The sequence below is a fragment of the Streptomyces rimosus subsp. rimosus genome (genome assembly GCF_000720725.1).
Lineage (GTDB): Bacteria > Actinomycetota > Actinomycetes > Streptomycetales > Streptomycetaceae > Streptomyces > Streptomyces rimosus_A.
On the sequence record NZ_JOCQ01000040.1, the window covers coordinates 107649 to 162358 of the forward strand.

General features: G+C 72.1%; 62 protein-coding genes, 1 pseudogene and 1 riboswitch (2 of these 64 cut by a window edge). Of the genes and pseudogenes, 31 read left to right on the forward strand and 32 right to left on the reverse strand.

The window, feature by feature from the left end:
* The 15 genes from IH45_RS0121580 to IH45_RS1000000148850 form a co-directional block, all read left to right on the forward strand.
* Positions 1-86 carry the 3' end of a hypothetical protein gene (locus IH45_RS0121580; RefSeq protein WP_030670705.1) on the forward strand. The gene continues 259 nt to the left of window position 1, outside the view, so only the last 86 of its 345 coding nucleotides appear in the window; its start codon lies off the left edge, out of view; its stop codon occupies positions 84-86.
* Between the two features lie 20 nt (positions 87-106).
* Positions 107-511 carry a hypothetical protein gene (locus IH45_RS1000000145345; RefSeq protein ID WP_050515046.1) on the forward strand — a complete coding sequence of 135 codons (405 nt, stop codon included), beginning with the start codon at positions 107-109 and terminating at the stop codon, positions 509-511.
* Between the two features lie 22 nt (positions 512-533).
* Positions 534-3974, forward strand: a complete 3441-nt coding sequence (locus IH45_RS0121590; RefSeq protein ID WP_078897698.1) for a phage tail tape measure protein — start codon at positions 534-536, stop codon at positions 3972-3974.
* 2 nt (positions 3975-3976) lie between these two features.
* Positions 3977-6205, forward strand: coding sequence for a hypothetical protein (locus IH45_RS0121595; RefSeq protein ID WP_030670715.1), 2229 nt, complete (start codon positions 3977-3979; stop codon positions 6203-6205).
* Between the two features lies 1 nt (position 6206).
* Positions 6207-7298, forward strand: coding sequence for a DUF5047 domain-containing protein (locus tag IH45_RS0121600; RefSeq protein ID WP_030670720.1), 1092 nt, complete (start codon positions 6207-6209; stop codon positions 7296-7298).
* Complete coding sequence (locus IH45_RS1000000145350) at positions 7295-7903, forward strand: hypothetical protein (RefSeq protein ID WP_030670723.1); 609 nt, start codon at positions 7295-7297, stop codon at positions 7901-7903. The genes IH45_RS0121600 and IH45_RS1000000145350 overlap by 4 nt, the downstream gene beginning before the upstream one ends.
* Before the next feature lie 8 nt (positions 7904-7911).
* Positions 7912-8193 (forward strand): hypothetical protein, encoded by a 282-nt coding sequence (locus tag IH45_RS0121610; protein ID WP_030670725.1) that lies wholly within the window; start codon positions 7912-7914, stop codon positions 8191-8193.
* A complete protein-coding gene (locus tag IH45_RS0121615; protein ID WP_030670729.1) occupies positions 8193-8825 on the forward strand; it encodes a hypothetical protein in 633 nt (210 codons plus the stop codon). Before IH45_RS0121610 ends, IH45_RS0121615 begins: the two co-directional genes overlap by 1 nt.
* Before the next feature lie 83 nt (positions 8826-8908).
* Positions 8909-9181, forward strand: a complete 273-nt coding sequence (locus tag IH45_RS0121620) for a hypothetical protein (protein WP_030670732.1) — start codon at positions 8909-8911, stop codon at positions 9179-9181.
* A complete protein-coding gene (locus IH45_RS01000000143910; RefSeq protein ID WP_078897701.1) occupies positions 9181-10017 on the forward strand; it encodes an N-acetylmuramoyl-L-alanine amidase in 837 nt (278 codons plus the stop codon). The genes IH45_RS0121620 and IH45_RS01000000143910 overlap by 1 nt, the downstream gene beginning before the upstream one ends.
* 11 nt (positions 10018-10028) lie before the next feature.
* On the forward strand, positions 10029-10583 hold the full coding sequence (locus IH45_RS0121630) for a 3'-5' exoribonuclease domain-containing protein (RefSeq protein WP_030670737.1): 555 nt from the start codon (positions 10029-10031) through the stop codon (positions 10581-10583).
* A gap of 1 nt (position 10584) precedes the next feature.
* On the forward strand, positions 10585-10827 hold the full coding sequence (locus IH45_RS0121635; RefSeq protein ID WP_030670739.1) for a hypothetical protein: 243 nt from the start codon (positions 10585-10587) through the stop codon (positions 10825-10827).
* The gene (locus tag IH45_RS0121640; protein WP_030670742.1) at positions 10827-11267 is read left to right on the forward strand and encodes a hypothetical protein; all 441 of its coding nucleotides are present in this window, start codon (positions 10827-10829) and stop codon (positions 11265-11267) included. Before IH45_RS0121635 ends, IH45_RS0121640 begins: the two co-directional genes overlap by 1 nt.
* Entirely contained in the window at positions 11264-11623 is a 360-nt protein-coding gene (locus tag IH45_RS0121645; protein WP_030670743.1) for a hypothetical protein, read from the forward strand. Before IH45_RS0121640 ends, IH45_RS0121645 begins: the two co-directional genes overlap by 4 nt.
* A gap of 1 nt (position 11624) precedes the next feature.
* The gene (locus IH45_RS1000000148850; protein WP_158813214.1) at positions 11625-11783 is read left to right on the forward strand and encodes a hypothetical protein; all 159 of its coding nucleotides are present in this window, start codon (positions 11625-11627) and stop codon (positions 11781-11783) included.
* 58 nt (positions 11784-11841) lie between these two features.
* On the opposite strand, the gene IH45_RS1000000145355 is transcribed toward IH45_RS1000000148850, so the two are convergent.
* The 4 genes from IH45_RS1000000145355 to IH45_RS0121670 all read right to left on the reverse strand — a co-directional run bounded on the left by IH45_RS1000000145355 (position 11842) and on the right by IH45_RS0121670 (position 13197).
* Positions 11842-12300: a hypothetical protein gene (locus tag IH45_RS1000000145355; RefSeq protein ID WP_030670745.1), complete on the reverse strand. Its 459-nt coding sequence runs from the start codon at positions 12298-12300 to the stop codon at positions 11842-11844.
* Positions 12301-12309: 9 nt separating this feature from the next.
* Positions 12310-12615, reverse strand: coding sequence for a hypothetical protein (locus IH45_RS1000000150025; RefSeq protein ID WP_234440619.1), 306 nt, complete (start codon positions 12613-12615; stop codon positions 12310-12312).
* A 136-nt stretch (positions 12616-12751) separates the two neighbouring features.
* Positions 12752-12973: a hypothetical protein gene (locus IH45_RS0121665; RefSeq protein ID WP_030670749.1), complete on the reverse strand. Its 222-nt coding sequence runs from the start codon at positions 12971-12973 to the stop codon at positions 12752-12754.
* A 41-nt stretch (positions 12974-13014) separates the two neighbouring features.
* A complete protein-coding gene (locus IH45_RS0121670; protein ID WP_030670750.1) occupies positions 13015-13197 on the reverse strand; it encodes a hypothetical protein in 183 nt (60 codons plus the stop codon).
* Positions 13198-13291: 94 nt separating this feature from the next.
* Here IH45_RS0121670 and IH45_RS0121675 point away from each other — a divergent pair, with 94 nt between their 5' ends.
* From IH45_RS0121675 to IH45_RS0121685, 3 genes are all read left to right on the forward strand, one after another.
* Complete coding sequence (locus tag IH45_RS0121675; protein WP_030670753.1) at positions 13292-13633, forward strand: hypothetical protein; 342 nt, start codon at positions 13292-13294, stop codon at positions 13631-13633.
* A gap of 96 nt (positions 13634-13729) precedes the next feature.
* Positions 13730-13960, forward strand: a complete 231-nt coding sequence (locus IH45_RS0121680; RefSeq protein ID WP_030670758.1) for a hypothetical protein — start codon at positions 13730-13732, stop codon at positions 13958-13960.
* Positions 13961-14090: 130 nt separating this feature from the next.
* Positions 14091-14453: a DUF6221 family protein gene (locus tag IH45_RS0121685; protein WP_030670760.1), complete on the forward strand. Its 363-nt coding sequence runs from the start codon at positions 14091-14093 to the stop codon at positions 14451-14453.
* Here IH45_RS0121685 and IH45_RS01000000143920 read toward each other — a convergent pair whose 3' ends face one another.
* The 6 genes and pseudogenes from IH45_RS01000000143920 to IH45_RS0121715 all read right to left on the reverse strand — a co-directional run bounded on the left by IH45_RS01000000143920 (position 14454) and on the right by IH45_RS0121715 (position 18150).
* Positions 14454-14657: a hypothetical protein gene (locus IH45_RS01000000143920; protein ID WP_078897702.1), complete on the reverse strand. Its 204-nt coding sequence runs from the start codon at positions 14655-14657 to the stop codon at positions 14454-14456. It lies immediately after the preceding gene.
* A gap of 9 nt (positions 14658-14666) precedes the next feature.
* On the reverse strand, positions 14667-14816 hold the full coding sequence (locus tag IH45_RS1000000149400) for a hypothetical protein (RefSeq protein WP_199810701.1): 150 nt from the start codon (positions 14814-14816) through the stop codon (positions 14667-14669).
* Positions 14817-14967: 151 nt separating this feature from the next.
* Positions 14968-15354: a helix-turn-helix domain-containing protein gene (locus tag IH45_RS0121700; RefSeq protein WP_324607950.1), complete on the reverse strand. Its 387-nt coding sequence runs from the start codon at positions 15352-15354 to the stop codon at positions 14968-14970.
* Between the two features lie 226 nt (positions 15355-15580).
* Positions 15581-16802, reverse strand: a pseudogene (locus tag IH45_RS01000000143925) (TerD family protein).
* Between the two features lie 152 nt (positions 16803-16954).
* Positions 16955-17227 carry a GlsB/YeaQ/YmgE family stress response membrane protein gene (locus IH45_RS0121710; RefSeq protein WP_030670766.1) on the reverse strand — a complete coding sequence of 91 codons (273 nt, stop codon included), beginning with the start codon at positions 17225-17227 and terminating at the stop codon, positions 16955-16957.
* Between the two features lie 113 nt (positions 17228-17340).
* The gene (locus IH45_RS0121715) at positions 17341-18150 is read right to left on the reverse strand and encodes an NAD-dependent epimerase/dehydratase family protein (RefSeq protein ID WP_030670768.1); all 810 of its coding nucleotides are present in this window, start codon (positions 18148-18150) and stop codon (positions 17341-17343) included.
* Between the two features lie 306 nt (positions 18151-18456).
* Between IH45_RS0121715 and IH45_RS0121720 the strand changes: the two genes are divergently transcribed.
* The 3 genes from IH45_RS0121720 (at position 18457) to IH45_RS0121730 (ending at position 21913) form a co-directional block, all read left to right on the forward strand.
* Entirely contained in the window at positions 18457-19494 is a 1038-nt protein-coding gene (locus IH45_RS0121720) for a 5-dehydro-4-deoxyglucarate dehydratase (RefSeq protein WP_030670770.1), read from the forward strand.
* Positions 19494-20780, forward strand: a complete 1287-nt coding sequence (locus IH45_RS0121725; RefSeq protein WP_030670774.1) for a hypothetical protein — start codon at positions 19494-19496, stop codon at positions 20778-20780. The genes IH45_RS0121720 and IH45_RS0121725 overlap by 1 nt, the downstream gene beginning before the upstream one ends.
* 224 nt (positions 20781-21004) lie before the next feature.
* Positions 21005-21913 carry a DUF7916 family protein gene (locus IH45_RS0121730; RefSeq protein WP_030670777.1) on the forward strand — a complete coding sequence of 303 codons (909 nt, stop codon included), beginning with the start codon at positions 21005-21007 and terminating at the stop codon, positions 21911-21913.
* 25 nt (positions 21914-21938) lie between these two features.
* Here IH45_RS0121730 and IH45_RS0121735 read toward each other — a convergent pair whose 3' ends face one another.
* The 5 genes from IH45_RS0121735 to IH45_RS0121755 form a co-directional block, all read right to left on the reverse strand.
* Positions 21939-22712 carry a class F sortase gene (locus tag IH45_RS0121735; protein WP_050515048.1) on the reverse strand — a complete coding sequence of 258 codons (774 nt, stop codon included), beginning with the start codon at positions 22710-22712 and terminating at the stop codon, positions 21939-21941.
* A 234-nt stretch (positions 22713-22946) separates the two neighbouring features.
* The gene (locus tag IH45_RS0121740; RefSeq protein ID WP_030670780.1) at positions 22947-23450 is read right to left on the reverse strand and encodes a hypothetical protein; all 504 of its coding nucleotides are present in this window, start codon (positions 23448-23450) and stop codon (positions 22947-22949) included.
* Between the two features lie 396 nt (positions 23451-23846).
* Positions 23847-24500: a response regulator transcription factor gene (locus IH45_RS0121745; protein WP_030670783.1), complete on the reverse strand. Its 654-nt coding sequence runs from the start codon at positions 24498-24500 to the stop codon at positions 23847-23849.
* A gap of 77 nt (positions 24501-24577) precedes the next feature.
* Positions 24578-25837: a sensor histidine kinase gene (locus tag IH45_RS0121750; RefSeq protein WP_030670787.1), complete on the reverse strand. Its 1260-nt coding sequence runs from the start codon at positions 25835-25837 to the stop codon at positions 24578-24580.
* A 77-nt stretch (positions 25838-25914) separates the two neighbouring features.
* Positions 25915-26685, reverse strand: a complete 771-nt coding sequence (locus IH45_RS0121755; protein ID WP_030670790.1) for an IclR family transcriptional regulator — start codon at positions 26683-26685, stop codon at positions 25915-25917.
* Between the two features lie 139 nt (positions 26686-26824).
* Here IH45_RS0121755 and IH45_RS0121760 point away from each other — a divergent pair, with 139 nt between their 5' ends.
* Positions 26825-28444: an aldehyde dehydrogenase (NADP(+)) gene (locus IH45_RS0121760; protein WP_030670793.1), complete on the forward strand. Its 1620-nt coding sequence runs from the start codon at positions 26825-26827 to the stop codon at positions 28442-28444.
* Positions 28441-28995, forward strand: a complete 555-nt coding sequence (locus IH45_RS0121765; protein WP_030670796.1) for a GNAT family N-acetyltransferase — start codon at positions 28441-28443, stop codon at positions 28993-28995. The genes IH45_RS0121760 and IH45_RS0121765 overlap by 4 nt, the downstream gene beginning before the upstream one ends.
* Positions 28996-29015: 20 nt before the next feature.
* On the opposite strand, the gene IH45_RS0121770 is transcribed toward IH45_RS0121765, so the two are convergent.
* Both IH45_RS0121770 and IH45_RS1000000146725 read right to left on the reverse strand, forming a co-directional pair.
* The gene (locus IH45_RS0121770; RefSeq protein ID WP_030670799.1) at positions 29016-29666 is read right to left on the reverse strand and encodes a class I SAM-dependent methyltransferase; all 651 of its coding nucleotides are present in this window, start codon (positions 29664-29666) and stop codon (positions 29016-29018) included.
* Positions 29667-29763: 97 nt separating this feature from the next.
* Positions 29764-30015, reverse strand: coding sequence for a DUF7848 domain-containing protein (locus IH45_RS1000000146725; protein ID WP_078897707.1), 252 nt, complete (start codon positions 30013-30015; stop codon positions 29764-29766).
* Between the two features lie 358 nt (positions 30016-30373).
* On the opposite strand from IH45_RS1000000146725, the gene IH45_RS0121780 reads away from it, so the two are divergent.
* From IH45_RS0121780 to IH45_RS0121795, 4 genes are all read left to right on the forward strand, one after another.
* Complete coding sequence (locus IH45_RS0121780; protein ID WP_030670805.1) at positions 30374-31201, forward strand: helix-turn-helix domain-containing protein; 828 nt, start codon at positions 30374-30376, stop codon at positions 31199-31201.
* Positions 31198-31416 (forward strand): DUF397 domain-containing protein, encoded by a 219-nt coding sequence (locus IH45_RS0121785; RefSeq protein WP_030670808.1) that lies wholly within the window; start codon positions 31198-31200, stop codon positions 31414-31416. Before IH45_RS0121780 ends, IH45_RS0121785 begins: the two co-directional genes overlap by 4 nt.
* A gap of 168 nt (positions 31417-31584) precedes the next feature.
* A complete protein-coding gene (locus IH45_RS0121790) occupies positions 31585-32337 on the forward strand; it encodes a DsbA family oxidoreductase (protein WP_030670811.1) in 753 nt (250 codons plus the stop codon).
* 116 nt (positions 32338-32453) lie between these two features.
* Positions 32454-33515, forward strand: coding sequence for an aminotransferase class V-fold PLP-dependent enzyme (locus IH45_RS0121795; RefSeq protein ID WP_032918032.1), 1062 nt, complete (start codon positions 32454-32456; stop codon positions 33513-33515).
* A gap of 93 nt (positions 33516-33608) precedes the next feature.
* On the opposite strand, the gene IH45_RS0121800 is transcribed toward IH45_RS0121795, so the two are convergent.
* Entirely contained in the window at positions 33609-34919 is a 1311-nt protein-coding gene (locus tag IH45_RS0121800; RefSeq protein WP_030670816.1) for an alpha/beta fold hydrolase, read from the reverse strand.
* Positions 34920-35056: 137 nt separating this feature from the next.
* Here IH45_RS0121800 and IH45_RS0121805 point away from each other — a divergent pair, with 137 nt between their 5' ends.
* Positions 35057-35665, forward strand: coding sequence for an RNA polymerase sigma factor (locus IH45_RS0121805; protein ID WP_050515049.1), 609 nt, complete (start codon positions 35057-35059; stop codon positions 35663-35665).
* Between the two features lie 491 nt (positions 35666-36156).
* Positions 36157-37236 carry a maleylpyruvate isomerase family mycothiol-dependent enzyme gene (locus IH45_RS0121810; protein ID WP_050515050.1) on the forward strand — a complete coding sequence of 360 codons (1080 nt, stop codon included), beginning with the start codon at positions 36157-36159 and terminating at the stop codon, positions 37234-37236.
* Between the two features lie 30 nt (positions 37237-37266).
* Here IH45_RS0121810 and thpD read toward each other — a convergent pair whose 3' ends face one another.
* The 4 genes from thpD to ectA form a co-directional block, all read right to left on the reverse strand.
* Positions 37267-38166, reverse strand: coding sequence for an ectoine hydroxylase (gene thpD, locus IH45_RS0121815; RefSeq protein ID WP_030670825.1), 900 nt, complete (start codon positions 38164-38166; stop codon positions 37267-37269).
* Positions 38167-38254: 88 nt separating this feature from the next.
* Entirely contained in the window at positions 38255-38677 is a 423-nt protein-coding gene (locus tag IH45_RS0121820; RefSeq protein WP_030670829.1) for an ectoine synthase, read from the reverse strand.
* Between the two features lie 56 nt (positions 38678-38733).
* A complete protein-coding gene (ectB, locus tag IH45_RS0121825) occupies positions 38734-40002 on the reverse strand; it encodes a diaminobutyrate--2-oxoglutarate transaminase (RefSeq protein ID WP_003986838.1) in 1269 nt (422 codons plus the stop codon).
* Positions 40003-40062: 60 nt separating this feature from the next.
* On the reverse strand, positions 40063-40602 hold the full coding sequence (gene ectA, locus IH45_RS0121830) for a diaminobutyrate acetyltransferase (RefSeq protein WP_030670832.1): 540 nt from the start codon (positions 40600-40602) through the stop codon (positions 40063-40065).
* Between the two features lie 560 nt (positions 40603-41162).
* Between ectA and IH45_RS0121835 the strand changes: the two genes are divergently transcribed.
* Positions 41163-42254, forward strand: a complete 1092-nt coding sequence (locus IH45_RS0121835) for an amidohydrolase family protein (RefSeq protein WP_030670834.1) — start codon at positions 41163-41165, stop codon at positions 42252-42254.
* A gap of 422 nt (positions 42255-42676) precedes the next feature.
* Here the strand turns inward: IH45_RS0121835 and IH45_RS0121840 are convergent, their stop codons facing one another.
* Both IH45_RS0121840 and cobC read right to left on the reverse strand, forming a co-directional pair.
* Positions 42677-43663: a bile acid:sodium symporter family protein gene (locus tag IH45_RS0121840; RefSeq protein WP_030670837.1), complete on the reverse strand. Its 987-nt coding sequence runs from the start codon at positions 43661-43663 to the stop codon at positions 42677-42679.
* A gap of 88 nt (positions 43664-43751) precedes the next feature.
* A complete protein-coding gene (gene cobC / locus IH45_RS0121845; protein WP_078897704.1) occupies positions 43752-45332 on the reverse strand; it encodes an Rv2231c family pyridoxal phosphate-dependent protein CobC in 1581 nt (526 codons plus the stop codon).
* Between the two features lie 101 nt (positions 45333-45433).
* On the opposite strand from cobC, the gene IH45_RS0121850 reads away from it, so the two are divergent.
* Positions 45434-46159, forward strand: coding sequence for a ZIP family metal transporter (locus IH45_RS0121850; RefSeq protein WP_030670842.1), 726 nt, complete (start codon positions 45434-45436; stop codon positions 46157-46159).
* Positions 46160-46202: 43 nt separating this feature from the next.
* On the opposite strand, the gene IH45_RS0121855 is transcribed toward IH45_RS0121850, so the two are convergent.
* The 8 genes from IH45_RS0121855 to IH45_RS0121890 form a co-directional block, all read right to left on the reverse strand.
* Entirely contained in the window at positions 46203-46844 is a 642-nt protein-coding gene (locus IH45_RS0121855) for a VOC family protein (protein ID WP_030670845.1), read from the reverse strand.
* Entirely contained in the window at positions 46837-48228 is a 1392-nt protein-coding gene (locus tag IH45_RS0121860) for a cobyrinate a,c-diamide synthase (RefSeq protein WP_030670848.1), read from the reverse strand. The genes IH45_RS0121855 and IH45_RS0121860 overlap by 8 nt, the downstream gene beginning before the upstream one ends.
* Positions 48229-48283: 55 nt before the next feature.
* Positions 48284-48883 carry a cob(I)yrinic acid a,c-diamide adenosyltransferase gene (gene cobO / locus IH45_RS0121865; protein WP_030670851.1) on the reverse strand — a complete coding sequence of 200 codons (600 nt, stop codon included), beginning with the start codon at positions 48881-48883 and terminating at the stop codon, positions 48284-48286.
* Positions 48883-51021 (reverse strand): putative cobaltochelatase, encoded by a 2139-nt coding sequence (locus IH45_RS0121870; RefSeq protein ID WP_030670854.1) that lies wholly within the window; start codon positions 51019-51021, stop codon positions 48883-48885. Before IH45_RS0121870 ends, cobO begins: the two co-directional genes overlap by 1 nt.
* Entirely contained in the window at positions 51021-52616 is a 1596-nt protein-coding gene (locus tag IH45_RS0121875; protein WP_078897708.1) for a cobyric acid synthase, read from the reverse strand. The genes IH45_RS0121870 and IH45_RS0121875 overlap by 1 nt, the downstream gene beginning before the upstream one ends.
* Positions 52617-52674: 58 nt before the next feature.
* On the reverse strand, positions 52675-53658 hold the full coding sequence (locus IH45_RS0121880) for a cobalamin biosynthesis protein (protein WP_030670859.1): 984 nt from the start codon (positions 53656-53658) through the stop codon (positions 52675-52677).
* 127 nt (positions 53659-53785) lie between these two features.
* A riboswitch (cobalamin riboswitch) is annotated at positions 53786-53932 on the reverse strand.
* 185 nt (positions 53933-54117) lie between these two features.
* The gene (locus tag IH45_RS0121885; RefSeq protein ID WP_030670862.1) at positions 54118-54354 is read right to left on the reverse strand and encodes a hypothetical protein; all 237 of its coding nucleotides are present in this window, start codon (positions 54352-54354) and stop codon (positions 54118-54120) included.
* A gap of 75 nt (positions 54355-54429) precedes the next feature.
* A protein-coding gene (locus tag IH45_RS0121890; RefSeq protein ID WP_234440620.1) for an inorganic phosphate transporter crosses the window boundary here: on the reverse strand, positions 54430-54710 show its end. It continues 1093 nt past the right edge of the window; the window shows 281 of its 1374 coding nt (coding positions 1094-1374); its start codon lies off the right edge, out of view; the stop codon is at positions 54430-54432.

Genomic DNA, 54710 nt, shown 5'->3' on the forward strand with positions numbered 1-54710 from the left:
CGCAGTACAAGCTCAAGCCCCTCTTCGACGCCTACCGCCACCACTGCGGGCTGGCCGAGGGGGAATCTCCGGCCTCCGAGAGCTGATCCGTCGACACGGACGAGCCTTGGAGGCGGACCTCCGCCGCGAATACGGGGTACGGCTGCGGGATCTATATCTCCGGGACGCCGACGGCCACCCGCGGCTGACCTGGCGAGAGCTGAGCACCTACATTCAGCGCCTGCCCCCGGATTCCGCGACCCGCACCGCGCTGAACGACGGCGTGCCGGAGCCGAGCAGCGAGACTCTGGTCCTGGCTGACCTCTTCGACATGCTCGCGGTCATGGACTGGCATCAAGCGCAGGCCAACAGCGACCCGAAGAAACGCAAACCCAAGGCGCCCAAGCCGTATCCGCGCTGGTGGGAGAAGAAGACGCCGCGCCACAGCCCCGAGCGGGTCGCCCGCATCGAAGACGCCCGGCGCCGCAAACGCGAACGCGAGCGAGCCATCACCGAGGGGCGTATCGCCTGACGAGACGGACGGGGGTGCACCGATGCCCTCCGTCGGTTACGCAACTTTGCAGGTCATACCGTCGGTGCGGGGTATCGAAGCCGAGCTGCGCCGCCAGTTGGTCGGACCTTCCATCGCCGCCGGAGGCCAGGCTGGGCAGGCCGCCGGAGAGGGGCTCCGCAACAAGGTCAAGGCGGGAGCCGCTCTTGCGGGCGCGGCGGCCGGTGCCCTGCTGGTCAAGGGCATTACCGACGCCATCGACCAGGCGAACGTCACCTCGACGCTGCAGGCGCAGCTCGGCACCTCCAACAAAGTCGCCGCCGACCAGGGCAAGCTCGCCGGAAAGCTCTACGGATCAGGGGTCGCGAACTCCTTTCAGGAGGCCGCGGACGCCATCAAGGCGACCGTGCAGGCGGGCTTGGCCCCGCCTGGCACCACGAACGCTCAGCTTCAGCAGATCGCCACCAAGGCCAGTGACGTCGCGAACGTCTTCGGCCAGGATCTCGGGGGCGTCACCAATGCCGTCAGTCAGCTCATGCGCACCGGGCTGGCGAAGAACTCCGGCCAGGCATTCGACCTGATTACGCGCGGGTTCCAGTCCGGCGCGAACAAGGCCGACGACCTGCTGGACGTGCTGAACGAGTACAGCACGCAGTTCGCCAAGATGGGCCTGAGCGGTGCTCAGGCCGTCGGTGTTATCAACCAGGCGATCCGGGGCGGTGCCCGGGACGCCGACGTGGTTGCCGACGCCTTCAAAGAGTTTTCCCTGCGGGCCGTCGACGGCACGGACAAGACCGCCGCCGCGTTCAAGACGCTCGGCATCGACGCCACCTCGTTCGTCGCCGAGTTCAGCAAGGGCGGGGCCAGCAGCCAGAAAGCCCTGGACCTGGTCTTCGACCGGCTGCGTACCCTCAAAGGCGCCCAGTGGCAGAACGTCGTCGCCGATCTTTTCGGCGGGCCGGGTGAAGACCTCGGCCAGGCGATCAACGCGATTGATGTCTCGCGGGCCACTACCCAGCTCGGCGCGCTCAAGGGGGCGACCGATCAGGTCGGCAAGACGCTGCGCTCCGGCCCCACCCATGAGATCCAGGTCTTCGTGCGGGGGCTGCAGCAGGGCCTGGTCAACATCGTCGGCGGGCAAGTACTGCCGATCCTCGGGCAGGTCGCGCGGTGGTTCAGCACCAACCTGCTGCCGCCGATCCGGGCAGTCGCCACGGTCGTCGCCGCCATCCTCATCCCGGCCCTGACCGGGTTGTGGACGGCGGGTACCGCCGTGGTCGGCTGGCTGCAGTCGATGGGCACGTGGCTGATCCCCATCGGCATCGCCGTGACCGGCCTGACGGTCGCCATCACCGCGCAGCGCATCGCCGTCGCCCTGACCACTGCGGTGTTCTCCGTCTACCGCGGGGCGATCCTGGCGTGGGCTGCAGTGCAGCGGGGCGCGACGATCGTGCAGGCGGCGTTCAACGCGGTCATGTCCGCGAACCCCGTGATCCTTGTGATTACGGCGATCCTCGCGCTCGGCGCCGCCATCGTCGTCGCCTACCAGCGCGTCGGATGGTTCCGCACCGCGGTACAGGCCGCCTGGCTGGGTATCCAGACGGCCGCGTCCTGGGCGTGGAACAACGTGCTGCTGCCGGTGTTCAATGCCTTCCGGGCCGGTCTGTCGGCGATCGGCGCGGCGGCAACATGGCTCTGGACGACGGTCTTGTCGCCCGTGTTCAGCTTCATCGGGACTGCAGCCCGTATCCTCGCCACGATCATTGGCGTGATCGTGGTCGGCCCGATCATCATCGCCATCCGCGCTCTCGGCGCGATCTTCTCGTGGCTGTGGACGAACATCATCTCGCCGGTCGTCGGGTGGATCGGCGCGCGCGTCTCCTGGCTGAACACGAACATCATCCAGCCCAACATCGCCTTGATTCGTGGGGCCATCTCGGCACTCGGTTCGGCGTTCTCCTGGCTCTGGCAGAGCGTCGTTCAGCCTGTGCTCGGATGGATCGCCTCCAGGGCGATCTGGCTCTGGACCTACGGTATTCAGCCCAGCTTCGGTCTGCTGCGCGGCGGCCTGGCCGCAGTCGGCTCCGCCTTTTCATGGCTGTGGAGGAGCGTTGTTCAGCCGGTCTTCGGGTGGATCGGCGATCGGATCGGCTGGGTCTGGCGCACCCTGATCAAGCCCGCGTTCGACCTGATCGGCCGTGGCGTGTCCGCAGTGGGCCGCAGCTTCGAGGACGCAAAGAACTTCATCGGCCGGGCCTGGTCCCAGGTGCAGGACATCGCGAAAAAACCCGTCAGGTTCATCATCGGCACCGTCTACAACCGCGGCATTGTGCCCACCTGGAATCTCATCGCGGACGCCTTCGGGGCACCGAAGATCAAGGCGATGGACATCCGCGGGTGGGCCCGTGGTGGCCCGGTGTTCGGGGCCGGGACGGAGACCTCGGACGACGTTCCCGCGTGGCTCTCGCGCAACGAACACGTATGGACGGCCAAGGAGGTACGCGGCGCTGGCGGACACGGTGCGGTCGCCGCTCTGCGCAGCTGGGCTGCGTCTGGTGGCGGGCGTAAAGGCACCCCGGCCTTCAAGGATGGTGGCGGCCTGTTCGGCTGGATCGGCTCGGCCGCCTCCGCCCTGAAGGGCGTGGGCTCCTCGGTCTGGAGCGGGATCAAGAAGGCCGCCTCCTGGCTGGCCGACACACTGGAGGCGTCCGCACGCGCAGGCGTCAAGCATGTGGTGGACCCGCTGCTGGCCAGAATGCCGGGGGCGGACACGGGCTTCGGAAAGATGATCCGCCGCCTCCCGACAAAAGCACTCGATGCGATCTTCGGGTACAGCAAGAAGGCCGACGAGAAGGGAGCTGGCGGTGTGGGCACCATCGGCGGCGTCATCCCCTCAGGTAGCCGTCGGGCCATCATCAGCCAGGCGCTGGCTGCTGCCCACGTTCCGCCGCCCGGCACCATGAGCCAGTGGCTCGCCGGGATGAACACCCTGATCTCCAGGGAGAGCGGTTGGAATCCGCGGGCGCGCAACAACTGGGACATCAATGCGAAGAACGGCATCCCTTCGCAGGGCCTGGCGCAGACGATCCCGCCGACCTGGAGCGCCTACGTCCCCAACTCCCTCCGGAGCAGGGGAATCCTTGATCCAGTTTCCAACGTCGCGGCCGCCATTCGCTACATCGTCGCCCGGTACGGCAACATCACCCGCGTTCAGCAGGCGAACGCGAACAGGCCGCCAGCTGGCTACGACTCCGGCGGCTGGCTCATGCCCGGCTACACCGCCGCCTACAACGGCACCGGGCAGCCCGAGGCGGTCCTGACCAGCCAGCAGTGGTCCGCCATGTCGGCCGCCGCGGCACGCAGCGAGGAGCCCGTCATCGTGGAGGTGCACGCCCGGGATGACGCGCTCGCCGACTTCATCGACGTGCGCGTGCACCGCGGACAGCAACAGCTCACCAGCGTGCTCCGCGCCGGGAGGAGGTGATCATGGGGATCCCCGGGAATCTCCTGTCGTCGACGACGGAGTCGATCGACCCGAACACCAGCGGCTGGACCAGCAAGCTGAACTGCACGCTGTCGCTGGGCTCCGGCGGCCGGAACGGCGACGGCGTCCTGACCGTGAAGAGCACGGCTGCGGGCGAGATGCAGGCCCGCACGGTGTCCTCGTACCCGGTCACCGAGGGAACGACGTACCACGTCTTCGCGGACGCGTCGGGCGCGGTACCGGAGCGGATCGGCATCCGGTGGCTGACGTGGGCCGGGGCGGAGATTTCGGTGACGTGGTCGCTGACCACGTCGGCGGCCTCCGCCAGCTGGCACCGCGTGAGCGTCGCCGGGACGGCGCCGACGTGGGCGGTCCGGGCACAGGTGCTGCTGTCCAGCACCCCGGCCGGGGCCGCCGTCCAGCACTACTGGGAGAACGTCTACCTCGGTCTTCCTCAGCGCACGGTCGGTAACCTGCTCGGCTTCAACACCGAGACGTCGGAGGTTGACGCCTCCGGGTGGGCCGCCGAGGTCAACGCGACCGTCACCCGGCAGGCGCCCCCGGTGACGTGGGCGGCGACCGCCTACACAGCGGGCGGCCACGTCCTTGCGGTCACCGCGACAGCGGCGGGTAACGCCTCGGCGGTGTCCATTGAGCGGCCGATCGTCACCCCGGGCAGCGAGTACACCGCCTTCACGTACTTGTCGCCGCCGACCATGGCTGCCACCACGTGGATCGAGTTGAGGTTCTACGACGTCAACGGCAACCAGGTCGGCGCATCTCGCGGCACGCTCGCGGCGCCAAGCATCGGCTGGTTCCGGCAGCGCGCCTCCGCCGCCGCTCCGGCGACCGCGGCGACGTGCGGCGTGGCGGTGGGTATCGACGGGGCGAGCGCCGGGCAGGTGCTGCGTCTGGAGTCCACGGGGGTGGGCTTGTCGGGCGCCGCCCATGCGGGCACGGTCATCCCCTACGTCTCGACGTCGTTCGAGCAGGACGCGGGTGGCTGGACCATCACCTCGGGGGCGGCCACCGTGGCCCGCACGGTGCCGTGGGGTACGGCCGCGATCGACGGCTCGTACTCCCTGACCGTCACCAGCGCCACCGCGACGGCGAGCGTGCTGCGCTCCCCACGCTTTCCACTGACGCCGGGCGTCGGCCTCAACTGGCGCTCGGAGATCTACAGCCTGGTGGCGGCGGGCGGCTGGACCGCGGTGCGCGGCATCCGCTGGTACGACGCCGCGAACAACAGCATCAGCTTGTCCTCGGTGCCCGCCGCCGCGGTACCGGCCTCGGGCTGGTGGATCCTGTCCAACGACTGGATCGCCCCGGCGAACGCGACGCAAGCGGCGATCGAGTGGACGCTCACCGCCACCAGCACCAACAGCACGCTCCGCTTCGACGTGGTGTCGCTGTGGCCGGCGCTGCCGCTCCAGCACGTGGACGTCGACAACGCCGCCGCGGCCATCACGCTGACCCTGCGCGAGCTGCCCGTCGGCTATCTGATCACGGTGTATCGGACCGGACAGGACGGCAGCCAGACGCTCGTGCGCGGCCCGTCAGGGCTCCTCAACAAGACGACGATCACCTCAGACCTGATGGTGATCGAGGACTACGAGGCGCCGCTCGGCGTGCCCGTCGCCTACCGCGTCGAGATCGTCCCGGCGGCCGGGGGCGGCATCCAGATCCGCACCACCGAGACCGTCACCATCGACCCCGGCGACCCGCAGGAAGCCTGGCTGAAAGATCCAGGACAGCCGCAGCGGAACACGAAGGTGCTGGTAGAGAAGGCGCCGGACTGGTCCCGGCCAATCGAGCAGGCCACCTACCGGGTCAAGGGCCGCCGCAACGCCGTGGTGCTGTCGGGCCTGCGCGGCGGGCTGGAGGGGGACCTCTCCATCTGGACGCGCACCGACGACGAGCGGGCCCGGCTGCACTGGCTGCTCGACTCCGGCAACGTCCTGCTGTGGCAGGCCGTGCCGGGCATGGGCGTGGCGGACATGTACGTCACCGTCGGCGAGGTCACCGAAGGCCGGATCGGCGGCCCGGCACAGGAGCCGTGGCGCACGTGGAAACTGCCACTCGTCGAGGCCGACATGCCTGTCTCGGTCGGTGTCGGCGGCACGTCCGGGCGCACCTGGCAGGATCTCCTGTCCGGGTTCACGACCTGGGCTGACGTCCTGGCCGTCTACGCGACAGGCGAGGATCTCCTCTTCGACCGCCGCAGGGGGTGACGTGTACCCGGTCAGCTCGCGGTTCCTCGCCGCCCTCACCGAGTCCCACACGCCTGCCGTCGAGGTCGTTCTCTTCCGGGCGGACGGCCGTGTCGAGACGCTGGAGGTCACCGGCGGGTCGGTGACGGTGGACCGCGGGCAGGCGATCCGCCGTACCTGCACGGTCGCCATCGCCGACACGGCGCTGATCCCGCGCACGCCCGCCGACAAGCTGTCCGTGTACGGCGCTCGGCTGCGGATCTCACGCGGCGTCCAGTACGGCGACGGGGTCAAGGAGCTGGTGCCGCTCGGTGTCTTCCGGCTGGACTCCGTCGAGGGCGACGTCGACGAGGGCCCGGTCACGCTGACCGGCAAGGCCCTCGAAGCGGTGGTGCAGGACGACCGCTTCACCGCGCCGTACCGCGCGTCGGGCACCGCGGTGGGCGCCGTCACCGCGCTCATCCAGCGCAGCATCCCGGACGCCGCGGTGGTGAACAGGGCGACGGACGCCACCATCGGCCCGCGGACCTGGGACGTCGAGGGCGACCCGTGGGCGGCCGTGCAGGAGTGCGCGGCAGCGATCGGTGCCGAGGTGTACTGCGACGCTGACGGCGTGTTCGTCATCGCCGAGCTGCCCGACCTACTCACCACCAGCCCGGCCTGGACGGTGGCGGCGGGGGAGGGCGGCGCCTACATCAAGGCCGACCGCGGCATGACCTCGGACAAGGTCTACAACGGCGTCTTGGCCAGGGGCGAGAACACCGAGAGCAACACGGCCCCGGTGGCGGCGCTCGTCGTGGACGACGATGCGACCAGCCCGACCTTCTGGGACGGCCCTTTCGGTCATCGGCCGACCTTCTACACCAGCTCGACGCTCACCAGCAGCGTCGCAGCCGAGGGCGCCGCGCGACTCAAGCTGCGGGCGACCAAGTCTCCGAACTCCAGCGGCGACCTGAGCAGCCTGCCGAACCCCGCCTTGGAGCCGGGCGACGTGATCCGCGTCGTCTACCCGGACGGCACCCGCGAGCTGCACCAGATCCAGAGCTTGTCCGTACCGCTGGACGTGGGCGGGGACTTCCCGATCACCACGATCGCCGCGAAGGAGGACGCGTGAGCAGCGACATCGCGGTCCACGCCGACCTCGCCGACGCCCTCCAACAGCAAGCCATCCAAGCAGGCGCCACCAGCCCGGCCGTGCGAGGCGCGGACTGGCGCCTCGCCATCGTCACCACCGTCGGCACGGACGGCACCGTCACCACCTCGGACGGCGTCATCGCCCGCCGCATGGCCACCTACCTCACCCCGGCCGCCGGCGACACGATCGTCGTCAGCATCTCCAGCAGCGGCAACTGGCTCGCCCACGGCCGCACAGCCGCGGCGACAACCGCCGGCACGTGGCAGCCGCTCACCCTCTCCGGCGGCTGGACCACCTACGGAACCCCGTACTGGGCACCGTCCTACCGCATCAACGGGGACGGCACCGTATCCATGAGCGGCCTCGCGAAGGCGCCGGCCAGTGCCACCCAGCCGCAGACCCTCTGCACCCTGCCCGCCGCTATCGTGCCCGCCTCGAAGTCGCGCTTCCCCACCGAGGTCGCCTCCGGCATCCACGGCGTGATCGACGTCAACGCCGTCGGCACCGCCACCTTGCAGATCCAGGACTACTCCGGCAGCGCCTCATGGGCCGCGCTGGACGTCGTCCGCTACCGACTCACCTAGGAGGCCCCGTGCCGCACCCCGCCGACGGGTACTACCCGCGCAGCGTCGTTCACCAGGTCCGCGTCGTCGACATCAACGCAGACAGTCAGATGTTCTCCTACACCGCTGATCTGCAGCTCGACGGCCGCGGCCAGGGCGTTACCCCCGAACTGCTGGACCGCGTCACGCAGACCATCGCCACTTTCGCCGCCGAGCAGCTGGCCGGCGCGGGCGGCAACCAGGAGACCCGTGCCACCCTCTCTTACACCGGCGGCCTCGACGTGACCCTGCTGCCCGCGCCGGGGGCCTGATGCCCACCACCGACACCTACGGGCAGGGCGTACAGATCGCGTCGCTCACCGACGCGCCGAACATGGAGACGCTGGCCAGCAACCTCGCGACCGGCCTGGTACCGAGGTCCGTGATGCGGTTCGCGTCCGCCTCCGCCCGCAACGCCACTCTGACGAGCCCGACGGCGGGCATGACCGCCTTCCTGATCGCCGAGAAGCTGCTGACGGTCTACGACGGCACCGCGTGGACGGTGGTCGCCGCAGGCACCTCGGCATGGACGACCATCCCGCTGGCCTCCGGTTTCTCGCACAACGGGAACGACAACGGCACTGCGCAGTACAGGATCGTCAACCTCTTCGGCGAGCTGACGGTCATGCTGCAGGGCGGCATCGACATCGGCTACTCCGGCAGCCCATCCGTGATCCGCAACGGCGGCATCATCACGTCTACGCCGCTGCCGTCCGCGGCCCGGCCCGGATCGCTGCGGACCGTGCCCGCCGCCTGCTCCGCCGTCACCAGCGACTCGCTGTCGCTCAAGCTCGACGCTCAGCCGGACGGCCACCTGAAGATCGTAGGCACCACGGCCAGCAACGCGTCCGAGCGCATCACCCCGCCGTGGATCTCCCTGAACGGCTGCTACTACAGCCTCTGACCTGCCAATTTCGCGGCGCCGCGAAAATCTCCCCGCACTTCACGCCCCGCCGAGCCGGGGCCTTTCGCATGTCTGGAGGCCCCATGGCCCGATACCGAAAGAAGCCCGTCGAGGTCGACGCCGTGCACTTCGACGGCACCAACCGTGACGAGGTCGCCGACTTCATGGGGCAGACCGGCAAGGTCGAAGAGACCAAGGTGCCCGGCCCCGGCCGTGGGCTGCACGACGGCATTGTCATCCACACCCTCGAAGGCGACATGACCGCATCCGTAGGCGACTGGATCATCCGTGGTGTGCGGGGCGAGTACTACCCCTGCAAGCCGAGCGTCTTCGCCGCGACCTACGAGGAGGCGTGATGGCCGCACCCCTGTCCGCCGCCGCGTTCCTCGCCGCGCTCCGAGCCGAGGGCGTCAAGGTTGTCGAGGTCGGCTCCTGGCGTACCCACACGCGCACGGCGTCGTCGCGGCCATGGGGCCCGGTGAACGGCGTTGTCATCCACCACACCGTGTCTTCCGGGACCGCATCGTCCGTACAGCTCTGCCGCGACGGCTACAGCAGCCTGCCCGGCCCGCTGTGCCACGGCGTCATCGACAAGCAGGGCGTCGTGCACCTCGTCGGCTACGGCCGCGCGAACCACGCCGGCGGTGGCGACCCGGCCGTCCTCCAGCAGGTCATCGACGAGTTCTACGGCACCGCGCCGTCCCGCCCGACGAAGGGCAACGCCAACGGCGTTGACGGCAACGCGCGCTTCTACGGCTTCGAGTGCATCAACCTCGGCGACGGCAAGGACCCGTGGCCCGCCGCGCAGCTCGACGCGATCGAGCGCGTCTCGGCGGCGATCTGCCGGGCGCACGGCTGGTCCGCGAAGTCGGTGATCGGGCACCTGGAGTGGTCCGCCGACAAGGTCGACCCGCGCGGCTTCACCATGCCCGACATGCGCGCCCGCATCGCCCGGCGGCTCGCAGGCGAGCCCGGCACACCTACTACTCCCGAGGAGACGAACGTGGCACTCACTGACGCTGAGATCAAGCGCATTTGGGCTTACCGCCTGGTCAGCCCCACCGACACCGACGCCGACAACACGAGGGAAGCCGGGACTTTCCTGCGCTACGCCGACCAGCGCCAAGCCGACCTCGTCGCCCGCCTGGAGCGCATCGAGGCCGCCCTCAAGAAGCTCACCGACGAGAGCTGAGGGAGCCCCTGATGGCCGCCATCGACTATGACCTGGAGTTTTTGGAGGACGGCCGCACCATCGAGCTGATCTCAATCGGCATGGTGTGCGACGACGGACGCGAGTACTACGCCGTCAACCGTGACATGCCAGTTCGGAAGATCCGCAAGCACAAGTGGCTGATGGAGAACGTCGTTCCGGGCTTGCCGAAGGGACAGGGCGATCGACGCAATCACGTGCCGAAGTCCTGGCTGTTCGACTACGTCGACCCGGTCGTGAAGCGCCGCGAGCGGATCGCCGACGAGGTCGTGGACTTCATCCACGCCACCGGGCGCGACGTCGAACTGTGGGCGAACTACGGCGCCTACGACCACGTATGCCTGGCTCAGCTCTGGGGCCGGATGATCGATCTCCCCAAGGGCGTTCCGATGTTCACCTGCGACATCCAGCAGGAGCGCGCCCGGCTCGGACTCGCCTGGGACGACCTACCTCAGCAGGAATCCGGAGAGCACAACGCGCTCGCCGACGCCCGCCACAACCAGACCGTCCGGCGCTGGCTCGCCGAACGCGCACAGAACGGAGCCTGATATGGCCACCGCACCCGTCGAAGCGAAGGTCAAGGCGGCCACCACCAGTACCTTCGTCGCCTCCCTGATCCTCGCCGTCCTCAACGCCGTCAGCGCCGACAGCACCCTGCTGGACCCGCTGCCGGGCTGGCTGCAGGCCGTCATCGTGGCGCTCGTGCCCACCGCGGTCACCTACCTGGCCGCATGGCAGGCCCGGCACACCCCGCGCCCGGCCCCTGTCGAGCCGCCCGTACAGGGACTCTGATGTGCACGGCGGCCCGGCGACTGCGTGAGCACCTGGGTCGCCGCGGCGCGTTCCTGCTGATCCTCGGCACTGGGAAGGCCTGCTGGGGCTTGAGCTTCATCATCGAACCCCAGCCGAATCCTGTCGGCCTTGACCTGCTTACCCGCGTCGCGCCGCTGCACTGCTGGGCCTGGCTGTGGATCGTCGCCGGACTCACCATGCTCGTCTGTGCGTTCCTGAGAGTCGGCCGGGACGGGCTCGGCTTCGCGGTCGCCCTCGTACCCCCCACCACGTGGGCCACCGCCTACACCGTCGCCGTCGTCAGCGGCGAATATCCGCGCGGCGGGTACGCCGCCATCTGGTACCTGACCTCGCACGTCGGGGTCATCCTGTGGGCGGCGACGGTGCCCGAGCACTCGGTCCCCCCAGCGCCGCGCGCCCGGAGAGGCAAGGGCGCATGAGTATCTGGGCAGGGCTGGTAGCCGCGTTCGGCACGCTGGGCATGGTCCTGGCCGGTTGGTTCGCCGCGCGAGCCACACGGGCCGCAGCATCGGCCACCGCCGAGGCTACCCGGGCCGCGGCGCAAGCCGCGGCGGAGCCGGCACAGCGTGAGCGGGACCTCGCCGCGTTCCAGGCGATCCGGGACGACATGCAGGAGGAGGTCCGGGAGTTGCGCACGGAGACGACTCGCCTGCGCGCGATCGTAAGGTCGTTCGCCAGCTACGTGGGGGAGCTGACTCTGCAGATGCGGGCCGGCGGCATCGACCCGTCCGCCCCGCCGCCCCTCGTCGACGAGTACAACCGCACCGGAGTGTGACATGCCCGACCAGCCTGTACCGCAGCCCGCGGAGCCGCGCGTCGACGAAACCGCCGGGGACATCGGCTCGCTGGTGCGCCTCGGCGTCGTCGACCCGCCGCCCGTACCGTCACCCGAGCCGCCGCCACCGCCCACCGAGACGCTCGACGCGCCCTCATGACCTGCGCCCCGCTCCTGCTTCGGCAAGGGCGGGGCGCTTCGTCGTGTCCGTGTCTGCGTCAGGCATCGACTGTGGTGGCGTAGCTGCGCCAGCCCATGCGCGCTGCCTCGGCGTTCAGTGTCTCGCGCCATCCCTGCGGTGGCGCGTGGTTCGGGTCCTCGCCGTCGCCCCTGTAGTAGAGGAACGGGCGGTCATCGGACCAGGTCATGAGGTCGATACCGAGCCGCTCCGCGTCGGTGAGCAGCACGTCGATGGCGGCAGTGAGCCCGTTGACGGTCGTACCGGGGCGGTAAGGGGTGCTGGGGATGTTGACGTCGGTCACGAAGTAGCGGGTCTCCAGGTGGCCTTGCGTGGAGACCTGCCCTTCCGCGACGTCGTCGTCGGCGTGCCCGTCGTCGAAAAACTCCAGGGACGCCTTCCAGCCGGGGAACGCCTGGCCGTTGGTGGTCCGGGCCTGCGGCGACCATGTCACCGTGATGCCGACGGACCAGTACCCGCCGCTCCTTTTGCTGATCATGCCGGTCTCCTACTTCTCTCGGTGGTGGCGATTGGTGTGGTTGCGGATGCTGGCGGGTGCGCCGACGTACTCGCAGTGCGGGCATTCGCCCCACGCCCCGACCTCGACGGCCTTGGCACTGAGGGAGTGGCCGGGTCCGTAGCCGTGTTTGTGGAGTAGCTGGGCTACGGAGGAGCCGTATTCGACGGCGAGGAGGGCGGCTTCGGCGGTCTTGTCGTGGCCGCGGGCGAAGAAGCTGCCGAGGCCGACCGTGGTGCCGCAGCCGCACCAGCAGGTGCCGGTGGGGATGAGGCGGGGGAGTTCGCTGCTTGACATGCTTCATGGTACCCATTCTTGAAGCTCTTTCAAGAATGGGTACCATGATTATTCCTCGCCTATCACGGCAACTTGTCGCATGGTCGCGCGAAATGATGTCCGGTGGCGTGCCGCGCCGAAGGTGACGGCCGTTGCGTCACGCGCTGCTGAGGCTCGGCCCGCCGTAGTCGTGCGGCCGTCCGCCGCGCCATTCCACCCAGGAGGGATCGTCGAGCAGGGGCTCGGCGTCGGGCAGCCCGGCCCGCCGCAGGAACTCCACGACGTCGGCATCGGAGTGCGCGAGGCCGAGGATCGTGCCGTCCACGCGCACCCGCCTGCCCCCGGTCGGGCTCGGCTCCTGGATCACGATGCGCGCCATGACACCAGCGTGCGGGAGGCCGGAGCCGGGCGCATCCGGGGCTACTGCGGGGCGGGGCGCTCCGGCAGCTCGACGCCGGGGCGGTGCACGTACCACTCCATGAAGTGCCGGAGTTCGGCGGAGCGGTCGCTGCCGACTTGATCGGCCGCGGTGCCGAAGTCCTCCCATAGCTGGTCGGGGATTCGGCGGATTCCGCGGAGTTTTTCGCTGTGCTGGTTGGCCATGGAGAAATCTTCCCAGGGTGGTTGACCACCTGTCCAGAGTGTGTCACCTTGGAGATATCAAGGTGGTTAACCACCTCGGAACTGGGGAGACATCATGGCCGTGCACCTCGTCACCTACACCGCGCAGACCGCCACCGGCCCCGAGACGCGCATCGGCCGCGTCCTCAGCCCCCGCACCCGCCCCTCCTGGAAGGACTGCCACGAGCAGCTCGACGGATTCACCGGCCGCGGCACCTACCTCGGCACCGAACCGCAGTACACGCTCAACTACCGAACCCCCTCCGGGCCCCAGACCAGGACCATCAGTTCGAGCGGAGTCCAAGTAGTCGGCAAAGTCGTCATGAGCCTCGCCGACCGCGGGCAGGCATGGGACATCCAGGTACTGAACGCCGACGGCAGCGACGTCACCTTCGAGTTCGCCTGTTTCCGGGACTGAACAAACCGAAGAAGCCTCGCGACCTGCCACACTCAGACCAGGCCCCGCCCCGATCCCCCGTGCGGCGGGGCCGCCTCCGCTCCCGAGGAGAGCGCCATGCCGCTACCCGTCGCCATCGCCTTCACCGTCGTCCTGGCCGTTGAGATGTTGTGGCTCATCGCCTCGATGACCGCATCCCTGCACCTCGGCAGCACGGGCCCGCTCTGGCTCTGCTGGCCCGCCCGCTTCTGGGACGCCGTACACAGCCGATCCGCCGCCCTGCGCCCGCCCCGCCCCGACTACACGCGTATCGCCCGCCTGGAGCGGGAGCTGGGCATCGGCGGCTGACCGGCGTTGTCAGTGCCCGCCCGTACCCTCAACTCAACACATCAACTGTGTGCACTCAAGCTGGGAGTGCTGCTCGAACCGCCCCGCCGGAACAGCGCCCGCGCGGGGCGGACGGCTACCTGGAGGACCCGTGGACGATCTGGTGCAGTTCTTGCGCGACCGGCTCGACGAAGACGAAGCGGTGGCGCGCGCCTGTGCGGGCGATGGCGGCTGGGACGCAAGCAACATCGCCATCTATGGCCCCGATCTCGCGCCGGAAGTGCGCGAGCACATGGCCCGCCACGACCCGGCCCGCGTCCTCGCCGAGGTCGAAGCCAAACGGCAGATCATCGAACTGTGCGAGCCGCCATTGGTCGACGTGACCGGTTACGGCCCGGTTGAGAGTCGCGACTACATCCCTGGCGAAGGGGAGGCATGGGGGCTGCCAGTCCTCAAGCGACTTGCCCTGCCCTACGCCAACCACCCCGACTATCGCGAGGAGTGGCGGCCGTAGCTACTCGCCCTCGGGCTCGGGATGCCGCACGCGCCGCTTCAGCTCCCGCTCGACGTCGTACCGGCTCTGGCCAGTCGCCGCGGCGTGCGCGGTGACGGCGGCCTGGACGGCCTCGGCGGTGTCGGTGGTGAGCGCCCCGGCCTGAATCTCGGCCCAGGCGGCTTCTTCCAGCTTGATCAAATCGTCTGTGAGTTCGATAGCCACTGGCTGATACTACGCGGCCATGGCCAAATCCCGACGCACCGCCGCCACCCACGCCTCCAGCAGCCGCTCGTACTCCGCCTGCTCCTCCGGCCACAGCGGACGGCCGGCGCGGGACGCCATGAAGCAGCGGATCGCGTCGTTTGCCTCGGCGGTGGTCATGCTGGGGATCTTACGGGCGGGCAGTGACAGCGAGATCGCGTTCCCCGGCGCTGGCCACGACCCGCGCGGTAAGTGACAGGTTCACACGGGGTGTAAAGAAAACACCAAGGGGAACCCGGCGCACACCTGGTGCATATGACAGGTAAGTTGTTCACTGGTCAACGGACGGCTCTGCGTCTCGCACGAGACGGTAGAGCGGAGTGCTCAGTGCGTCAGCGATCAGCAGGAGATAGTCCAGCGGGGGAGAGATGCGACCGTTCTCTATGCGACTGACCGTTTTACGGTCCAAACCTGACCGCTCGGCGAGCCTCTCCTGCGAGAGGCCGCGGTGACGGCGCGCGAGCCTGATCTGCTCGCCGATCGCCCTGCGCCTCGCGAGTAGCTCGGGGCGGGGAGGGTCGATCGGCACCCATTTACGGTGAATCGATCTTGGTCGAAAGTCTGTACCCAGTTGGGTACATCTCGCCTCGCGGGTAGGCCTGTCTTGAGCTGGGCCGCGAAGCGATCCAGTACGCCGGCCCCGGACCGCCAAGCCCACCTCCCAAGTGGGCGGTCTGGGGCCGGTCTCGGTTGATCAACTGGGAGATGAATGGGAAATCTGGGCGGCAGTTTCCTGCAATCGCCTACCCTGAAATGCAAGTAACTGGCAGGAACGGCTACCCACAGGGTGATGGACGCGGAAGAGGCTGGACCCGCAGAGTGCGGGTCCAGCCTCGCCGTCGTCTGACGCTCAGCGCTGCGGCACCGCGCTGACCTGGCAGTTCCTACAGCGCCGCACCCCCGGGCTTGACCATGCCGCGGACGGTGCGGGAGTCGACGAATTCGCCCATCGCCGTCATTTCCCATTCGCCGGAGAACTGGCGGATCAATTTCGCCGAAGCGGACGAGTTCTTCGCCGGTCTGGGCGTCGAGCAGGCGGCAGTAGGCCTTGGCGACGTCGGAAAATTTCTGGCCGGAGAAGGAGTTGACGGTGAAGACCAGGCCGGTGACCTGCGGGGGAATGCCGCCGAGGTGGACGGTGATGGACTCGTCGTCGCCCGCGCCCTCGCCGGTGAGGTTGTCGCCGGAGTGCTGGATCGCGCCGTTCAGGATCTGGAGCTTGCCGAAGAAGCAGTTGTCGACCTTTTTGCGGTCCGGGCCGTAGGCGATCACGGAGGCGTCGAGGTCGATGTCCTTGCCGCGGTAGGCGGGCTCCCAGCCGAGGCCCATGCGGACGGAGGACAGGAGCGGGCGGCCGCCCTTGACCAGGGAGACGGTCTGGTTCTTCTGGAGGCTGACGCGGCCCTTGTCGAGGTTGATTTTGCCGGCGCCGGGCGCGGGAGCAGGGGCGGCTGCCGGAGCGGCCGCCGCGGGCGGCGGCGCCATGGGCGCCGGGGCGCCGGTGGGCGGACCCCACTGGGCGGCGGGCGGAGCGGCAGGGGCGGGCTGGGGCGCGGCGGTCGGCGGGGCCGGGGGTGCCTGCGGAGTGGCGGCCGGGGCCGCGGGTGCCGTCGGCTCCTCGACGTTCACGCCGAAGTCGGTGGCGATGCCGGCCAGGCCGTTCGCGTAGCCCTGGCCCACCGCGCGGACCTTCCAGGCGCCATTGCGGCGGTAGACCTCCATGACCACCAGGGCGGTCTCCGAGCCGAGCCGCGGCGGGGTGAAGGAGGCGATGACGCTGCCGTCGTCGGCGTTGCGGACCGTGCCGGTCGGTTCGGTGCCGGCGAAGGTGGCGCCTGGGGCGTCCAGGCTGGCGGTCACGACGATCTTCTCGATACCGGCCGGCACCGCGGCGGTGTCCACCGTGATCGTGTCACCGGCACCGCCCGCGCCGGACGTGTGGGTCACGCCCGGGCCGGCCGGCTGGTTGTAGAAGACGAAGTCGTCGTCGGAGCGCACCTTGCCGTCGGCGGTGAGCAGCAGGCCCGACACATCGAGCCGCACGGGCGCGGTGACGTCCACCGCCACCCGCGAGGCGGTGAGCGGGAGGTTCGAGCCAGGAGTCATAGCGGTCATGCCGGGGATAACGAGTGGCCTTCCTTTGCGGTTCCATTACCGAGGGCCGTACGGGCCGCCGTCGGTTGGTACGAAGGGCTGTAGCCGTACGGGCTGTCGCCCCGCCGGTCCCGAGGGCCGTACGGGCTGCCGCCCCGCCGAGGTCAGCGGCGTTCGCGGGAATTGCCGAACAGCAGGCGGTAGGCGATCAGCAGTACCAGGGAGCCGGCGATGGCAGCGATCCACATCGACGGGTCGTAGAAGTCCTTCGGTATCGGCTTGTCCAGGATCTTCGTGGAGAGCCAGCCGCCGATGAAGGAGCCGACGATGCCGATGAGGGTGGTGCCGACGATGCCGCCCGGGTCCCGTCCGGGCAGCAGGACCTTGGCGATGACGCCCGCGATCAGTCCCAGTACGAGCCAGCTGACGATGCCCATGGTGCGTTCCTCGTTCCTGCGCGGTTGCGCAAATGATTGATACGCACACAAGGACGCGGGGAGGGCGGGGCGGGTTGCGTCGGCCGGTCCGGCGTGGCCGAGGCCACGGCCGCTCAGTACGGCCAGATGGGCGGGTCCACGCAGAAGGCGCCGCCCAGGTGGGTGTGTTCGGGGTTGGCAGGGTCGAGTTCGCCCTGCGCGGCGATCAGTTCGGCGGCGTACGGCTCGGAGTCGTCCTGCGGCTCGTAGCCGAGCGAGCGGGCCGTGCTCAGGTCCCACCACAGCCGGGTGTTGGCGGAGGAGCCGTGGACGACGGTGTGGCCGACGCCTTCGGCGGTGAGCGCGGCGTGCAGCAGGCGCGCGCCATCGGCCGGGCTCAGCCAGATCGAGAGCATGCGGACGGTGGTGGGCCGCGGGAAGCAGGAGCCGATGCGGACGGAGACCGTCTCGATGCCGTGCAGGTCCCAGTAGAGGGAGGCCAGGTCCTCGCCGAAGCCCTTGGAGAGGCCGTAGTACGTGTCGGGCCGGCGCGGGGTGTCCACCGGGATCGCGCCGGAGCCGTCGGCGGGGCGTGGGGTGAAACCGACGGCGTGGTTGGAGGAGGCGAACACGACGCGGCGGACGCCTTCCTCGCGCGCCGCTTCGTAGAGGTTGTAGGTGCCTTCGATGTTGCTGCGGAGGATCTTCTCGAAGGGGGCTTCGAGGGAGATGCCGGCGAGGTGGACGATCGCGTCCACGCCGCGCACCGCCTCGCGGAGGGCTTCCTTGTCGGCCAGGTCGGCGGTGACGGCGTCGGGTTCGTCGTCGATGGTCCGCTGGTCGAGGAGGCGCAGCCGGTAGCCGTACGGGGGCAGCAGTTCGCGCATCAGGGTGCCGAGGCCGCCGGCGGCGCCGGTGAGCAGGACGGTGCGGGGGGCGGGCATGGCAGGTTCCTCCGGGCGGGCTCGGTCGTACGGCTTCATCCGCGGACGACGTTCAGGTAAGTGGACGATCGCCGTCACGGTAGGAAGGCGCGCCGGACCGGGTCAAGACGCTTGACGGGTCGGCCAAATCTGGTTGCTCCGAGGGGCATTCGGGGTCATCGGGGCCGTTTCGGGTCCTTGACCGGCCCAGGAGCGCTGCCCTAGCGTGAGCGCGTTCATGAGTGTGGACAACAGTCAGGGACGTGCATAGGTGGTGGCGTTACCACGACGTACACGCCTTCGGTACGAGCATGCCAGGGAGAGCCCGTGACGACCCCCGCCCCGCCGCTCGCCGAGCGCCTCGACGGCCTGCTGTTCTTCCCCGTGACCGCGTACGGGCCCGACGGCGCCCCGGATCTGACCGCCTTCCGCGCCCACGTACGCCGGGGCATCGACGCGGGTGCCGCGGCCGTCTTCGCCTGCTGTGGCACCGGCGAGTTCCACGCGCTGACGCCGGAGGAGTTCCGCGACTGTGTGGCCGCCGCGGTCCAGGAGGCGGCCGGGCGGGTCCCGGTGCTGGCCGGTGCGGGTTACGGCACCGCGCTCGCCACCCGCTTCGCCCGACTCGCCGAGGACGCGGGCGCCGACGGCCTGCTGGCCATGCCCCCGTACCTCGTCGTCGCCGACCAGGCGGGCCTGCTGCGGCACTACGCGGAACTCGCCGCCGCCACCGCCCTGCCGGTCATCGTCTACCAGCGCGACAATGCCGTCTTCACCCCGGACACCGTCGTCGCCCTCGCCCGCACCCCCGGCATCATCGGCCTCAAGGACGGCCTGGGCGACCTCGACCTGCTCCAGCGCATCATCAGCGCCGTACGGACGGGGGCGGCCAGCCGGAAGTCCGGTCGGGAGTCCGGGCAGGAGCCCGGCCAGGAGTCCGGGCAGGAGGCCGACCGGGATTCCGGCCGGGAGCCCGGGCAGGAGTTCCTGTATTTCAACGGGCTGCCGACCGCCGAACTCACCGGCCTCGCCTACCGCGGCCTCGGCGTCCGCCTGTATTCGTCCGCCGTTTTCGCCTTCGCCCCCGAGATCGCCACGGCCTTCCACCGTGCCCTCACCGACGGCGACGACAAGACGGTCAACCGGCTGCTGGACGGCTTCTACCGGCCACTGGTCGAGCTGCGCAACCAAGGCAAGGGCTACGCGGTCTCGCTGGTCAAGGCCGGGGTACGGCTGCGCGGGACGGACGTCGGCGAGGTACGGGCGCCGCTGAGCGAACCGGCTCCCGAGCACGTCGAGGCGCTGGCCGGGCTGATCGAACGGGGTCTGGCACTGGTCGGCGCGCCGGGGTCGGGCGGCCGGTGATGCGTGCCGCCGCGTTCCTGTATCCGTGGGACGTGGTGGGCGATCCGGACGCCGCCCGTCGCGTTGCCGACCTCGGCGTCCGGCAAGTCACCCTGGCTGCCGCGTACCACTCCACCCGCGCGCTGACGCCGCGTCACCCCCGTCACCGCGTCGTCACCGCCCGGCACTCGGCCGTCCTGTACCAGCCCGACGCCGAACGCTGGGCGGGGCGCGCCCTACGCCCGTACCCGCAGGAGTGGACAACTGGACCGGACCCCTTCGACGCGGCAGCGCGCGCACTGACGGACGCGGGCCTGGAGGTGCACAGCTGGGTCGTGCTGGCCCACAACGGACGCCTGGGCGCCGAGCACCCCGCCATCGCCGTACGCAACGCCTACGGCGACCGCTATCCCTGGGCACCCTGCATCGCCCGCCCAGAAGTACGTGCCTACCTCTGTGACCTGGCGGCGGAGGCGGCGACCCGTCCCGGCGCGCGCGGCACCGAGCTGGAGTCCTGCGGCTGGTACGGGCTGGCGCATCTGCACGCGCACGACAAGAGCGCCGGCGTGCCGCTCTCCGGCGCCGCCCAGTACCTGATGTCGCTGTGCTTCTGCGAGGTCTGCGAGGCGGGGTACGGCGGGCTGGGGGTGCGGGCGGAGGACGTGCGGGGTGCGGTCGTACGGGCGCTGGAGCCGGTGTGGGCGGGTGCGGGTGCGGGTGCGGGTGGCGACGAAGGGGCGGCCGGCGGTGGCCGGGCGGGGGAGTGGCGTGAAGTGGAGACGCTGCTCGGAGGTGAGCTGTCGGGGCTGGTACGTGGCTGGCGGGACGGTGCCGCGCGTACGTTGCAACGGGAGGTTGTCGCGGCCGTACGCGGCGCGGCCGTACGCAGTGAGGCCGTACGCAGCGCCGTGGGCGACCGCTTCCAGGTGCTGCTGCACGCCGACCCGGCCCCGCACCGCTGCGGCGCGAACGTGGGTACCGACCCGGCGGACGTCCTCGCGCACGCCGACGGGGTGGTGGTGCCGTGTACGGGTGACGAGGCGGCTCGTGCCGATGCGCTGAAACCGTTCGCGGCGGCGCGTACGGCAGCGGCAGGGCCCGCCCCGGCCGGACACCCGGCCGCCCCCCTTCTCGCCGCCAACCTCACCATCGTCACCCCCATGGGCGGCAGCCCCGGCACCCTCGCCGCCGACGCCGCGCACGCCGCCGCCCTCGGCGCGGACGAACTGCGGCTCTACCACGCGGGCTTGGCCGGTGACGCCGACCTGGCGATCGTACGGCGGGAGCTGGCGGCCGTACGGCGGTAGTCGGTATCCGTGCGGCGGGGGGCGGTATCCGTGCGGCGGAGGGCGGTATCCGTGCGGCGGGGGTCGGCAACCGTACGGCGGAATGCCGCCTGGACCGTACCGCGCGGTGATCTACTACACCGCGTTCCGTATCGCGGCCCCGTGCCGCACGCGGCACGCCCCGGGCCGCGCACGACTACGAGAAGACCCTGGCACGACCACGAGAAGACCCTGGAAGGAACGCCATGACACAGCGCATCCTCGACCTCGACCGGGAGGAACTGGCCTCGCTGCGGGGCCGGGAACTGACCGAAGCGGTCGCGGCGGCCGAGGGACGCACGATGATCGCCGAGGTCTTCGCCGAGCGCGCGGCGCTCTCCCCGCACCCCGGCGGCGCCGCGGGTGTGCACAACATCGAGCTGGTCTCCGCCTTCGGCGCGGACATCGTGATCCTCAACCTCATCGAGCGGGCCTGGGACGGGGAGTTCCTGCGGCTGCCCGGCCTGGGCACGTTCACCAGTTTCGCCGACCTGGCCTCGTACGTGGGCCGCCCGATCGGCGTCAACCTGGAACCCGGCGACGTGCCGGAACTCCGCCGGGCCGGTCCCGAACAGGCCCGCAGGCTGGTCGGCATGGGTGCCGCCATGCTCTGTCTGACCGCCAACCCCGGCACCGGCGGCAGCTTCGAGGGCCTGGCCCGCGTCACCGACGAACTGCGCCGCGCCCTCGGCGACGACGCGGCGCTGTGGTCCGGCAAGATGCACCACGCGGGGCACCCCGAGCGGATCACCCCCGGACGGCTGACCGCACTGGTGGACGCGGGCGCCGACGGCGTCGTCCTGCCGCTGCCCGGCACGATGCCGGGCCTGACCAAGGAGCGGGCGGCCGAGGCGGTCGCCGCCGTACAGGACGCGGGCGCGGTGGTGATGGGGGCGATCGGTACGAGCCAGGAGGGCGCGCACGCCGACATCGTGCCCCGACTGGCCCTGACCGCCAAGGAGATCGGGGTGGACGCGCACCACTTCGGAGACGCCTTCCTGCCGGGCACGTGCGATCCGGAGCTGCTCTACGGCTACTCCGTGGCGGTACGCGGCCGGCGCCACACCTGGAACCGGATGGCGCTCAACGGGCGCGGCAACCGCATTCCGGCCTGAGGGGCAGGAAATCACGGCGGGCGGTTCAGCTGATGCCGCTGATGCCCCCGCCGTTGACGGCGCTGTTGTTGTTGCTGTCACTGTCACTGCTGCTGCCGCTGTCGCTGCTGTGCGGCACCGGCTTCCGCTTCCCCGGTTCCCGCTTCGTGGCGCTGAGGTGGGCGAAGACCACCACATTGCCCAGGTATTCCTGCCGGGCCTTGTTGAAGCCGCCGCCGCAGGTGATCAGCCGTAGTTCGGGGCGGGCGGCCGGGCCGTAGACCTTCTTGTCCGGGAAGTCGTTGCCGTCGTAGACCTCGACGGCGTCGACGGAGAAGACCGCGGTCCGGCCGTCCGCGCGGACCACCTCCACCGTGTGGTTCTTCTTCAGCGCGCCGAGGTTGTAGAAGACCGCGGGGCCGGAACGGTTGTCGACATGGCCGGCGATCAGCGAGGTGCCGGTGGTGCCGGGGGTGGTGCCGTTCTCGTACCAGCCGGCCAGGTTCTTGTCCCCCTCCGGAGGGGTGGCCAGACTGCCGTTCTCGTCGAGGCCGAGGCCGGTCAGCGGTGCGTCCACGTGGAGCGACGGGATGCGTACCCGCAGCGGCCGGGAGGCGGGCATCGGCGGGGGCGGCGGAGCGGGGGCCGCGGACGGCCGGCCCGCCCCGGGCCCGGCGAAGCCCTGGTCGGCGGAGGGCTGGGGCGGTGGCGCCTGGGCCTCGGCGCCGTGGCCGATCAGCCATATGCCGGTGCACATCGCAGCCGCGGTGAGCAGGGCTATGAAGCCCTGGTCACCGCGGAAGCGGCGGGTGGTTCCCATGGCTGTCGGCCTCCAGGGTGTGTAGCTGCGGACTACGGATCGCGGATCGCGGTCACGGGCTCCGGGGCGGGACGGGCGGAACGGGGCGGGCCGGCGGAACGTGGCGGAACGGGACGGTGATCACGCCGGATACGCCCCGGCCCCCCGGTCACGGCAGGCGTGTCCGGGAGGTGGGGGCGGCCGGGCCGGGGCCGGCGGTGCCGGTGCCGGCCCGGCGCTGGTGGGCGTACCGGATCAGGCCGAGTCGTCCGCGCGACGGCGGCGCACCATCCACACGCCACCGGCGGCAGCCGCCAGCAGTACGCCCGCACCCGCGATGATCTCCGTGGTGTCGGAGTTCTCGCTGGTGGTACCGATGCCGGTCCGGGTCTTGCCGCTCGGACCGGAGGAGACGCGCACCGTGCCGGTGATCTCCCGGCCGTTGGAGCACTTGCCGCCGATGCCGTAGTCGCCCGCCTTCGTGCCGGCCGGCACCCGCACGGAGCCCTGCACGTTTTCCGTGTGCGTCTGGCCCTTCGAGGACAGGGTGACCTTCCCGGCGCCCAGCGTGCCGGTGTCGACGGTGGCCGAGCCGTTCTTGCCGCAGTCACTGCTGTTGAGGTTGACCGAGTTTCCGGCCTTGACCGGGGTCGGGGTCACTTCGATCTTGCCGAAGTCCCCGGCGAACGCGGAGCTCGCGGACAGTCCGAGGGCGGCTATGGACAGGGCGGCACCGGTGAGAACGCGAGTGGAACGCATGACACGAACCTCCACGAAGCGCGGACGCGGCACACGAGCGCACCGCAACGGAAGTTGGGGGAGTTCCGCGCCTCCTGAATCCGAGGTAAGCGGCCGGGCGCGCCGGGAGCCTGTTGACGTGCTGTCAGAACTCCCGGCGCGCAGCGGCGTGTCGCGCATGATCGGTTAGGTTTGGGCAGGTCAGCGGCGGGGTGGTGGTGACGTTCGGTGACCCGGGAAGTTGGGTTGAACGGGTGACAGATTTTTGCCGTGAAATGTGATAGTGGCGCTGCGTAATCGGGTGTTACGGAGGGTGCCCGGACGGGTGAAGCCCGGGTGCGGGAGCGGTCCGCTCCGCGAGTCGGCCGGGCGCCGGGCGCGTGCGGCCCGCGGGGTTGGTCGGCCTCGGCCGCGGGGTCAGCCGGGCCGTACGAACCCGCTCTCGTACGCCGTGATCACCGCCTGGGTGCGGTCCCGCACTCCCAGCTTGGCCAGCACTCCCGCGACGTGCGTCTTGACCGTCGCCGGGCCGACCGTCAGCTGTTCCGCGATCTCCGCGTTCGTCAGGCCCTTGGTCATCAGGCGCAGCACGTCCGCCTCGCGGTCGGACAGCCGCGCCCGCAGGGCCCGCGCCGATTCCCGCGCGGCCCGCGCCCCCGCGTACCGGGCGGCCAGTTCCCGTACGGCCGCCGGGAACAGCAGCGAGTCGCTGCGCGCCACCATCCGTACCGCCTGCACGAGGTCCTCCACCCCGGCCCGCTTCAGCAGGAAGCCGTGCGCCCCGGCGCGCAGCGCGTCGTACACGTACGCGTCGTTCTCGAAGGTGGTCACCACGAGGATGCGGGGCGGCTCGGCCATGCCCGCCAGCACCTGTTCGGTCGCACGGATGCCGTCGATCTCCGGCATCCGGACGTCCATCAGCACCACGTCCGGGCGCAGTTCGCGGATCATCGGTACGGCCTCGGCGCCGGTGGCCGCCTCGCCGACCACCTCCAGGTCCGGTTCGGCGCCGAGGATCGCCCGCAGCGCCGTACGGACCATCCGCTCGTCGTCGGCGAGCACGATGCGCAGCGGGGCGCGGCCGTCCGCCGAGGCGGTGCTGTTCGTCGCGGCGGTGCCGTTCGTCGAGGCGGTGCTGTTCGCGTCGCTCACCGGGCCGCCCCCAGCGGGAGCCGTACGGTCAGCCGCCACACGCCGTCCCGGCCGGTGGCCAGCGCCTCGCCGCCCAGCAGACGGGCCCGTTCGGCGATGCCGCGCAGGCCGCGCCCACCGCCGGGGCGGGCCGCGCCCACCACGCCGTCCCCCTCCACGTACCGCACCGTTTCCTCCACCGGATTCTCCATCGTGATCGTCAGTTCCTCCGCACCGACCGCGATCCGCAGCCCGACCGGTACGGCCCCGGCGTGGCGCAGTGCGTTGCTGAGACCTTCCTGCACCATCCGGTACGCCTCCCGCGAGACCAGCGGCGGCAGTCGCCCGCAGTCGTCGTCGATGTCCGCGGTGATCCGGAGTCCGGCGGCGCGGGTGCGGGCCAGCAGCCCGTCCAGGCCGTCCAGCGTCGGTGCGGGCGCGGTGGTCCGGCCGTCGCCGTCCTCGCGCAGCAGGCCCAGTACGGCGTCGAGTTCGGCCACCGCGTCGCGGGTGGTCTCCTCGATGGCGGTGAGCGCCTGCCGTACGAACTCCGGGTCGCGGTCAAGTACTCGGCGGGCCGCACCGGCCTGGAGGGTGACCGCGCTGAGCGCGTGCCCCACGGAGTCGTGCAGTTCGCGGGCGAGGCGGTTGCGGGAGGCGAGGTCGGCGGCCCGCCGTTCGGCCGCGGCCAGCCGGTCGGCGGGCGTCCGGCCGAGCAGCGCGGGCGCCCCACGGGCCAGCAGCCGACCGCCCACCCACGTGGTGCCCGCCACCAGGGCGAGCAGGCCGAGGCCGGTCAGCGGGCCGAGCAGGCCGCCGGCCAGATTGGGCCAGCCCAGCTCCTCGTGCCGCAGCGGGTCCGCGACCGGCAGCAGGATCAGCGCGACGGCGGCGGGCGGCGCCGCGAGCGTCATGCCGCTGACGATGCCGCCGGCCGTCAGGTGCGCCACGAACCACAGTGCCGTACGCCGCCGGGCCGCCCACGAGTCGGCGGGCTCCTCGGCCAGTTCGGCCGCCACGTCGGCGGGCAGGCCGCACAGCGACCGTGCCGCCGTCGCCTCCAGCGTGCGCAGCAGCGGGAAGAGCAGCGCGCCGAGTGCGGCGAGCGGCAGCGCGACGGCGAACGCGGCGAACTGCCAGGGGAAGTCGCTGAAGGGGTTCACACCGTCGAAGAACAGCGGGATGACGAGCGTCGCCAGGAGGAAGAACGGTGTCAGCAGGGCGCCGCCGAGGATGAGATGCACCCAGCGGCCGAGGAGCAGCCGCGCCCCGCGCATCTGTGAGGTGCCCGGCTCCGGACCGGGCTTCCTGGCGGCCTTCGAGCCGGGCCTCAAGTCAGCCCTCGAACCGGACTTCAAAGGCGCCGCGTCGCCAGCGTCAGGCGATCCCGGGCGTCGAACAGCGCGTCCTTGATCAGCTGCTCGTGCCCCGGGGTCAGCCGGGCCACCGGGACCGAGCAGCTGACCGCGTCCCGCGCCGGGGTGCGGTACGGGACCGCCACGCCGAAGCAGCGCAGGCCCAGCGTGTTCTCCTCGCGGTCCACCGCGTATCCCAGCTCGCGCACCAGGTGCAGCTCCTCGATCAGCTGCTCGCGGTCGGTGATGGTGTGCTCGGTCAGGGCGTCCAGCTTCTCCGGGAGGAGGGCGCGGATCTGCTCGTCGGTGTACGTGGCGAGCAGCGCCTTGCCCAGTGACGTGGAGTGCGCGGGCAGCCGGCGGCCGATGCGGGTGAACGGGCGCAGGTAGTGCTGGGACTGGCGGGTGGCGAGGTAGACGACGTTGGTGCCGTCCAGCCGGGCCAGGTGGATGGTCTCGGCGGTGTCGTCGGCGAGCCGGTCCAGCGAGGGACGGGCGGCGGCCACCACCTCGTCGCCGTCGATGTACGAGGTGCCGACCAGCAGGGCGCGCACGCCGATGCCGTACCGGGTGCCGGTGCCGTCGGTCTCCACCCAGCCCAGGTCGACGAGGGTGCGCAGCAGCATGTACAGGCTGGACTTCGGGTAGCCGACGGCCTCCTGGACGGAGGCGAGGCTGTGCATGCCGGGGCGGCCGGCGAAGTACTCCAGCAACTCCACCGTGCGCACAGCGGACTTGACCTGCGCTCCGGTGGTCTCGGCAGCGGACATCGGCCTTGACCCCTCAGTTCGGACAGCCATAGAGTCCCGGCGGACGGTCACATTCACCACCTGGGACGGCGTTCAGCATACCGAACGCCTTCTGGGTGCGGCACCAGTTCGCCGGACAGCTCACTGGGAGGAATGCGCGGTGGCAGCAGCACCAGTCTGGAGTGTCGACCCCCGAACCGGGAAGCAGCGCGAGCAGGTTGCGGTCGAGGCCACGGCCGCCGAGGTCGACGCCGCCGTACGGGCCGCGCACGGTGCACGGGACGCGCTCGCCGACCGCGCCGTGCGGGCCGCCCTGCTGCGCCGGGCCGCCGAGCAGCTGGACGGCGCCGGCGAGCGGATCGTGGAGGCCGCCGACGCGGAGACCGCGCTCGGCCCCGGGCGGCTGACCGGCGAACTGGCCCGCACCACATACCAGCTGCGTGCCTTCGCCGACCTGGTCGAGGAGGGCGCCTTCCTCGACGTACGGATCGACCACGCCGACCCCGCGCTCACCCCGCCCCGCCCCGACCTGCGCCGCTACAAGATCCCGCTCGGGGTCGTCGCCGTCTACGCGGCCAGCAACTTCCCGCTCGCCTTCTCGGTGCCCGGCGGCGACACCGCCAGCGCGCTCGCCGCGGGCTGCCCGGTCGTCGTCAAGGCCCACCCCGACCACCCGGCCACCTCCGAACTGAGCGCCGCCCTGCTGCGCCGCGCCGCCGCCGAGGTGGGCGTGCCCGAGGACGTGGTGGGCCTGGTGCACGGCTTCGACGCCGGCATCGAGCTGGTCCGGCACCCGCTGATCGCCGCGGCCGGGTTCACCGGCTCGGTACGCGGCGGACGCGCGCTGTACGACGCGGCCGCCGCCCGCCCGCACCCGATCCCCTTCCACGGCGAACTGGGCAGCCTCAACCCGGTCGTGGTCACCGAGGCCGCCGCCGAGGAGCGCGCCGAGCAGATCGGCACCGGCCTGGCGGGCTCGATGACCCTCGGCACCGGCCAGTTCTGCGTCAAACCGGGGCTCGTCCTGGCGCCGCGGGGCCCGGCAGGCGACCGTCTGGAGCGTTCCCTGACCGAGGCCGTCAGCAACACGGAGGCCGGGGTACTGCTGGACCACCGTATGCGGGACGCCTTCGTGGACGGCGTACGGGAACGTGCCGCGCTGCCCGGCGTCGAGGCGCCCGTGACGCCCGGCGCGGGCGGCGAGCACACCGTCGGCGCGGGCTTCCTCACCGTGCCCGCGGCCCGCCTCGCCGACGGCGGCGGAGCACACGACCTCCTCCTGGAGGAGTGCTTCGGCCCGGTCACCGTCCTCGCGCGCTACACCGACGAGGCCGAGATCGGCGCCGTACTGGCCCGGCTGCCCGGCAACCTCACGGCGACGCTCCAGCTGGGGGCGGCGGAGTGCGCGGGGGAGGACGGGGCGGCGGACGTGTCCGGGGACGGTACGGGACGCGGTGCGGCCGGAGCCGGTACGGGGGGTGACGCTTCCGGGAGCGGCGCGGGGCGCGGCGCGCGGCTGCTGGCCGCGCTCACCCCGCTGGCCGGTCGGGTGGTCGTCAACGGCTGGCCGACCGGCGTCGCCGTGGCCCCCGCCCAGCACCACGGCGGCCCTTACCCGGCCACCACCTCCACCTCGACCTCCGTCGGCGGCACCGCCGTCGAACGCTGGCTGCGCCCGGTCGCGTACCAGGACACCCCGCCCACCCTGCTCCCGCCCGAACTGCGCGAGGACAACCCGCTCCGCCTGCCCCGCCGCGTCGACGGCCGCTACGAAGGATGACGCACGTGCCCCTGCCCGATGCCCCGGAGCCCCCGGAGTCCCCGGCCCTGACCGTCCGGCACGCGACGGCCGCCGACCTCGACGCCATCGCCGACCTGCACACACGCGCCCGCGCGACGTACTACCGCGGCCGCGTCCCGGACGCGCAGCTGGACTCCCCGGCCGAACGCGACCGCTGGCGCGAGGGCTGGGGGCGCAACCTCGACCGCCCGGACGCGACCGTGCTGTGCGCGGAACGGGACGGTACCGTCGTCGGCGCGGCCTCCTACCGCCGCGAGGACGGCGCGCCCGCGGACACCGTCAAGCTCTTCCAGCTCCACGTCGACCCCGACAACTGGCGCGGCGGCATCGGCACCGCGCTGCACCGGGCCTGCGTCGACGGCTGGCGATCGAACGGCGTCGCCACCGCCCACCTGGAGGTCTACTGGCACAACCAACGCGCCCGCGCCTTCTACACCCGCCACGGCTGGCAGCCCGACGAAACCCGCCGGCCCGCCCCGGACGCCACCCATCTGGATCTGGTCCTGCCGATCGCCCCGGCTTCCGCATAGCGCCTTGACGTCTTGACGCCTTAACGCCGCCGCCCGATGAGCTGAAGGCGCTCCACCGTATGCTCGTCCATCGTCGGGACCGTGTCCGAGCGCTCGGCCTCCACCGTGAAGCCGTGCGTCTCCAGCAGGCCGTGCAGGTGGTCCGGCGTGGAGTGCCGGAACACCCCGCCGTCGGGTGTTCCGAACACGCCGTACGTCCCGTACCGGGCCGCGTACTCCTCGTACCGCGTGAGGTTGCGCCGGTCGCTCTGCAACGGCACATCGCTCACGTACAGCACCCCGCCCGGCCGCACCAGTCGCCCCAGCTCCCCGGCGATCCTTCGCTGCGCCGCCGCGTCCGGCACACAGGTCAGGACGGCGAACAGCAGCGCGGCCCCGAAACTTCCGTCCTCGAACGGCAGCGGCAGCCCTGGACAGTGCGCGAGCCGCACCTCCGGATGCTCCCGCCTGCCCCGCTCCACGAGCGCCTGGGACGCGTCCACGCCCTGCACGTCCGCATACCCCGCCGCCACCAGCTCCGCGGTCAGCCGTCCGTATCCGCATCCGTAGTCCAGTACGGGGGCGTCACGCGGTACGTACGTCTCCAGCAGCCCCGTGTCCAGCGGATGCGTGAATGTCTTGGCGGCCCCGGCGCTCTCCCAGAACTCCTGCGCTTCCTGGCGCATCTCCATGAGGGGACGTTACCCCGGAAGTGGTGGGCAGCCGCTCATTTCGGAGTCGGTACCCCTGTCGAGCGGTAGGCCGGAATCGCTGACGCGTCGCCCGCTCTCATTGGTCCGAAGCTTTGACGCGCTTCGAGAAAGTATTGACGGGTTCCTCCGTGTGCTTCTTGTACTTCGTATGTCCGGTCTCGTTCGCGTGCGCTCGAATCCAACTGTTCAATGGCACGGGGGTGTCCCAGACACTGGAGCGGATACCGCACTCCTTTTCGCCGGTTTCGGTGATGCATACGGCGATGTGCTTTCGGATGCCGGTGATCTGGATTTCCATGTGCGTCGGTGCGGGGGTGGGGGTTGTCATGGTGTGACCCTCGGGTCGTGGGCGGTTGAGGGCAGTACCACTGTCCTCACTGGTCGGCATAAGGAGCACGCCTGCGCGTCCGTGTGCGCGCATGAGGCGGGTGAGATGGTCCCGGCCGGGGCTGGTCATTTGCGGTCACCGTTCCTGAAGTGCGTCGGTGGTCGGTACGGGTGGGTGGTGCCGGCCGCGTTGAACGGCTCTCGTGGCTCGGGGGCACATTTCGGCTGACCGTTCGACATGTGGTGCGGAGCCCTCCATCCGGTGCGTGACTCTGTGCTTACAGACTGCCGCTACGGGCGTAGGATCAACACTCTCGAAGCCATTCCAACAGGGCTGGAATATCGGGGGAGTTGAACGCATGAGCGAGTCGGCGAAGCGGGGGGATCGGCCCTCCAATGCCGCTAAGTACTTCGGGGACGAGGTCAAAGCCCTTCGGGAAGCACTTGGGCTCTCGCAAGGGAGATTCGCCGACCAACTGCATTACAAGCAGGCTCAAGTGAGCAAGGTCGAGAGCGGGGCCGTACTGGCTTCGGCTTCTTTCGCCGACGCCATGGATCGCGTAGCAGGTACGCCGGGCGTCTACGCCCGCCTTCGGGCCACGCTCAGCAAGCGTGGTGTACCTGACTGGTTCGCGCCGTACCTCGACCTCGAAGCGGGAGCGGTGCAGGTCGAAGACTTCTGCACCTCGTTGCTCATGGGCATATTGCAGACCCCCGAGTACGCCGAGGGCACGTTCCGGGCCGTTCACCCGCGTTCCACCGACGAACAGATCAGGACGCTCGTGGACGCGCGCCTGCGCCGTCGCGACGTGATGGAACGCGAGTCGCCACCGCTGCTGTGGGTGATCATGCATGAGGCGGCACTCCGTACAGTCGTCGGGGACCGCACTGTCATGGCGGCGCAAATGCACCACCTTGCGGAAGCCGCATCAAGCCCGCACATCACGTTGCAGGTCCTGCGCTTCAAGGCGGGCTCCCCCGCGTCCTCCTCGTCCTTTACGCTGCTTACGCCAGACGAGGGGGCAACCGTCCTGTACTCGGAAACCAGGGAGCAGGGGCACGTATCCGATTCGGTGGCAGCGGTAGACAGCGCACGGGCAGCGTACGAACGCCTTCGCGCTGCCGCGTCGGCACCTGACGAATCCGTGACTCTCTTCCGGAGCCTTGCGGAGGAATACACCAGATGAGCAACATCTCAGGCCCCGTACGCGCGACGCAGTGGGTCAAGAGCAGTTACAGCGGCGGCGAGGGTGGCCAGTGCGTCGAGTGGGCGCCGGAGCACGCGGTGGCCACCGGTGAGTTCTTCATCCGGGACAGCAAGATCCCGAATGCCCCCCACCTGACGCTTACCGGTGAGGCCTTCGCCGGGTTGATTCAGTTCGCTCGGCAGGCTGCCGTCTGATCCTGGCCGACCGGCCCACAGGCCCCGCCGTCTCCGTAACGGGGGCGACGGGGCTTCTCCACGCCCTACGTGGCCCACGCCCCACCACCCCGGGAATAGCCACCGGCCGCGCGCGGTTGTCCGGGACTGTCCCCTTTCGCACGACCCCACCTTGAGGAAACACCTGCCATGCGCGTCGAGATCTGGGCCGATATCGCCTGTCCCTGGTGCTACATCGGAAAGGCCCGCTTCGAGAAGGGGCTGGCCGCGTTCGCCCACCGGGACGAGGTGGAGGTGGTGCACCGGTCCTTCGAGCTCGATCCGCAGGCGCCGGCGGCCGGGGACGTGCCGGTGCTGGAGATGCTTGCGAGCAAGTACGGGGTGTCGCGGGAGCAGGCCGAGGCGATGGAGTCCCGGGTGGCCGAGGCGGCGGCGGGGGAGGGGCTGGGGTACCGGTCCGACCGGATTCACGGGAACACCTTTGATCTGCACCGGCTGCTGCACCTGGCCAAGGCGCGTGGCGTGCAGGACGCCCTGCTCGGCGCGCTGTACCGGGCCAACTTCGCCGAAGCCCGGCCGCTGGGGGACGCGGACGTGCTGACCGCGGTCGCGGTGGAAGCGGGGCTGGACGCCGACGGGGTGCGCCGGGTGCTGGCGGACGGGGACGCGTACGCCGAGGCGGTGCGGGCCGATGAGCGGGAGGCGTCGGAACTGGGCGCCCGGGGCGTGCCGTTCTTCGTCATCGACCGGCGGTACGGGATCTCCGGCGGGCAGCCCGCCGAGGTGTTCCGGCAGGCGCTGGAGCAGGCGCGGGAGGAGCGGGCCGCCGCCCAGGCTCCGGTGGCGGACAGGGATGCGGGCGAGAGGGATGCGGGCAAGGATGAGGTCGGGGAGGGGTGCGGTGACGGGGTCTGCATGCCCGGTGCCGGTGCCGGGAGCTGATTTCGGCCACGTCGGTGCAGGGGCACGCCGCTGACCTGCGGAGATAAGGAGCGCTTGCCGCTGCTCCAAAGATATTCGCCATGGACGGCGGACGGCCGGGCGGCCACAGTGGGGGCATGCCGTACATCGAGCCACTCGCGGGGGACCAGTTCGCGCCCCTGACGACGTACCTGAACACCGCCTCCAGCGGACTGCTCCCCGCCCGCTCGGCCGCCGCCCTGCGCGCGGCCGTCGAGGAGTCCGGCTCCTACGGGACCATGGGCCTGGACTACTTCGGCCCGGCGGAGGCCTCCCGGGCCGCCTTCGCCCGGCTGATGCACGTATCGCCGGAGCGCGTCGCGATCGGCGGGGCGGTGGCGGTGCATGTCGCGCTGATCGCCGGGTCGCTCCCGGAGGGGGCCGAAGTACTGGTGCCGGAGGGCGAGTTCAGCTCGCTGGTCAACCCGTTCGCGGCCCGCTCCGGGCTCAAGCTGCGCACCGCGCCGCTGGCGGAGCTGGCCGACGCCGTCCGGCCGGGCACGGCGCTCGTCGCCTTCGCCGCCGTCCAGGCGAGGGACGGCCGGATCGCCGACGCGGACGCCATTCGGGCCGCCGCCCGGGCCCACGGCGCGCGCACCCTCGTGGACGCCACCCAGGCCGCGGGCTGGCTGCCGCTGCGGGCCGGGGACTTCGACTACCTGGTGTGCGGCGCGTTCAAGTGGCTGCTCTGCCCGCGCGGCGCCTCGTTCCTGGTGTGCGGGACCGGCGGGCCGGAGGAGGACGGGCTCACAGCGCTGCACGCCGGGTGGGTGACCGGCGCGGACCCGATGGAGGCCAACTACGGTCCCATCCAGCGGTTCGCCTCCGGCGCCCGCCGCTACGACGAGCCGCACGCCCACTACTCGTACATCGGCGCCGAGCACTCCCTCGGCCTGCTGAACGAGCTGGGCGTCGAAACCGTGTATGCGCACGACACCGCACTGGCCGACCGCTACCGCGCGGGCCTCGTCGAGCGCGGCCACACCCCGGTGCCCGCGCCCGGCTCGGCGATCGTGTCCGTACCGGGGCTGGAGGACGCGGCGGAGCGGCTGGCGGCGGCGGGCGTACGGGTCGCCATACGGGCGGGGCATCTGCGCGCCGCCTTCCATCTGTACAACTCGTCGGACGACGTGGATCGGCTGCTGGAGCTGTTGGGCTGAGGGGACAGGGAGGGGGAGGGACGGAGGGGCGAGGGGGAAAGGGGGAGGGGGCGGCCCGCCTTCCCCCGACCGCTCAGGCCGGCTCCCGGGCCCTCAGACCTCTCCGCGCACCATGCGCACCAGCCGGTCCAGTACGGCGCCGGAGCTGACCCGCAGCCCGTCGTGCTCCCACTCGTTGGTCACCCAGGGCCGCAGCCCGCGGATGCGCCGCGCGGTCTCCAGGGAGTGGCCCGCGTCGACGTACATGTCGTCGGCGTAGACGGCGGCGGCCACCGGTACCTCGTTGGCCGCCAGCCGGCCGGTGTCGTACAGATCGGGCCAGTCGGTGCGCTCGGCCAGCTCCTGCGCCGCGTCCTTCAGCGGGCGCAGCGACGGGTCGGTGTCGAACATCCACGGGTAGATCATCTCGCCCGTGAACAGCACCGGCCGGTCGCCCTCCAGCGCCGCGTCCACCTCGAACGCCGGGAACTCCGCGCGGACGCGCTCGGCCGCCCACCCGGTGCCCTTCGGGTCCACCGACCGCTGCGCGTAGATCGATTCGTGCAGCACGGCGTACAGCGGCGCGGCGGTGTACGAGAGGTGGCCCTCGACGGCCTGGAGGAAGGCGTCGGCCAGTTCGGGGCCCGCGGGACCGGTCACCCACGCGCCCTCGATCAGGTAGTGCAGGACGTACGAGCCGGTGCCGGTGCCCAGCAGGATGCCCAGCGCCTGGAACGCCTCCGCCGTCAGCCGCCCGCCGCCGGGCAGCCGGACGGTGTGCTCGCGCAGGTGCGTGGCGATGCGTCGGACGCGTTCGACGTCCTGCGGATAGCGCTCGTAGTGCGCGGTGTTCTTGCGCGCCACTCTCGGATAGGCGGCCCGGTACACGTCGTCCCCGCTCGCTTCCAGCCCCGGCAGGCCGCCCGTGATCATGGCCTCGCGCAGGCCCTCGGGCGCGTACGAGAGGTAGGTGGCGGTGCAGAAGCCGCCGAAGCTCTGTCCCAGGACGCTCCACCGGCCGCCCGGCCCGAGCAGCTCGCGGCGGAACAGCTCGGCGTCCCGCACGATCGCGTCCGCGCGGAAACGCGCCAGGTAAGCGGCCTGTTCGCGCGGGCCGCCGCGCAGCGCGAGGGACTGCCGGTTGGCCGGGGTGGAACGGCCGGTGCCGCGCTGGTCGAGCAGCAGTACCCGGTAGTGGTCCAGGGCGCGTACCAGCCAGGAGTCCCGGCCCAGCGGGCGCGGCGAGGCGCCGCCCGGGCCGCCCTGGAGGAAGACCAGCCAGGGCAGTTCCTCGTGCTCCCGCCCGGCGGCGACGGCCTCGCGCCCGTACACCGTCAGCCGCTCGCCGTCCGGGACGGCGTGGTCCAGGGGGACGTCCAGGAAGTGGTCGCTCAGCACGACACCGGGCAGCCGGTCGACGCTCATCTGCGCTCCTCGTTCTTCTCGAAGTTCTCTTCGAACCCGCGCGCCCCTCGGGCGCCCTCCGGATCGTGCGGCACCGCCGGGCGGTACGCAATTCGGCCGGACGGACGGCTACCGCGAAGCCGGTCGTGGAGCTAGGAATGGCACCACACACTCACGAGGTGGTGCCGGTGGACGGGACAACCAGGTACCCGCCGCGCGACCAGGAGTTGCACCGGCGGCTGGTGTACGGGGACGAGACCGCGCTGGGCGAGGCGTACGACGCCTACGGCGCGCTGGTGCGCGCGGTGGCCCGGCGGGTGAGCGGCAGCGCGGCGGCCGCCGACGAGGTGACGCACCGCGTCTTCATCGAACTGTGGACCCGTCCCTTCGCCTTCGCGCCCGGCCACGGCTCGCTGCGCGCCTGGCTGAGCATCCGCGGCCACCAGGGCGCGGTGGCCCGGCTGCGGGAGGCGCGTGCGGAGCGCGCGGCGTGCGGGACGGCGCGGGAGCCGGCGCCGGAGCCTGCCGAGGAAGCGCGGACGGCACTGCACGCCGCCCTGGCCGAACTGCCCCTGCCCGAGCGGGAAGCCCTGCATCTGGCGTGCTTCGCCGGGCGGACGTACCGGCAGGTCGCGGTCGAGCTGGGCATCGCGGAGACGGCGGCAACCGCCCGGCTGCGCTCGGCCCTGAGCGCTCTGTCCGGCCGGCTCACCGGTCCGCCGGCCGCTCCGGGGAGTCCGGCGGACGAGGCGCGGGACGAGTGCTGAATGCCGGGCGGCGGCCCGGGGCAGCAAGGGAAGCACACGGCCCGCGCGGGCCGGCCGGGTGGGGCAGACCCGGGATGACGTGAAAGGGGCGTGCGATGGCTGCGGGAGGCAGGAACGGCCGGGGTGGTGCGGGAAGTACCGGAGGTACGGGAGGTTCGGGTGGTGCAGGGGGCTCCGGCGGTACGGAAGATCCGGGCGGTGTGGGTGGCACGGGTGGTGGTGCGGGTGGCACCGAAGGGCCGGAGGGGTCCGGGAAACCGGAGGGGGCAGAGAGTCGGGAGGGCGCAGGGAATCGGGAGGGGGCAGGGAACCCGGGCGGGGCAAGGACCCCGGACGAGGCAGGGGCCCCGCAGGCTTCAGGGAATCCGGAAAGCCCCGGACGCCCGGACGGGCCCGGTGGGACCGACGCTCCGGGCGCCCTGCACGAAGAGGCCGGCGCCCTGCACGAAGAGGCCGGCGCGCTGCTCGCCGCGTGGGCGCTCGGCTCCGGCATGCCCGGCGACGATGCACGCGTACGCGGCCATCTGCACGACTGCGCGCCCTGCGCGGCCGAGGCGCAGCGGCTGCGGGAGACCGTACGGCTGCTGGACGAGCCGGCTCCCGGCGGGACGGGCCGCGGCGCCGGGCGCAAGGCGAACGCGGGGATGGCGCGCGGCCGGCTGATGGCCGCGGCCCGCGCCGCGCGGCCCGGCCAGGGCGCGCCGGCCCCGCACGCCGAGCCGTACGCCGGAGCGGTGGCCTGCCTGGACGCGCTGCTGCGGGAGCTGGACCGGGAACCGGCCCGCTGGGGGACGCCCGTCGTACACGACTGGGACGTACAGGGCACCGTGGCGCACCTGGTCGCGGCGGACGAAGTGCTGGCCGAACGGCTGGGGCTGGCGCCCGTGACGGAAGCGGGCACGGGTCTGGGGCCGGTGCCGGGGGCGGGACCGGAAGGGGACTTCGGGGACGTTGGTACGGGACCGGGCGGGCGGGCCTGTACGGCGGGGCCGACGGCCGGCGCGGGCGCCCCCTGGGAGCTGCGCTGGACGGCCCGTACGCACGAGGTGGTGGCCTACGAGCACACCCGGCCGCCCGCCGAGACCCGGGAGGCGTGGCGTACTCAGGCGCACGGGCTGCTCGCGCTGCCGGAGGCGGGCGACGGGCAGCTGGCCGCGATGGCCACGACCCTGATGGGCCTGCGGCTGCCGATCGCCGACCACTACGTGATCCGGGCGTTCGAGACCTGGGTGCACACCCGGGACATCGGCCGGGCGCTGGGCCGGACCGTACCGCCGCCGCCACCGGTGCACCTGCAAAGGTTCCTGGGGCTGGCGGTGCGCATCCTGGACCTGGCGCTGGGTCCGGACGCGCGGCCTGTGCTGCTGTCGGTGGAGGGCGAGGCCGGCGGCGACTGGGTGCTCGGCTCGGACGCCGAGCCGATCGCCGCCGAACTGGTCCTGGAGGCCACCGACTTCCTGCTGCTCCTCGGTGGGCGGCAGGACCCCGACGAGATCGCGCGGGGCCAGGCAGGCGACGCGGCCGCCGCCCAGCGGCTGCTGGAGACGGCCACGTCGCTGGCCTGGCTGTAGCGCTCCGCGCGGTGCCGCGCGGCGTGCGGGTTACTTCACGGGGGTGAAGTCACGCGCGCCGATGTAGTCCGGGCGCCGGACGGGCGCCGCGAAGGGCTCCACCGCGGTGTTCTCCACGCTGTTGAACACGATGAAGACGTTGCTGCGCGGGTACGGCGTGATGTTGTCACCCGACCCGTGCATGCAGTTGCAGTCGAACCAGGTGGCCGAACCGGCCTTGCCGGTGAACAGCTTGATGCCGTGCGCGTCGGCCATCTTGGTCAGCGCCTCGTCCGAGGGCGTGCCCGCGTCCTGCATCTGCAGCGACTTCTTGTAGTTGTCGCGCGGCGTCTCACCGGCGCACCCGAGGAAGTGCCGGTGCGAACCCGGCATGATCATCAGGCCGCCGTTGGTGTCGTAATTCTCGGTCAGCGCGATCGAGACCGACACGGTCCGCATGTTCGGCAGGCCGTCCTCGGCGTGCCAGGTCTCGAAGTCCGAGTGCCAGTAGAACCCGGAGGCCCCGAAGCCCGGCTTGACGTTGATCCGGGACTGGTGGACATAGACGTCCGAGCCGAGGATCTGACGGGCGCGTCCCACCACGCGCGGGTCGGCGACCAGCTTGGCGAACAGCTCGCTGATCTTGTGCACCTCGAAGACGGACCGGATCTCCTGGGACCGCGGCTCGACGATGGAGCGGTCGTCCGCCCGCATCGCCGGGTCGTTGACCAGCCGGTCCAGTTCGGCGCGGTACACCGCGACCTCTTCCGCCGTCAGCAGTTCCCCGATGGCGAAGAAACCGTCGCGTTCGAAGTCGCTCAGCTCGGCCGGCTGGAAGGGTCCCGCCGCGCCGGGCTGCGACCACACCACCGGGTCCTGTCGCGGGGTGACGACCTCGGTGGCCCCCCGGGTCGGGTACAGGTCGGCGGTGCGCTCGGGTGCGGTGGTCATGGTGTTGCCTTCCTCTCCTCTCGTACGGTGCTTTCTTCTCGCGCCTTCCTCAACTGCCGGAACGGGGCAGGGGTTCGCGCCGCGCGCGTCAGCCGGTCTGGGCGGCCGGCTCCGGCTCGGGCTCGGTGAGCAGCGGGTACACGCCGTTCTCATCGTGGTCCTCACGACCGGTCACCGGCGGGTTGAACACGCACACGCAGCGGAAGTCCTTCTTGATGCGCATGGTGTGCTTCTCGTGCCCGTCGAGCAGGTACATCGTGCCCGGGACGATGGTGTGCTTCTCACCGGTCTCGTCGTTGGTGAGCTCGGCCTCGCCCTCGACGCACAGCACGGCCTCGACGTGGTTGGCGTACCACATCGACGTCTCGGTGCCCGCGTACAGCGTGGTCTCGTGCAGCGAGAAGCCGACGCGCTCCTTGGCGAGGATGATGCGCTTGCTCTCCCAGGTGCCCGACTTGGCCTTGACGTGGCGGTCGGTGCCTTCGATGTCCTTGAAGGATCGGACGATCACGGTGTTCTCGTACCTTTCTGTGGTGCGGACCAGGAGTGTGCGGCTCTGCGGTGCGCTCAGGCGCAGTCGCGGACCGCGCGGGCGAGGATGCGAAGCCCCTCGTCCAGCTCCTCGGGGGTGGTCGTCAGCGCCGGCAGCAGCTTGACGACCTCACTCTCCGGGCCGGAGGTCTCGATGAGCAGACCCAGCTCGAAGGCGCGCTTGGCGATCTTGTTGGCGAGCGGCTTGTCGGAGCACTCCAGGCCCCAGACCATGCCGCGGCCGCGGTACTCGGCGATGGCGTCCGGGTGCTCCTCGACGATGGCGCGCAGATGCGACTCGATGATCTCGCCGCGGGCCAGCGTCTGCTTCTCCATCTGGCCGTCGGCCCAGTACGTGTCCAGGGCCGCGGCGGCGGTGACGAAGGCCGGGTTGTTGCCGCGGAAGGTGCCGTTGTGCTCGCCCGGCTCCCAGACGTCCAGCTCCGGCTTGAACAGGGTGAGCGCGAGCGGCAGCCCGTAGCCGCTGATGGACTTCGAGACGGTCACGATGTCCGGCACGATGCCCGCCTCCTCGAAGGAGAAGAACGCGCCGGTGCGGCCGCAGCCCATCTGGATGTCGTCGACGATCAGCAGCATGTCGCGGCGCTTGCACAGGTCGGCCAGCGCGCGCAGCCACTCGGCGCGGGCGACGTTGATGCCGCCCTCGCCCTGGACCGTCTCGACGATCACGGCGGCCGGGGTGTTCAGGCCGGAGCCGCTGTCCTCCAGCAGCCGCTCGAACCAGAGGAAGTCCGGGTAGGTGCCGTCGAGGTAGTTGTCGAACGGCATCGGGGTGCCGTGCACGAGCGGGATGCCGGCACCAGCGCGCTTGAAGGCGTTGCCGGTGACCGCCAGAGCGCCCAGCGACATGCCGTGGAAGGCGTTGGTGAAGGACACGATCGACTCGCGGCCCTTGACCTTGCGGGCCAGCTTGAGCGCGGCCTCCACGGCGTTGGCGCCCGTCGGGCCGGGGAACATGACCTTGTACGGCAGGTCGCGCGGCCGCAGGATGGTGTTCTGGAAGGTCTCCAGGAAGGCGCGCTTGGCCGTGGTGGACATGTCCAGGCCGTGGGTGACGCCGTCGCGCTCGATGTAGTCGAGCAGGGCGCGTTTGAGGACGGGATTGTTGTGCCCGTAGTTCAGTGACCCGGCGCCGGCGAAGAAGTCGAGGTAGGTGTGGCCGTCCTCGTCGTACATGTGGCTGCCCTGCGCGCGGTCGAAGACGGTGGGCCAGCCGCGGCAGTAGCTGCGCACCTCCGACTCCAGGGTCTCGAAGACGCTCAGGTCGGGCTGGGTGATGGTCACAGCATGCTCCTGGGAGATGAGTGGCGTGAGCGGGGAGAAGTCAGGGGGCTGTCGGTGCCGTCAGGGCCGGAGCCCGGTGGGGGTACCGGGCCGGAGCCCGGCGGGCGGACCGAACGGGCCGATGCGGTGCAGCACCTCGGCGTCGTGCCCCTGCTCGGGGAAGAGCCCGGCGTCGAGGAGGACCTCGCGTGTCAGGGGCGCGCCGTGGCGCTCGGCGAAGGAGGCGAACAGCCGGTTGGAGGCCGCGTTGTCCGCGGTGATCGTGGTCTCCAGGCGGCACACGTCCCGTTCCTCCGCGGTACGGGCGACCAGGCCGTCCAGGAGGGCGGCGGCCAGTCCGCGGCCGCGGTGTGCCGCGTCGACGGCGACCTGCCAGACGAACAGCGTCTGCGGGGACTCGGGACGGAGGTAGCCGGTGATGAAGGCGGCCGGCTCGCCCGCGCCGTCGCGGGCGACGGCGGAGGTGGCGGCGAAGTCCCGGCACCACAGCAGGTAGCTGTAGGAGGAGTTCAGGTCCAGTGCCTTGGAGTCGCGGGCGATGCGCCAGATCGCGGCTCCGTCCTCCACGCGTGGGGTGTCGAGCTTGAAGCCCTCCGGCATTTCTCTGATATCGCTTCGGGCACCTGCATGGTCTGCTTGCGCGGCGGTCATGCGAATTCAATTTACCTAGGGAAAAAAGAAAATGCATCGGGGGGAGGGGTTACGTGGGACGGGGCTCCTGTGTTATCGCGCGGGAGCGCACGAGCGCGCGAAACGCCCACACGATGTCCTGGTTTGCCCGGAAAATATGGGGTGAAGCGGACGGGTTGTGGGGTCGGTCACAGCTCCGTAACGTCCTGCTGACCGGTTGGAATTATGTGCTCCGGCGCTAGCGAAATCTTGGCGTTTGAGCTGCGAAAAAGCGGGCAGAAGAATACGGGAAGCTGCGCACTTATGAATTGAGAATTCGCCGGTAAAAGGTGTACCGCAAGAAAAGCCGGAGCGTCCACGGTGTTTACGTGACGGAGAGGGGCGGATGAGTCCCGAGTGAATCGGCGGCCACCGTGCGCGGCCCTGCGGACAACGCCCGACGCAGGCGTGGGCCGAAAGACGGCCCGCGCGCGCCGGCCGGCCCGAGGTCCCGGTGCCGTCCGGCGTAGGGCGCGTCATACAGTGCGGCCATGAGTGAGAGCGTGGTGCTGCACATCAAGGGGAGGGTCCTGGCCGGGCCGGACGACGTGCGCGACGAACTCTGGGTCGTCGACGGCCGGGTGACGTACGAGCGGCCCGCGGGCGGGCGGGAGGTGACGACCGTACGGGGCTGGGCGCTGCCGGGCCTGGTCGACGCCCACTGCCACGTGGGGCTCGACGCGCACGGGCCGGTGGACGAGGCGACCAGCGAGAAACAGGCGCTGACCGAGCGCGAGGCGGGCACACTGCTGCTCAGGGACGCCGGCTCGCCGTCCGACACGCGCTGGATCGACGACCGCGAGGACCTGCCGCGGATCATCCGCGCCGGCCGGCACATCGCCCGTACGCGCCGCTACATCCGCAACTACGCCCACGAGATCGAGCCGGAGGACCTGGTCGCGTACGTCGCGCGGGAGGCGCGGCGCGGCGACGGCTGGGTCAAGCTGGTCGGCGACTGGATCGACCGCGAGACCGGTGACCTGGGCGCCTGCTGGCCGCGCGGCGCCGTCGAGGCGGCCATCGCGGAGGCGCACCGGCTCGGGGCGCGGGTGACCGCGCACTGCTTCGCCGAGGAGACCCTCGCCCCGCTGGTCGAGGCGGGCATCGACTGCATCGAACACGCCACCGGCCTCACGGAGGAGACGATTCCGCTCTTCGCCGAGCGGGGCGTGGCGATCGTCCCGACGCTGGTGAACATCGCCACCTTCCCCACCCTGGCGGCCGGGGGTGAGAAGAAGTTCCCCGCCTGGGCGAGCCACATGAGGAGCCTGCACGAGCGCCGCTACGACACGGTGCGCGCCGCATACGACGCCGGGGTGCCCATCTTCGCCGGCACCGACGCCGGCGGCTCGCTCGCGCACGGCCTGATCGCGCAGGAGGTCGCCGAACTGACCAAGGCGGGCATCCCCGCGGTGGACGCGCTCGCCGCCACGACGTGGGGGGCGCGGCGTTGGCTGGGACGGCCGGGGCTGGAGGAAGGCGCCCCGGCGGACCTGGTCGTGTACGACGGGGATCCGCGCGCGGACGTACGGGTGCTTGCCGCTCCGCGGCGGGTGGTGCTGCGGGGGCGGGTCGTCGGCTGACCGTTTTCCGCCCGTGGCGGCGCGTCGATGTCTTCGGCGCGGGCCCGGCCCCTCCGGACTTCGTCCTGCGGGGCCGGGCCCTCCCGTACGTATTCGGCTGTCGCGGCGTGGGTGGGGGGACGCCTGCCCCCACCGGCCGATGGTCGCCATACCGGCGGGTGGGGCTGGGCCGTAGGACGAAGTCTGGAGGACCGGCTCCGTACCCGGCTGCGGGCGGGCGGCTACCGGTAGGGGTACGGTGCCGGGCCCTCCAGACTTCGTCCTCCGGTCCCGGCCCCTCCTGTACGTGTCAGTCTGCGGCGGCGTGGGTGGGGGGACGCCTGCCCCCCACCGGTTGTTCGTCGCGGTGCCGGCGGGAGGGGGCGGGCCGTAGGACGGAGTCCGGAGGGCCGGGCCCGTACCCGGCTGCGGGCAGGCGGGGGTTATCGGTCCTGGCGCGCGCCCGAGCGCATGCGCATCCATGCGGCTACCGCTGCGCCCGAGATGTTGTGCCATACGGAGAAGACCGCTGCCGGGAGTGCTGCTGCCGGGCTGAAGTGGGCGGTGGCCAGGGAGGCCGCGAGGCCGGAGTTCTGCATGCCGACCTCGAAGGCCAGGGCGCGGCCGGCCGGTTCGCCCAGGCGGGCCAGGCGGCCGGCCGCGTAACCGAGTGCCAGGCCGAGGCCGTTGTGCAGCACCACCGCGAGGATCACCAGGGCGGCCGCGTCCTTGATGCGCGCGGCGCTGCCGGACACCACGATCAGGACGATGGCCGCGATCGTCAGCGCGGACAGCCATGGGAGTGCGCGCAGTGCCCGGTCGACCCAGCGGCCCAGTGCGAGCCGGACCAGGAGTCCGCCGATCACCGGGAGCAGCACCGTCTTGAGGATGTCGCTCATCATGACCCCGGCGTCCACGTCCAGGAACTGGCCGGCGAGGAGAAGGGTCAGGGGCGGGGTGATCAGGGGGGCGAGGACCGTGGAGACCGTTGCGACCGAGACGGAGAGCGCCACATCGCCGCGGGCCAGGTAGGTCACGACGTTGGAGGCGGTGCCGCTGGGGGCGCAGCCGACGAGGATGACACCGGCCGCGAGCTGTGGGGGCAGGTGGAGGACCGTGGCGATCAGCCAGCCCAGGCCGGGCATGATCACGTAGTGGGCAACCAGGCCCAGGCCCACCGCCCAGGGGCGTTTGGCGACCGCCATGAAGTCCGGTGGCGTCAGGGTCAGGCCCATCGAGAACATCACGACGCCGAGCAGCCACGGGACGGCGGGTGCCCAGCCCGTGAACGGCGCGGGCCACAGCAGGCCGACCGCCCCGGCCAGGAGCACCAGCAGCGGGAAGACCGTGACGGCCCGCCGCGCCGCCCGGTCGGAGGCGGGCAGGTCACCGGTGGGGGCGGGGCGCTGGCTGAGCTGTTCGGTCGGCACGGCGGAACCCTAACGCCGGGGTGCGTGTATGGGGCAGTGGGTTTCGGATGGTGGACAGGGGCGAGGGCGTGGAGGGGACGGGCGCGGGTCAGCCCGTCAGGGCCTTCGCCAGGGCTTCGGTGAAGCGGTCGGTGGTCGCCCGGTCGCGTACGGCCAGCCGTAGCCACTCCGGGCCCAGCCCCGGAAACGTGTCGCCGCGCCGTACCGCAAAGCCGAGCGTGCGCAGCCGGGTGCGGACGGTCGCGGCGTCCGGCAGCCGGATCAGGACGAAGGGGCCTTCGGGCGGGGTCGTCACATGGGCCCGCCGGCCGTCGGGGGCGCCTACCTCCGCCAGGCGGGCCAGCAGGTGATCGCGGTCGGCTGCGATCTTCCGGGCCGCTTCCTCCGCCTCGGCCAGCGCCGCGGGCTCACAGCACGCCTCGGCCGCGGCGAGCGCCGGCGCCGACACCGGCCACAGCGGCTGCGCGCGCTCCAGGTCCGCGATGGTTTCCGGGGCGGCCAGGACGTAGCCGATCCGCAGGCCCGCCAGGCCCCAGGTCTTGGTCAGGCTGCGGAGCACGACGAGTCCCGGTATGTCCGTCCGCGGCGCCAGCGACTCGTGTTCGCCGGGGACCGCGTCCATGAACGCCTCGTCCACGACCAGGGTGCGGCCGGGACGCGCCAGCCGCGCGATCTCCGCGGCGGGGTGGAGGACGGAGGTGGGGTTGGTCGGGTTGCCGATGACGACGAGGTCGGCGGCCTCGGGGACCTCGGAGGCGGTCAGGCGGAAGCCGTTCTGCTCGGTGAGCACCACCCGTTCCACCTGGTGGCCCGCGTCGCGCAGCGCCGCCTCGGGCTCGGTGAACTGGGGGTGGACGACGACCGGGCGCCGGGCCCGCACCGCGCGGGCGATCAGGACGAACGCCTCCGCCGCACCCGCCGTCAGCAGCACCCGCTCCGGAGGGAGCCCGTGCCGCGCCGCCACCGCCGCGCGCGCCGGGCCGCCGTCCGGGTACGCGGCCAGCCCGTCCAGCGAGGCGGCGATCCGCGCCTTGAGCCAGGCCGGCGGCGTACCGGCGCGCACATTGACCGCGAGGTCGGTCAGCGCGGCGTCCGCGCCCCGTACCTCTGCGTCACCGTGGTGGCGCAGGTCCGGCTCGTACGGGCGGCAACCGGAACCGGGTATGCCGGCGGGGGCGGTGGACGGCGGGGTGGGCACGGTCTCTCCTCGGTGCGGTGGGGGTGTGGTGCGGGCCCTGGCCACGGCGCAGGTGGCCCGGGCCCCGGGCAGCGACTTGCGCTTGCCGACGACGAGTTCGGCCGCGGCCGGGCCGGGGCCGCCGTCCGTACCGGGCCCGCCGTCCGTACCGGGCCCGCCGCCCGCCGCGGTCAGCGCGGCGGCCTCCGCAACGCTCGGCGTGCCGACGGCGGCCAGCGGCGCCTGGGACGGATGTGGTACGGATACGGCGGCCAGGACCGCGGCCGGGTACGCCAGCAGCGGCACGCCGAGCCGCCGCGCCGCTTCGGCCACTCCCGGCTCCGCCGCCTTGGTGTCGACGGTCGCGAGCGCGGTGACCGCGTCCGGTGTCAGGCCCGCCAGGGCGAGGCTGTCGGCGATCAGAGCCAGTAGCTCGGCGGCCGGGAGGCCCCGGCGGGCGCCGACGCCGACGACGACCGGTGCTGTGCTCACGGTGTTCACCGCGGCCGTGCCGGGCGCCGGACATGCGGGACGCGCGGCCGGTCGGTAAGCAGGAGTGAGGGGTGCCGGAACCCCGGGGAAGGGGTGAGACCGTGCCGGTGGCCATCGCGCTGGGCGCGTTCCTGATGACTCTGGTCGGCGGCTGGGTCGCCCATCGGGTCACCGACCGCCGGCATCTGGTCCTGGGACTGGCCGGCGGCCTGATGCTGGGCGTGGTCGGGCTCGACCTGCTGCCCGAGGCGCTGGAGGCGGCGGGCGGCGAGGTGTACGGGGTGCCGGCCGCGCTGCTGTGCTTCGTGCTGGGGTTTCTCGCCACGCACGCGGTCGAACGGCTGCTGGCGGTCCGCAAGGCCGCCCACGGCATGGACCCGGAGGAGCGGGTGCCGCAGGTCGGCCTGACGGCCGCCAGCGCCATGGTGGTGCACAGCTTCATGGACGGCTTTGCCATAGGGGCGGCGTACCAGGTGGGCCGCGAGATGGCGGTGGCGGTGGCGCTCGCCGTCATCGCCCACGACTTCGCGGACGGCTTCAACACGTACACGATCACCAGCCTGTACGGGAACGCCCGCAAGCGGGCGCTGCTCATGCTCGGCGCGGACGCGCTCGCCCCGCTGGCCGGTGCCGCCGCCACCCTGGCGTTCACTCTTCCGGAGCAATGGCTCGGCGTTTACCTGGGCTTCTTCGGCGGTGTCCTGCTCTACCTGGCGACCTCCGACATCCTCCCGGAGGCGCATCACGACCATCCCGCACTGTCCACGCTGCTGTGCACCGTGGCGGGCGTGGGGTTCATCTGGCTGGTGGTCGGGATCGCGGGGTGACACGGGAGGGGGTGCCGGGCCGGAGCGGCACCGGGCAGGGTGGTCATGGCGTACCGGCTCCCGCGCCTATGGAGACCGGGCCGTTGCGCCCTTCCAGTACGGCCGTCAGTCCGGGCTCGTCGCTCGCCTCGACGGTGAGCGCGGCCCCCAGTGCGGCCAGCTCGGCGCGGATCGTCGCCGGGTCCGGGTGCGTACCGGAGAACGCGCGCAGCGGTACGACCGGCAGCGCCTGCCCGGCGGCCGGGTGCGGGGCGTCGCCCCAGTCCAGCAGGAACGGCACCAGTCCGCCGGGGCGCGGCGGCGTCAGTGTCCACGAGAGGGTGCCGCCGTCCGGGGTCCGGCGGCACATCGCCACCGGCTCGCCCGGGTCGTAGCCGAGCGCGCGCGCCCGCGCGACGTGTCCCGCTATGCCGCGTACCCGGACCGCCCAGTGGGCCAGCCGGGGCCCGGCCAGGGAGTCGATGCCGAACCAGCGCGGCGCCTCGGGGGCCGGCTGCGCGGGGTCCGGCCCGATGATCTCCAGGTAGGCGCCGTCGCCCAGACCCAGCAGGGCGTTGCGGGTGCCCCGGCCGGGGTGCCCGCCGCCCGGCACCGGCCGGACGCCGGTCAGCGCGGCGACCTCGGCGGCGGTGTTCTCCAGGTCGGGGGTGGCGAGGACCAGGTGGTCCAGTACGGCGTCAGCCACAGGGGGCCTCCAGCGGCGGGCGGGCAGCGGCGTTCGCGGCCAGGCGGCGGGCCAGCGACGGCTCGGCCGCCCAGTGGACGTGCAGGTACGAGGCGTGCACCCCGTTCTGGACGTGGCCCTCCACCCGGCGTGCGGGATGGGTCATGCCCCAGGCGGGGGACGTACCCGCGCCCGGTTCCAGCACCGTACGGTGGAATTCGTGGCCGCGCACCCGCGTACCCGCCAGGGCAAGGGCGTTGTCCTCCAGCGCCACCGCCTCCCGGTAGCCGAGAGTGAGCCGCTCCGACATCCGCGCGTCGGCGGGCAGCACCCCGCACATCGGGGCCCCGTCGAGGGTCCGCGACAGGTAGAGGAGTCCCGCGCACTCGGCGACGACCGGTGCGCCGGAGGCCGCCAGGCCGACCACGGCGCGGCGCAGCGGCTCGTTCGCCGACAGCTCGGCCGCGTACATCTCGGGGAAGCCGCCGCCGATCACCAGCGCCTGCGTCCCGGCGGGCAGCCGCTCGTCGCGCAGCGGGTCGAACACGGCCACCTCCGCCCCGGCCGCCGTCAGCAGCTCGGCGTGCTCGGCGTAGGCGAACGTGAACGCGGCGCCGCCCGCGACGGCCACCACCGGCTTGCCGGTCACGCTTTCCGCTCCGCCCTGGGCCACGGCCTGCCGCGGGTCCCAGGCCGTGCCGGGCAGTTCGGGCGCGCTGTGCGCCAGTGCCAGCAGTGCCTTGAGGTCGCAGCCCTCCCGTACCTGCGCGGCCTGCGCCCGTACGGAATCGACCGCCGCGGCCTGCCGTTCGGCGACCGGGATCAGGCCCAGGTGCCGCGACGGCGTCTGTACCTGCGGCGCCCGGCGCAGCGCGCCCAGCACCGGCACGCCCGCCTCGTCCAGCGCGGCGCGCAGCAGTTCCTCGTGCCGGTCGGAGCCGACCTTGTTCAGGATCACCCCGGCCAGCCGCACCCCCGGGTCCCAGGACGCGAAGCCGTGCACCAGCGCCGCCACCGACCGGGACTGCGCCGAGGCGTCCACGACCAGCACCACCGGTGCCCGCAGCAGCTTGGCGACCTGCGCGGTGGAGGCCAGTTCGCCGAGCCCGGAGGCGCCGTCGTACAGGCCCATCACGCCCTCGACGATGGCGAGGTCGGCGTCGGCCGCGCCATGCAGGAACAGCGGCTCGACCTGGTCGGGGCCGCACAGGTACGCGTCCAGGTTGCGGCCGGGGCGGCCGGTCGCCAGGGCGTGGTAGCCCGGGTCGATGTAGTCCGGCCCGACCTTGTGCGCGGAGACCGTGAGCCCGGCCTCGGTGAAGGCCGCCATCAGGCCGGTGGCGACGGTCGTCTTGCCGGTGCCCGAGGCGGGCGCGGCGATGACGAGCCGGGGGATGGTGCTCACGGTCCGGTTGCTCCTGGTGCTGCTGTTCTCGTCGCTGTCGTGCCGGGCGGCACCGTCACCACTCGATGCCCCGCTGGCCCTTCTGGCCCGCGTCCATCGGGTGCTTGACCTTGGTCATCTCGGTCACCAGGTCCGCGTAATCGCACAGCTCCTGCGGCGCGTTGCGGCCCGTGATGACGACGTGCTGGGTGCCCGGCCGGTCGCGCAGGACGGAGACCACCTCGGCGGGGTCCACCCACCCCCAGTGCATCGGGTACGCGAACTCGTCCAGCACGTACAGCTTGTACGTCTCGGCCGCCAGGTCCCGCTTGACCTGCTCCCAGCCCTCGCGGGCCGCCTCCTCGTTGCTGAACTGGGAGTCGCGCTGCACCCACGACCAGCCCTCGCCCATCTTGTGCCAGGCGACCGTGCCGCCCTCGCCGGTGCCGCCCAGCACCCGCAGCGCGCGCTCCTCGCCCACCTTCCACTTCGCCGACTTCACGAACTGGAACACCCCGACCGGCCAGCCCTGGTTCCAGGCCCGCAGCGCCAGCCCGAAGGCGGCGGTGGACTTGCCCTTGCCGGGGCCGGTGTGGACGAGGACCAGCGGGCGGTTGCGGCGCTGGCGTGTGGTGAGCCCGTCGTCCGGTACGACGGACGGCTGTCCCTGTGGCATTACGCGGCCCTCCGGGTGGTGTGGTTGGTGCCCTGTCCGCGGACGTCGCGGACGAGCGCGGAGACGCTGTCCGCGCGCAGTTCGTCAAGGGTGACGGCGGTGCCCTGGAGGTCCCGGGCCAGCTCGCCCGCCAGACCCAGCCGTACGGGGCCCGCCTCGCAGTCCACGACCACCGAGGCGACGCCCTCGGCGCCCAGCAGCCGCGCCGCGCGGGAAGTGCGCACCAGCGGGTCGGGCCCGCCCGTGGACCGCCCGTCGGTGACGACCACCAGCAGCGGCCGGCGCGAGGCGTCCCGCAGCCGCTCCACGCGCAACACCTCATGGGCCTTGAGCAGCCCCGCGGCCAGCGGCGTCCGGCCGCCGGTGGGCAGCGACTCCAGCCGGGCCGCGCCCGCCTCGACCGACGAGGTGGGCGGCAGCGCCAGTTCGGCCGCGGAGCCGCGGAAGGTGATCATGCCGATCTTGTCGCGCCGCTGGTACGCGTCGAGCAGCAGCGACAGCACCGCACCCTTGACCGCGCTCATCCGCTTGCGCGCCGCCATCGAACCGGACGCGTCCACCACGAACAGCACGAGGTTTCCCTCGCGGCCCTCGCGCACCGCCTCCCGCAGATCGTCACGGCGGACGACCAGCCCGGGGCCGCTGCGCCCGCGCGCCACCTGGTGCGGCGCCGCGGCCTGCACGGTCGCGGCGAGGTGCAGCTTGGTCAGGGTGCCCTGCGGGCGGCGGGCGCCGGTGGTCCGGCCGTGTGCCGTACGGGCGCGGGAACGGCGGCCGTCCGCGCCTTCGCCGAGTCCCGGTACGTCGAGCCGCCGGGTACGGAACGGATCGCCCGCTTTGACGGCGGCTTTTTCGCCGCCTCCACCGGGGGCGTCCTCTTCCGGGCCGTTGGACTGCGCTTTCGGGTCGGCGGGGGCCGGGTCCGCTTCCGGGGCCTGGGGCTGTTCGGGCAGCTGCGGCTGGTCGTGCGGGGTCTGGTCGTGCGGGGACTGCGCGTCCTGGCCCTGCGGGCCGTCCGTACCGCCGTCACCGTCGCCGTCCTGCGGGGGCTGTCCGCCGCCCGGGCCGTCGGGGTCGTCCTCGGGGCCGCCGTCCGGCTCAGGGTCCGGCTCCGGGTCGTCGTCCGCGGCGAACTCCTCCAGCACCTGGTCGAGTTTGTCCTCGTCCAAGCCCGGCGCGTCGAACGGGTTGCGGCGGCGCCGGTGGGGGAGCGCCAGCAGGGCGGCCTGCCGTACGTCCTCCTCGCGGACCTCCGTACGGCCCGCCCACGCGGCCAGCGCGCTCGCGGTGCGCGCCATCACGATGTCCGCGCGCATGCCGTCCACCTCGAACGCGGCGCAGACGGCGGCGATCTGACGCAGCACCGCGTCCCCGAGGACCACGTCCGGCAGCAGCGCCCGCGCGGCGGCGATCCGCTCCCGCAGCTCGCCCTCCTCGGCGGCCCAGCGCGCGGCGAAGCCCTCCGGGTCCGCGTCGTAGGCCAGGCGGCGCCGTACGACCTCGACCCGCTGGTCCGGCTCGCGGGACGCGGCGACCTCCACGGTCAGACCGAAGCGGTCCAGCAACTGCGGGCGCAGTTCGCCCTCTTCGGGGTTCATGGTGCCGACGAGCAGGAAGCGCGCCGCGTGCCGTACGGAGACGCCCTCGCGCTCCACGTAGGAGGCACCCATGGCGGCGGCATCGAGGAGCAGGTCCACGAGGTGGTCGTGGAGGAGGTTGACCTCGTCCACGTACAGGATGCCGCGGTGCGCGTCCGCCAGCAGGCCCGGCTCGAACGCCTTCACGCCCTCCGACAGGGCCCGTTCGATGTCCAGCGCGCCGACGAGGCGGTCCTCGGACGCGCCGACCGGCAGCTCGACCATGCGGGCCGGGCGCTCCTCGGAGCCGCCCGCCTCGTGCGGGCCGTCCGGGCACGCGGGGTCCGGCGCGGCGGGGTCGCAGGAGAAACGGCAGCCGGTGACGACGGGCACGTCCGGCATCAGCGCCGTCAGACCGCGCACGATCGTGGACTTCGCGGTGCCCTTCTCGCCGCGGACCAGCACCCCGCCGATGGCCGGCGAGATGGCGTTGAGCAGCAGGCTCAGCCGCATGTCGGACATGCCGACGACCGCGGTGAACGGGTAAGGGACCGATGCCATTAAGGAGTACCCCCTTCGAGGGACGTGCGATGTGCGGGCGGTGCGGCGGCCGCGCCGGGGGCGGCCGGGACGGGGGACGGCGGCGGTATCGGCGGCGCCCCCGGCGGCACGAACGGCAGCCCCGCCGGGACCCCGCCCTCGATGAGCCGCAGCAGCGCGTCCGTGTCCGCGTGCTCCTCGATCAGGTCGCCGAGCGCGTCGAGCTGGTCCTCGCGCAGCGCGGCGAAGCTGGTGTCCGGCGCCGGGACGAACGCGCGGCCCGCGTCGGCGGCCACCCGCCGCAGGAACGCCCGCCGGAAACCGTCGCTCTCCAGGGAGCCGTGCCAGTGGGTGCCCCAGACGGCCCCGGACCGGCAGCCTGCCAGGAAGGGCTCCCCACCGTCGATCTCCGCCACGCCGTGGTGGATCTCGTATCCCTCGACCGGCTCGCCCAGCGCCTCGCCGGTCGGCCGGGCCAGCGTCTTGTCCGCCGCGAACCGTACGCGTACGGGCAGCAGCCCCAGCCCGTCCACCGTTCCGGCCTTCGACTCGACCTCGTCCTCGATCCGTTCGCCCAGCATCTGGAAGCCGCCGCAGATGCCGAGCACCGGGCGGCCCTCCGCCGCGCGCCGCCGCACCGCGTCCGCGATGCCGCGCTCGCGCAGCCACTGGAGGGCGCGGACGGTGCCGCGGGTGCCGGGCAGCACCACCAGGTCGGCGTCGGCCAGCTCCTCGGGGCGGTCCACGAAGCGCACCACGACGCCCGGTTCGGCGGCGAGCGCGTCGACATCGGTGAAGTTCGACATCAGCGGTACGGCGGCCACCGCGACCCGCAGCACGTCGGCGCCGTGCGGCGGCGCCACGACGCTCTCGCGGACCGCGCCGCGCAGCGACACCCGGAGGCCGTCCTCCTCGTCGATGCCCAGGCCGTGCGCGAACGGCAGCACCCCGAGGGTGGGCCGCCCGCTCAGCTCCCGCAGCATCTCCAGACCGGGCTCCAGCAGCGTCACATCGCCCCGGAACTTGTTGACGAGATAGCCCGCGACCAGCGCCTGGTCCTCGCGGGACAGCAGCGCCGTGGTGCCGAAGAACGAGGCGAACACCCCGCCCCGGTCGATGTCGCCGACCACCACGACCGGGATCCGGGCGGCGCGCGCGATGCCCATGTTCACGATGTCGGTGCGCCGCAGGTTGATCTCCGCGGGGCTGCCGGCGCCCTCGCAGATCACCGCGTCGTGCGTACGGCGCAGCTCCTGGAGGCAGTCCGTGACCGTACCGAGCAGCCGCTCCTGGCGCCCCGCGTGGTAGCCGCGCGCGCTCAGCTCGCCCACCGGCTTGCCCATCAGCACGACCTGGCTGCTGCGGTCACTGCCCGGCTTCAGCAGTACGGGGTTCATCAGCGCGCTCGGCTCGACGCGCGCCGCCGCGGCCTGCATGGCCTGCGCCCGCCCGATCTCCGCGCCCTCGCGCGTCACGAACGAGTTCAGCGACATGTTCTGCGCCTTGAAGGGCGCCACCTTGACGCCCTTGCGGGCCAGCCACCGGCAGATGCCCGCCGTCACCACGCTCTTGCCCGCGTCGGACGTGGTGCCGGCCACCAGCAGCCCGCCGCCCAGCGGCGCCCCACCCGAACCGTTCACCTGGCACTCCTCGCCGTCCGCATGCTGCTGCCGTTCACTTGGCCGCCCTCCCGGTTGTACGGGACCGCCGTATCGCACCGGCCGCCAGGCGGCCCGTGACCGTGGCCGCCAGCGCCAGCGCGCTCACGCGGCGCGACAGCCGTACGGCCCGTTCGATGTCCGCCGCCGCGACGGGGCGGCCGGTGCCGCCGTTGAGCACCGGCCGGTGCTCGACCCGGCCGCCGTACGCCAGGGTGCCGCCCAGCCGTACGCCCAGCGCGCCCGCGAACGCCGCTTCCACCGGGCCCGCGTTGGGGCTCGGGTGGGACGCGCCGTCCTGCTGCCAGGCGCGCCACGCGCCCCGCCGGTCCGGGCCGGACAGGACCGCCAGGGCGGCGGTCAGCCGGGAGCCGGGGAAGCCGGCCACGTCGTCGAGGCGGGCCGAGGCCCACCCGAAGCGGCGGTAGCGCGGGGACTTGTGGCCCACCATCGCGTCCAGCGTGTTGACGGCACGGAACGCCAGCAGCCCCGGCACGCCCGCGACCGCGCCCCACACCAGGGCGCCGACCACCGCGTCCGAGGTGTTCTCGGCGACGGATTCGACCACCGCGCGCGCCATCTGCTGCCCGTCCAGGGCCTGCGGGTCGCGGCCGCACAGGTGCGGCAGGCGCTCGCGCGCCACGTCGAGGTCGCCCGCGGTGAGCGCCCCGCCGACGGCCCGCGCCTCGCGGCCCAGCGAGGTGCCGCCCAGGACGGCCCAGGTGGCGGCGGCGGTCAGCGCAACGGAGGCGGGGAAGGCGGCGGGGGAGCGGCGTACGGCGCGGTCGAGCAGCGCGGCGCCGGCGGCGGTGCCGCCCGCGAGCAGCGCGGTGTGCAGGGTCCCGCGTCCACGGTCGTCGCGCCACAGGCGGCGCTCCACGGCCGCCGCGGCCCGCCCGAAGGCGGCCACCGGGTGGCCGCGCCGGGGATCGCCCACGGCCAGGTCGCCGAGGAAACCCAGGGCCGCGCCGCACGCGTAGCCGGCGTGTTCGGCACGCATCGGATCAGACCGCCGTCGCGCCTCGGAGGGGCAGCGGGGTACGTCCAGCAGGTCTCGAACTGCGGCCGGGCATGGCGGTAGGTCCTCACTCAGGGTCCGCGCCCTGGTTCGACGGATACGGCGACGAGAGTCTCCTGGCTCCCCGGATCGGCGCTTCCCCCGGCCTTCCAGTCCGTACGGAACCCGCGTCCCGGACGCGGACCGTGGCCCTTGATGGAGGAGCGCTCCCCGGTGACAGTGGCGGGACCGCGCCGGATTCTCACCGGACTTCCTCATCTGTCGCCGATTGGCTCCGGCAGTCCACCACGCTCCGCGAAGCCCGTCAACTCGCGCTTGACCTGCGGCGCGGGGGCGTGCTGACGGCTGTGTCCAAGGACACAGAGCCGGTGCCCGGCGCCGGGCGGACGGGGCACCCCGGTCGCCCTGGTATACGACGACGGGGCGCCGTGCCGGTGCCGGTCAGGCGGCGACGATCAGGTAGATGCCGTACGCCACGGCCGCCGCGCACAGCGCGAAGCAGGCGTACGCACCGGCCCGAGCCGCCCCGCCGGGACCGGCGGCGGCCACCGCCTCGCCCTCCTGGTGCGGCTTGCGGGACGTGCCGACGATGCCGAGGGTGAACAGGCCCACGATGCCGACCGTCACGACCAGCGTGACGCCGAAGACCTGGCCGAGCGCTGCCCAGTCGATGCTCATTGCGTTCTCGTTCCTTCGTGGAAGCCGGGGAGGCCGGGGGAGCCGGGGTAGGCGTGGGGGCCGTACGGTGCCGGGTCAGCCGGCGGCCGAGCCGGCCTTGGCGCGGCGCTTGGTCCCGTGCTTCTCGTGCGTTCCGTGTGTTCCGTGCGGGTGGGCGGCCACGGGATCGGCGGTCACCGGGTCGGCGATCACCGGGGCCGCGCCGACCGGGTCGGTGAGCCGGGCCTCGGCCATCGCGGGCGCGGGGATCGCGGGGGCCGTCGCGGGCTCGGTGGCGACCGGGCCGGCGGGCGGCGGGGCGACGGCCTGGAGGGCGGCGGTGACGACACCGGCGGGCTCCGCCGCCGGACCCTCGT

Coding starts and splice junctions, on each gene's coding strand:
- IH45_RS0121590 (WP_078897698.1), top strand. CDS start 534: ATGCCCTCCGTCGGTTACGCAACTTTGCAGGTCATACCGTCGGTGCGG.
- IH45_RS0121595 (WP_030670715.1), top strand. CDS start 3,977: ATGGGGATCCCCGGGAATCTCCTGTCGTCGACGACGGAGTCGATCGAC.
- IH45_RS0121615 (WP_030670729.1), top strand. CDS start 8,193: ATGCCCACCACCGACACCTACGGGCAGGGCGTACAGATCGCGTCGCTC.
- IH45_RS0121620 (WP_030670732.1), top strand. CDS start 8,909: ATGGCCCGATACCGAAAGAAGCCCGTCGAGGTCGACGCCGTGCACTTC.
- IH45_RS01000000143910 (WP_078897701.1), top strand. CDS start 9,181: ATGGCCGCACCCCTGTCCGCCGCCGCGTTCCTCGCCGCGCTCCGAGCC.
- IH45_RS0121630 (WP_030670737.1), top strand. CDS start 10,029: ATGGCCGCCATCGACTATGACCTGGAGTTTTTGGAGGACGGCCGCACC.
- IH45_RS0121635 (WP_030670739.1), top strand. CDS start 10,585: ATGGCCACCGCACCCGTCGAAGCGAAGGTCAAGGCGGCCACCACCAGT.
- IH45_RS0121640 (WP_030670742.1), top strand. CDS start 10,827: ATGTGCACGGCGGCCCGGCGACTGCGTGAGCACCTGGGTCGCCGCGGC.
- IH45_RS0121645 (WP_030670743.1), top strand. CDS start 11,264: ATGAGTATCTGGGCAGGGCTGGTAGCCGCGTTCGGCACGCTGGGCATG.
- IH45_RS1000000148850 (WP_158813214.1), top strand. CDS start 11,625: ATGCCCGACCAGCCTGTACCGCAGCCCGCGGAGCCGCGCGTCGACGAA.
- IH45_RS1000000145355 (WP_030670745.1), bottom strand. CDS start 12,300: ATGATCAGCAAAAGGAGCGGCGGGTACTGGTCCGTCGGCATCACGGTG.
- IH45_RS1000000150025 (WP_234440619.1), bottom strand. CDS start 12,615: ATGTCAAGCAGCGAACTCCCCCGCCTCATCCCCACCGGCACCTGCTGG.
- IH45_RS0121665 (WP_030670749.1), bottom strand. CDS start 12,973: ATGGCGCGCATCGTGATCCAGGAGCCGAGCCCGACCGGGGGCAGGCGG.
- IH45_RS0121670 (WP_030670750.1), bottom strand. CDS start 13,197: ATGGCCAACCAGCACAGCGAAAAACTCCGCGGAATCCGCCGAATCCCC.
- IH45_RS0121675 (WP_030670753.1), top strand. CDS start 13,292: ATGGCCGTGCACCTCGTCACCTACACCGCGCAGACCGCCACCGGCCCC.
- IH45_RS0121680 (WP_030670758.1), top strand. CDS start 13,730: ATGCCGCTACCCGTCGCCATCGCCTTCACCGTCGTCCTGGCCGTTGAG.
- IH45_RS1000000149400 (WP_199810701.1), bottom strand. CDS start 14,816: ATGACCACCGCCGAGGCAAACGACGCGATCCGCTGCTTCATGGCGTCC.
- IH45_RS0121710 (WP_030670766.1), bottom strand. CDS start 17,227: ATGGGCATCGTCAGCTGGCTCGTACTGGGACTGATCGCGGGCGTCATC.
- IH45_RS0121715 (WP_030670768.1), bottom strand. CDS start 18,150: ATGCCCGCCCCCCGCACCGTCCTGCTCACCGGCGCCGCCGGCGGCCTC.
- IH45_RS0121725 (WP_030670774.1), top strand. CDS start 19,494: ATGCGTGCCGCCGCGTTCCTGTATCCGTGGGACGTGGTGGGCGATCCG.
- IH45_RS0121730 (WP_030670777.1), top strand. CDS start 21,005: ATGACACAGCGCATCCTCGACCTCGACCGGGAGGAACTGGCCTCGCTG.
- IH45_RS0121735 (WP_050515048.1), bottom strand. CDS start 22,712: ATGGGAACCACCCGCCGCTTCCGCGGTGACCAGGGCTTCATAGCCCTG.
- IH45_RS0121740 (WP_030670780.1), bottom strand. CDS start 23,450: ATGCGTTCCACTCGCGTTCTCACCGGTGCCGCCCTGTCCATAGCCGCC.
- IH45_RS0121750 (WP_030670787.1), bottom strand. CDS start 25,837: ATGCGCGGGGCGCGGCTGCTCCTCGGCCGCTGGGTGCATCTCATCCTC.
- IH45_RS0121755 (WP_030670790.1), bottom strand. CDS start 26,685: ATGTCCGCTGCCGAGACCACCGGAGCGCAGGTCAAGTCCGCTGTGCGC.
- IH45_RS0121765 (WP_030670796.1), top strand. CDS start 28,441: ATGACGCACGTGCCCCTGCCCGATGCCCCGGAGCCCCCGGAGTCCCCG.
- IH45_RS0121770 (WP_030670799.1), bottom strand. CDS start 29,666: ATGGAGATGCGCCAGGAAGCGCAGGAGTTCTGGGAGAGCGCCGGGGCC.
- IH45_RS1000000146725 (WP_078897707.1), bottom strand. CDS start 30,015: ATGACAACCCCCACCCCCGCACCGACGCACATGGAAATCCAGATCACC.
- IH45_RS0121780 (WP_030670805.1), top strand. CDS start 30,374: ATGAGCGAGTCGGCGAAGCGGGGGGATCGGCCCTCCAATGCCGCTAAG.
- IH45_RS0121785 (WP_030670808.1), top strand. CDS start 31,198: ATGAGCAACATCTCAGGCCCCGTACGCGCGACGCAGTGGGTCAAGAGC.
- IH45_RS0121790 (WP_030670811.1), top strand. CDS start 31,585: ATGCGCGTCGAGATCTGGGCCGATATCGCCTGTCCCTGGTGCTACATC.
- IH45_RS0121795 (WP_032918032.1), top strand. CDS start 32,454: ATGCCGTACATCGAGCCACTCGCGGGGGACCAGTTCGCGCCCCTGACG.
- IH45_RS0121800 (WP_030670816.1), bottom strand. CDS start 34,919: ATGAGCGTCGACCGGCTGCCCGGTGTCGTGCTGAGCGACCACTTCCTG.
- IH45_RS0121805 (WP_050515049.1), top strand. CDS start 35,057: ATGGCACCACACACTCACGAGGTGGTGCCGGTGGACGGGACAACCAGG.
- IH45_RS0121810 (WP_050515050.1), top strand. CDS start 36,157: ATGCCCGGCGACGATGCACGCGTACGCGGCCATCTGCACGACTGCGCG.
- thpD (WP_030670825.1), bottom strand. CDS start 38,166: ATGACCACCGCACCCGAGCGCACCGCCGACCTGTACCCGACCCGGGGG.
- ectA (WP_030670832.1), bottom strand. CDS start 40,602: ATGCCGGAGGGCTTCAAGCTCGACACCCCACGCGTGGAGGACGGAGCC.
- IH45_RS0121835 (WP_030670834.1), top strand. CDS start 41,163: ATGAGTGAGAGCGTGGTGCTGCACATCAAGGGGAGGGTCCTGGCCGGG.
- cobO (WP_030670851.1), bottom strand. CDS start 48,883: ATGCCACAGGGACAGCCGTCCGTCGTACCGGACGACGGGCTCACCACA.
- IH45_RS0121870 (WP_030670854.1), bottom strand. CDS start 51,021: ATGGCATCGGTCCCTTACCCGTTCACCGCGGTCGTCGGCATGTCCGAC.
- IH45_RS0121880 (WP_030670859.1), bottom strand. CDS start 53,658: ATGCGTGCCGAACACGCCGGCTACGCGTGCGGCGCGGCCCTGGGTTTC.
- IH45_RS0121885 (WP_030670862.1), bottom strand. CDS start 54,354: ATGAGCATCGACTGGGCAGCGCTCGGCCAGGTCTTCGGCGTCACGCTG.